Annotated in this window: 57 protein-coding genes and 1 riboswitch (2 of these 58 cut by a window edge); of the genes, 40 read left to right on the top strand and 17 right to left on the bottom strand. The window is 46.0% G+C overall.

Annotation, left to right across the window (positions count from 1 at the left end; all coding sequences use genetic code 11):
* Window positions 1-498, bottom strand: partial view of a glycerol-3-phosphate acyltransferase gene (locus tag QWY16_RS15875; protein WP_300990200.1) — the 5' portion only. It extends 69 nt beyond the left edge of the window; the window shows 498 of its 567 coding nt (coding positions 1-498); the start codon lies at window positions 496-498; its stop codon lies beyond the left edge, outside the window.
* A 165-nt stretch (window positions 499-663) separates the two neighbouring features.
* On the opposite strand from QWY16_RS15875, the gene QWY16_RS15870 reads away from it, so the two are divergent.
* A complete protein-coding gene (locus QWY16_RS15870) occupies window positions 664-1542 on the top strand; it encodes an SDR family oxidoreductase (protein WP_436837196.1) in 879 nt (292 codons plus the stop codon).
* Window positions 1543-2230: 688 nt separating this feature from the next.
* Here the strand turns inward: QWY16_RS15870 and QWY16_RS15865 are convergent.
* Entirely contained in the window at window positions 2231-3607 is a 1377-nt protein-coding gene (locus tag QWY16_RS15865) for a dipeptidase (protein ID WP_300990199.1), read from the bottom strand.
* Between the two features lie 147 nt (window positions 3608-3754).
* Here QWY16_RS15865 and QWY16_RS15860 point away from each other — a divergent pair, with 147 nt between their 5' ends.
* The 3 genes from QWY16_RS15860 (at window position 3755) to QWY16_RS15850 (ending at window position 7682) form a co-directional block, all read left to right on the top strand.
* On the top strand, window positions 3755-5008 hold the full coding sequence (locus tag QWY16_RS15860) for a hemolysin family protein (RefSeq protein WP_300990198.1): 1254 nt from the start codon (window positions 3755-3757) through the stop codon (window positions 5006-5008).
* A 574-nt stretch (window positions 5009-5582) separates the two neighbouring features.
* A complete protein-coding gene (locus tag QWY16_RS15855) occupies window positions 5583-6119 on the top strand; it encodes an RNA polymerase sigma factor (RefSeq protein WP_300990197.1) in 537 nt (178 codons plus the stop codon).
* 108 nt (window positions 6120-6227) lie between these two features.
* Window positions 6228-7682 carry a phospholipase D family protein gene (locus QWY16_RS15850; RefSeq protein WP_300990196.1) on the top strand — a complete coding sequence of 485 codons (1455 nt, stop codon included), beginning with the start codon at window positions 6228-6230 and terminating at the stop codon, window positions 7680-7682.
* 42 nt (window positions 7683-7724) lie between these two features.
* Here QWY16_RS15850 and abc-f read toward each other — a convergent pair whose 3' ends face one another.
* Together abc-f and QWY16_RS15840 are read right to left on the bottom strand one after the other, a co-directional pair.
* Entirely contained in the window at window positions 7725-9287 is a 1563-nt protein-coding gene (gene abc-f, locus QWY16_RS15845) for a ribosomal protection-like ABC-F family protein (protein ID WP_300990195.1), read from the bottom strand.
* A 429-nt stretch (window positions 9288-9716) separates the two neighbouring features.
* Window positions 9717-9926 (bottom strand): SE1832 family protein, encoded by a 210-nt coding sequence (locus QWY16_RS15840; RefSeq protein WP_436837148.1) that lies wholly within the window; start codon window positions 9924-9926, stop codon window positions 9717-9719.
* Window positions 9927-10094: 168 nt separating this feature from the next.
* On the opposite strand from QWY16_RS15840, the gene QWY16_RS15835 reads away from it, so the two are divergent.
* Window positions 10095-11912: a cation:proton antiporter gene (locus QWY16_RS15835; protein WP_300990193.1), complete on the top strand. Its 1818-nt coding sequence runs from the start codon at window positions 10095-10097 to the stop codon at window positions 11910-11912.
* A 164-nt stretch (window positions 11913-12076) separates the two neighbouring features.
* A complete protein-coding gene (locus QWY16_RS15830; RefSeq protein ID WP_300990192.1) occupies window positions 12077-12640 on the top strand; it encodes an NADPH-dependent FMN reductase in 564 nt (187 codons plus the stop codon).
* A 122-nt stretch (window positions 12641-12762) separates the two neighbouring features.
* On the opposite strand, the gene QWY16_RS15825 is transcribed toward QWY16_RS15830, so the two are convergent.
* A complete protein-coding gene (locus QWY16_RS15825) occupies window positions 12763-13737 on the bottom strand; it encodes a nuclease-related domain-containing protein (protein ID WP_300990191.1) in 975 nt (324 codons plus the stop codon).
* A 203-nt stretch (window positions 13738-13940) separates the two neighbouring features.
* Here QWY16_RS15825 and QWY16_RS15820 point away from each other — a divergent pair, with 203 nt between their 5' ends.
* The 9 genes from QWY16_RS15820 to QWY16_RS15780 all read left to right on the top strand — a co-directional run bounded on the left by QWY16_RS15820 (window position 13941) and on the right by QWY16_RS15780 (window position 24724).
* Entirely contained in the window at window positions 13941-16115 is a 2175-nt protein-coding gene (locus QWY16_RS15820; RefSeq protein ID WP_436837147.1) for a DNA topoisomerase 3, read from the top strand.
* Between the two features lie 56 nt (window positions 16116-16171).
* Window positions 16172-16660: a Cys-tRNA(Pro) deacylase gene (gene ybaK, locus QWY16_RS15815; protein WP_300990189.1), complete on the top strand. Its 489-nt coding sequence runs from the start codon at window positions 16172-16174 to the stop codon at window positions 16658-16660.
* A gap of 140 nt (window positions 16661-16800) precedes the next feature.
* A complete protein-coding gene (locus QWY16_RS15810; RefSeq protein ID WP_300990188.1) occupies window positions 16801-17442 on the top strand; it encodes a YczE/YyaS/YitT family protein in 642 nt (213 codons plus the stop codon).
* A gap of 101 nt (window positions 17443-17543) precedes the next feature.
* Complete coding sequence (locus QWY16_RS15805; RefSeq protein WP_300990187.1) at window positions 17544-18194, top strand: class I SAM-dependent DNA methyltransferase; 651 nt, start codon at window positions 17544-17546, stop codon at window positions 18192-18194.
* A 388-nt stretch (window positions 18195-18582) separates the two neighbouring features.
* Window positions 18583-19056: an S-ribosylhomocysteine lyase gene (locus QWY16_RS15800; RefSeq protein ID WP_300990186.1), complete on the top strand. Its 474-nt coding sequence runs from the start codon at window positions 18583-18585 to the stop codon at window positions 19054-19056.
* 11 nt (window positions 19057-19067) lie between these two features.
* The gene (locus QWY16_RS15795; protein WP_300990185.1) at window positions 19068-19988 is read left to right on the top strand and encodes a PLP-dependent cysteine synthase family protein; all 921 of its coding nucleotides are present in this window, start codon (window positions 19068-19070) and stop codon (window positions 19986-19988) included.
* Window positions 19989-19999: 11 nt separating this feature from the next.
* A complete protein-coding gene (locus QWY16_RS15790) occupies window positions 20000-21133 on the top strand; it encodes a bifunctional cystathionine gamma-lyase/homocysteine desulfhydrase (RefSeq protein WP_300990184.1) in 1134 nt (377 codons plus the stop codon).
* 213 nt (window positions 21134-21346) lie between these two features.
* The gene (locus QWY16_RS15785) at window positions 21347-23440 is read left to right on the top strand and encodes an immune inhibitor A domain-containing protein (protein WP_300990183.1); all 2094 of its coding nucleotides are present in this window, start codon (window positions 21347-21349) and stop codon (window positions 23438-23440) included.
* Window positions 23441-23533: 93 nt separating this feature from the next.
* Window positions 23534-24724: a glycine C-acetyltransferase gene (locus QWY16_RS15780; RefSeq protein ID WP_300990182.1), complete on the top strand. Its 1191-nt coding sequence runs from the start codon at window positions 23534-23536 to the stop codon at window positions 24722-24724.
* A 184-nt stretch (window positions 24725-24908) separates the two neighbouring features.
* On the opposite strand, the gene QWY16_RS15775 is transcribed toward QWY16_RS15780, so the two are convergent.
* From QWY16_RS15775 to QWY16_RS15760, 4 genes are all read right to left on the bottom strand, one after another.
* Window positions 24909-26084, bottom strand: a complete 1176-nt coding sequence (locus tag QWY16_RS15775; RefSeq protein WP_300990181.1) for a M20 metallopeptidase family protein — start codon at window positions 26082-26084, stop codon at window positions 24909-24911.
* Window positions 26085-26238: 154 nt separating this feature from the next.
* The gene (locus QWY16_RS15770; RefSeq protein WP_300990180.1) at window positions 26239-26988 is read right to left on the bottom strand and encodes an amino acid ABC transporter ATP-binding protein; all 750 of its coding nucleotides are present in this window, start codon (window positions 26986-26988) and stop codon (window positions 26239-26241) included.
* A gap of 35 nt (window positions 26989-27023) precedes the next feature.
* Window positions 27024-27725: an amino acid ABC transporter permease gene (locus QWY16_RS15765; RefSeq protein WP_300990179.1), complete on the bottom strand. Its 702-nt coding sequence runs from the start codon at window positions 27723-27725 to the stop codon at window positions 27024-27026.
* The gene (locus QWY16_RS15760; protein ID WP_300990178.1) at window positions 27712-28539 is read right to left on the bottom strand and encodes an amino acid ABC transporter substrate-binding protein; all 828 of its coding nucleotides are present in this window, start codon (window positions 28537-28539) and stop codon (window positions 27712-27714) included. The genes QWY16_RS15765 and QWY16_RS15760 overlap by 14 nt, the downstream gene beginning before the upstream one ends.
* A gap of 393 nt (window positions 28540-28932) precedes the next feature.
* On the opposite strand from QWY16_RS15760, the gene QWY16_RS15755 reads away from it, so the two are divergent.
* Complete coding sequence (locus QWY16_RS15755) at window positions 28933-29877, top strand: L-threonine 3-dehydrogenase (RefSeq protein ID WP_300990177.1); 945 nt, start codon at window positions 28933-28935, stop codon at window positions 29875-29877.
* Window positions 29878-29997: 120 nt separating this feature from the next.
* Here the strand turns inward: QWY16_RS15755 and QWY16_RS15750 are convergent, their stop codons facing one another.
* The 5 genes from QWY16_RS15750 to QWY16_RS15730 all read right to left on the bottom strand — a co-directional run bounded on the left by QWY16_RS15750 (window position 29998) and on the right by QWY16_RS15730 (window position 33994).
* Window positions 29998-31353: a YjiH family protein gene (locus QWY16_RS15750; RefSeq protein WP_300990176.1), complete on the bottom strand. Its 1356-nt coding sequence runs from the start codon at window positions 31351-31353 to the stop codon at window positions 29998-30000.
* Window positions 31354-31509: 156 nt separating this feature from the next.
* The gene (gene bshB2 / locus QWY16_RS15745; protein ID WP_300990175.1) at window positions 31510-32199 is read right to left on the bottom strand and encodes a bacillithiol biosynthesis deacetylase BshB2; all 690 of its coding nucleotides are present in this window, start codon (window positions 32197-32199) and stop codon (window positions 31510-31512) included.
* 12 nt (window positions 32200-32211) lie between these two features.
* Window positions 32212-32562 (bottom strand): YojF family protein, encoded by a 351-nt coding sequence (locus QWY16_RS15740; RefSeq protein ID WP_300990174.1) that lies wholly within the window; start codon window positions 32560-32562, stop codon window positions 32212-32214.
* A 278-nt stretch (window positions 32563-32840) separates the two neighbouring features.
* Window positions 32841-33674 carry a pyridoxine/pyridoxal/pyridoxamine kinase gene (gene pdxK, locus QWY16_RS15735; protein ID WP_300990173.1) on the bottom strand — a complete coding sequence of 278 codons (834 nt, stop codon included), beginning with the start codon at window positions 33672-33674 and terminating at the stop codon, window positions 32841-32843.
* A 59-nt stretch (window positions 33675-33733) separates the two neighbouring features.
* Entirely contained in the window at window positions 33734-33994 is a 261-nt protein-coding gene (locus tag QWY16_RS15730; protein WP_300990172.1) for a hypothetical protein, read from the bottom strand.
* A gap of 64 nt (window positions 33995-34058) precedes the next feature.
* Here QWY16_RS15730 and QWY16_RS15725 point away from each other — a divergent pair, with 64 nt between their 5' ends.
* The 4 genes from QWY16_RS15725 to QWY16_RS15710 are packed head-to-tail and all read left to right on the top strand — an operon-like array spanning window position 34059 to window position 36180.
* A complete protein-coding gene (locus QWY16_RS15725; protein ID WP_300990171.1) occupies window positions 34059-34778 on the top strand; it encodes a DUF4230 domain-containing protein in 720 nt (239 codons plus the stop codon).
* A gap of 12 nt (window positions 34779-34790) precedes the next feature.
* The gene (locus QWY16_RS15720; protein WP_300990170.1) at window positions 34791-35465 is read left to right on the top strand and encodes a uracil-DNA glycosylase; all 675 of its coding nucleotides are present in this window, start codon (window positions 34791-34793) and stop codon (window positions 35463-35465) included.
* Window positions 35466-35523: 58 nt separating this feature from the next.
* Window positions 35524-35784, top strand: coding sequence for a YwdI family protein (locus tag QWY16_RS15715; RefSeq protein ID WP_300990169.1), 261 nt, complete (start codon window positions 35524-35526; stop codon window positions 35782-35784).
* 18 nt (window positions 35785-35802) lie between these two features.
* On the top strand, window positions 35803-36180 hold the full coding sequence (locus tag QWY16_RS15710; protein WP_300990168.1) for a DUF423 domain-containing protein: 378 nt from the start codon (window positions 35803-35805) through the stop codon (window positions 36178-36180).
* Between the two features lie 72 nt (window positions 36181-36252).
* Here the strand turns inward: QWY16_RS15710 and QWY16_RS15705 are convergent, their stop codons facing one another.
* The gene (locus QWY16_RS15705; RefSeq protein WP_300990167.1) at window positions 36253-37269 is read right to left on the bottom strand and encodes a beta-carotene 15,15'-monooxygenase; all 1017 of its coding nucleotides are present in this window, start codon (window positions 37267-37269) and stop codon (window positions 36253-36255) included.
* Window positions 37270-37565: 296 nt separating this feature from the next.
* Window positions 37566-38315 (bottom strand): hydrogen peroxide-dependent heme synthase, encoded by a 750-nt coding sequence (hemQ, locus tag QWY16_RS15700; RefSeq protein WP_300990166.1) that lies wholly within the window; start codon window positions 38313-38315, stop codon window positions 37566-37568.
* A 172-nt stretch (window positions 38316-38487) separates the two neighbouring features.
* Here hemQ and lipL point away from each other — a divergent pair, with 172 nt between their 5' ends.
* From lipL to QWY16_RS15685, 3 genes are read left to right on the top strand one after another with little or no spacing between them, the layout of a single operon-like run.
* On the top strand, window positions 38488-39309 hold the full coding sequence (gene lipL, locus QWY16_RS15695; protein WP_300990165.1) for an octanoyl-[GcvH]:protein N-octanoyltransferase: 822 nt from the start codon (window positions 38488-38490) through the stop codon (window positions 39307-39309).
* Window positions 39310-39363: 54 nt separating this feature from the next.
* On the top strand, window positions 39364-40668 hold the full coding sequence (locus tag QWY16_RS15690) for an HD domain-containing protein (RefSeq protein WP_300990164.1): 1305 nt from the start codon (window positions 39364-39366) through the stop codon (window positions 40666-40668).
* Window positions 40669-41178: a YwgA family protein gene (locus QWY16_RS15685; protein WP_300990163.1), complete on the top strand. Its 510-nt coding sequence runs from the start codon at window positions 40669-40671 to the stop codon at window positions 41176-41178.
* Window positions 41179-41440: 262 nt separating this feature from the next.
* On the opposite strand, the gene thmT is transcribed toward QWY16_RS15685, so the two are convergent.
* Window positions 41441-41626 carry a 2-hydroxymuconate tautomerase gene (thmT, locus tag QWY16_RS15680; protein WP_052650641.1) on the bottom strand — a complete coding sequence of 62 codons (186 nt, stop codon included), beginning with the start codon at window positions 41624-41626 and terminating at the stop codon, window positions 41441-41443.
* Window positions 41627-41687: 61 nt separating this feature from the next.
* Between thmT and QWY16_RS15675 the strand changes: the two genes are divergently transcribed.
* The 17 genes from QWY16_RS15675 to QWY16_RS15595 all read left to right on the top strand — a co-directional run.
* Window positions 41688-42203, top strand: a complete 516-nt coding sequence (locus QWY16_RS15675; RefSeq protein ID WP_300990162.1) for a YwhD family protein — start codon at window positions 41688-41690, stop codon at window positions 42201-42203.
* 611 nt (window positions 42204-42814) lie between these two features.
* Window positions 42815-43648 (top strand): spermidine synthase, encoded by an 834-nt coding sequence (gene speE, locus QWY16_RS15670; protein ID WP_300990161.1) that lies wholly within the window; start codon window positions 42815-42817, stop codon window positions 43646-43648.
* Between the two features lie 3 nt (window positions 43649-43651).
* Entirely contained in the window at window positions 43652-44524 is an 873-nt protein-coding gene (gene speB / locus QWY16_RS15665; protein ID WP_300990160.1) for an agmatinase, read from the top strand.
* A 420-nt stretch (window positions 44525-44944) separates the two neighbouring features.
* Window positions 44945-45442, top strand: a complete 498-nt coding sequence (locus tag QWY16_RS15660) for an antibiotic biosynthesis monooxygenase family protein (protein ID WP_300990159.1) — start codon at window positions 44945-44947, stop codon at window positions 45440-45442.
* 157 nt (window positions 45443-45599) lie between these two features.
* Window positions 45600-46010, top strand: a complete 411-nt coding sequence (locus QWY16_RS15655; RefSeq protein ID WP_300990158.1) for a YwiB family protein — start codon at window positions 45600-45602, stop codon at window positions 46008-46010.
* Entirely contained in the window at window positions 46007-47668 is a 1662-nt protein-coding gene (gene argS / locus QWY16_RS15650; protein WP_300990157.1) for an arginine--tRNA ligase, read from the top strand. The genes QWY16_RS15655 and argS overlap by 4 nt, the downstream gene beginning before the upstream one ends.
* 38 nt (window positions 47669-47706) lie before the next feature.
* A riboswitch (cobalamin riboswitch) is annotated at window positions 47707-47894 on the top strand.
* A 105-nt stretch (window positions 47895-47999) separates the two neighbouring features.
* Window positions 48000-48974, top strand: a complete 975-nt coding sequence (locus tag QWY16_RS15645; RefSeq protein WP_300990156.1) for an ABC transporter substrate-binding protein — start codon at window positions 48000-48002, stop codon at window positions 48972-48974.
* A gap of 7 nt (window positions 48975-48981) precedes the next feature.
* Window positions 48982-49959: a FecCD family ABC transporter permease gene (locus tag QWY16_RS15640; protein WP_436837195.1), complete on the top strand. Its 978-nt coding sequence runs from the start codon at window positions 48982-48984 to the stop codon at window positions 49957-49959.
* A gap of 1 nt (window position 49960) precedes the next feature.
* Window positions 49961-51421 carry an adenosylcobinamide amidohydrolase gene (locus tag QWY16_RS15635; protein WP_300990154.1) on the top strand — a complete coding sequence of 487 codons (1461 nt, stop codon included), beginning with the start codon at window positions 49961-49963 and terminating at the stop codon, window positions 51419-51421.
* Window positions 51418-52371 (top strand): adenosylcobinamide-phosphate synthase CbiB, encoded by a 954-nt coding sequence (gene cbiB, locus QWY16_RS15630; protein ID WP_300990153.1) that lies wholly within the window; start codon window positions 51418-51420, stop codon window positions 52369-52371. Before QWY16_RS15635 ends, cbiB begins: the two co-directional genes overlap by 4 nt.
* Entirely contained in the window at window positions 52358-53437 is a 1080-nt protein-coding gene (gene cobD / locus QWY16_RS15625; protein ID WP_300990152.1) for a threonine-phosphate decarboxylase CobD, read from the top strand. Before cbiB ends, cobD begins: the two co-directional genes overlap by 14 nt.
* Window positions 53419-53967: a bifunctional adenosylcobinamide kinase/adenosylcobinamide-phosphate guanylyltransferase gene (locus QWY16_RS15620; protein ID WP_300990151.1), complete on the top strand. Its 549-nt coding sequence runs from the start codon at window positions 53419-53421 to the stop codon at window positions 53965-53967. Before cobD ends, QWY16_RS15620 begins: the two co-directional genes overlap by 19 nt.
* 4 nt (window positions 53968-53971) lie before the next feature.
* On the top strand, window positions 53972-55426 hold the full coding sequence (locus tag QWY16_RS15615; protein ID WP_300993476.1) for a cobyric acid synthase: 1455 nt from the start codon (window positions 53972-53974) through the stop codon (window positions 55424-55426).
* The gene (gene cobS / locus QWY16_RS15610) at window positions 55423-56193 is read left to right on the top strand and encodes an adenosylcobinamide-GDP ribazoletransferase (RefSeq protein ID WP_300990150.1); all 771 of its coding nucleotides are present in this window, start codon (window positions 55423-55425) and stop codon (window positions 56191-56193) included. The genes QWY16_RS15615 and cobS overlap by 4 nt, the downstream gene beginning before the upstream one ends.
* Window positions 56166-56750: a histidine phosphatase family protein gene (locus tag QWY16_RS15605; protein WP_300990149.1), complete on the top strand. Its 585-nt coding sequence runs from the start codon at window positions 56166-56168 to the stop codon at window positions 56748-56750. The genes cobS and QWY16_RS15605 overlap by 28 nt, the downstream gene beginning before the upstream one ends.
* Window positions 56702-57127 carry a bifunctional adenosylcobinamide kinase/adenosylcobinamide-phosphate guanylyltransferase gene (locus tag QWY16_RS15600; RefSeq protein WP_300990148.1) on the top strand — a complete coding sequence of 142 codons (426 nt, stop codon included), beginning with the start codon at window positions 56702-56704 and terminating at the stop codon, window positions 57125-57127. Before QWY16_RS15605 ends, QWY16_RS15600 begins: the two co-directional genes overlap by 49 nt.
* Window positions 57102-57671, top strand: partial view of a cob(I)yrinic acid a,c-diamide adenosyltransferase gene (locus tag QWY16_RS15595; RefSeq protein ID WP_300990147.1) — the 5' portion only. It continues 18 nt past the right edge of the window; the window shows 570 of its 588 coding nt (coding positions 1-570); its start codon is at window positions 57102-57104; its stop codon lies off the right edge, out of view. The genes QWY16_RS15600 and QWY16_RS15595 overlap by 26 nt, the downstream gene beginning before the upstream one ends.

Below are 57671 nucleotides of genomic sequence, written 5' to 3'. Positions count from 1 at the left end.
AATTGCAAGAATCAACGGCCATAAAACAGACAGTTGACCAGTAAGCGAAACCGCAATGATAAATGCTGAGAAACTAGTGAGCATGGTCAGGGTTGCGCTTTTAAGGATTGGGAAGAAAATCCCGAAAACAAGAAACATCACCAGAAAAAGTGAAGGCGTAATCAATAAGCTCACGCCTATAAATGTAGCAATGCCTTTGCCCCCGCGTCCTTTTAGCCACAGCGGGAAAAGATGGCCACAAATCACCACAAGGCCGCCGATGGCAATAACCCACTCGTTAAAGCCTCCATAATGTCCAAGTCCCACAACTAAGGCGCCTTTTGCGGCATCTCCTAAAAAAGTCAGGACAAAAGCAGTTTTGCCGATTACAGCTCCTGCATTCCGGGCACCCAGATTGCCACTGCGCTCTTTTCGCAAGTCGATGCCTTTCCATTTGCCGATCCACCAGGCTGTCAATAAATTTCCGATAAAGTATGAAGCAATCCAATAAATGACCATGCCGGCCTCCTGAAAGGGTGTCGTTAATCCTATTTAAACAGTTTACAGCAGAGAAGGAAAGCCCGCTCTGCAAGACACAAAGAGATCTCCAGTTTTTCTATGGAGGAATTGAGAGTTGATTCAATGCACAGCGGGTATAGCAAGAGGAAAAAAGGAGTGGGGATGATGGAAGATTTGACGCGCGAAAAATACTTGGCTCATGGCATTCCGCCGCAATCCCAATCACGTAAGCCGGGTTTGGAAAAGGATATGGATCCGCTGCCTGTTTTTGATTTGGAAAGCCGCCGGGGAAGCGGCAAACTGACGGATAAAGTGGCAGTGGTGACAGGAGGGGACAGTGGCATCGGAAAAGCTGCGGCAATCGGCTTTGCTAAAGAAGGGGCTCATCTTGCAATTGTCTATTTCGATGAACATATTGATGCAGAAACGACAAAGCATTTGATTGAAAAGCAAGGTGTACGCTGTTCGCTGCATGCAGGAGATATCGCGGACGAAGCCTTTTGCTGGAAAGTCATCGAAGATGTAATCGAAATTCATGGGAAGATTGATATCCTGGTTAATAATGCTGCTTGGGCAAACAGGCAAGAAAGCATCCTGGACATTTCAGCTGAACAATTGCAGAAAACGTTTGCGACGAATGTATTTTCGATGTTTTATTTAACTAAAGCGGCATTGCCCCATTTACAGGCCGGCAGCTCCATTATCAACACATCCTCGATTGATGCCTATGCCGGCCAGACTGGACAGGTGGATTACTCGGCGACAAAAGGGGCAATTGTAGCGTTTACTCGGGCAATGGCGCTGGAGCTTGCAAGTGACGGGGTCCGAGTAAATGGCATTGCTCCAGGTCCTATCTGGACACCGCTCGTTGCTTCCAGCCATTCAGAGGAAGAAGTCGCTGGATTTGGAATATCTACCCCGCTTGGGCGTCCGGGTCAGCCAGTGGACTTAGCGGGCAGCTTTGTATTGCTGGCTTCTGCCGACTCAGCTTATATGACTGGGCAGTTTTTGCATATTAACGGAGGAGCCTATTTGTCTTCGTGAAAACGGAGATGCTGAATAAATAGGGATACAAAAGGCCATCCTATTTCAGGATGGCCTTTACCAGCTTGTTGAGAAAGTTAAAATTTGTATTAGTGACCATCCCTTAACCGATATTCTGCCAACCAGCTGCGAAGCTATTGGCCGAATCATTTCGATCAATAGCTTTGCGACGAGCTTGCGCAGGAGCACATGTTTTGTGGCCGAGGTTTGTGAGGCCAAGTCTGTGCAACGAGCTTGCGCAGGAGCAGCGTACTTTCATGTCTCGAAGCTAGCGAAGGTACGGTTTTCTCCGCTAGTTGGCTCCATATCTGGGGAGCAGGAAGCAACAAAAGAGAAATTACTCAAACAAGTCACACTTTTAGAGAGTTTCAAAAGATAACAAAAGGAAGATTAATGCAGCGGAAGGTGGGCGAAGGGCAAAGATGTGCTCCTGCATCGCTGCGCTAGCTTCGTCGCAAACGAACCGTGCAAAAATACTTTTGCACAGTTCGCTTCCTGCGGAAATAACATGAGCTGAAGACCCTGGACTGAGCGTAGCGAATGTTTTTTCAATTTGCGACGAGTAATCGCAGGAGCAAAGGAAGCGGCTGAAGCCATGTCCGCGGAAAGCGTCCTGCCTGGAGCGCAATGACAGAAGAAGATTGAGGCCTGAAAAAGGCCATCCTATTTCAGGATGGCCTTTACTCCGCTATTTCAAGTCTGCTGCTTCGAACAGGTAATCGCTGATGACGCGAAGGCCTTTGTCAAAGTTTTCTAGGTGGAAATGTTCGTTTGGTGCATGGAAATTCTCGGAAGACAAACCGAAGCCCATTAAAACGACCGGCAAGCCAAGAACTTGGTCAAATACAGCGACAATCGGAACCGATCCGCCCATGCGGGTAAAAGCAGTTTTGACATTATAGACTTTTTCATAAGAGCGGCCTGCAGCCTGGATAGCTGGATGATCATACGGCGTCAGGAACGGCTGTCCTTTATCGAAATCGGTGATTTTTACGGTAACGCCTTTTGGTTTATTCGCTTCAATGTGGGCACGAAGCTTCGCAACAATATCGTCTGGATCTTGGTTTGGCACAAGGCGGCAGGTGATTTTAGCGCTGGCTTCAGCAGGTAGAACCGTTTTGATGCCTTCGCCGGAAAAGCCACCGGTGATGCCGTTGATTTCGAGTGTCGGGCGGATCCAAGTGCGTTCGACAAATGAATAGCCTTTCTCACCGAAATCTTCGGTAATGCCCAGATCTTGTTTTTCTTTTTCAAGATCGAATTCCAAAGCCGCAAATTCCGCACGTTCTTCATCGGACACATCCAGCACGTCTTCGTAGAAGCCCTCGACTTGAATGACGCCTTCTTTGTCGCGAAACGATTGCAGGATTTCCACGATGGCATGGAGCGGGTTTTGGACAGCGCCGCCGTAAAGCCCTGAATGCAAGTCGCCTTTAGGGCCTTTGACATCAATCTGGATGCCGGCAAGGCCGCGCAGGCCGTAGCAGACTGCCGGGCGGCCAGGGCCCTGCATGCCGGTATCAGAAATGACGATCAAATCAGCTTTTAATTGTTCTTTATTCTGTTCTACGTATTTAGGAAGTGTAGGGCTGCCGATTTCTTCTTCGCCTTCAACGATGAATTTGATGTTTACAGGAAGTTCACCGTTCAATTTAAGCAATGCTTCGACCGCTTTTACGTGCATGAACGTTTGTCCTTTATCATCACTTGCACCGCGCGCGTAAAGTTTATTGTCACGGACATGCGGATCGAAAGGAGGTGTTTCCCAAAGGTTCAGTGGGTCAACGGGCTGGACGTCATAATGGCCATAAACCAGCACAGTCGGCTTGCCTTCAGCATGAAGCCAGTCAGCATAGACCACTGGATGGCCTTCAGTCTCAAGGACTTTGGCATTTTCCAGCCCTGCATTTTGCATGGCATCTCTCAGCCATTCGGCGCCTTTTCGGATGTCTCCTTTATGCTCTGATAATGAACTAATGGAAGGGATTCGCAAAAATGCTTTCAGTTCTTCCAGGTGTTCTTCCCGGTGATCTTTGAAATACTGGTCTATCACTTGTGCATTCATTTTATCCCTCAATTCCTTATTTTTTAATTATGGAAAAATTATAACATAAGAGCTGGGGTTTTCGACATTTGGATTTTTGCTGTGGTATAATCTTTGATACGGAAAGAGCTCGTAAAATCTGTGTTTTATACACTGGAGGAACCAAATTTGTTTATCGCATTAGGAATCTGTTTAGTCATGTCGTTCTTCTTCTCGGGAAGCGAAACGGCGTTAACTGCTGTTAATAGGATGAAGGTCCATCTTCGCGCGGAACAAGGCGATGCGAAATCGCTGCGGGTACGGAAGTTAATCGCGAAGCCGGACCGAATGATTACAACAATCCTAATTGGAAATAACATTGTGAATATCCTGATGCCGACGTTAGTGACAACAATTGCTCTTACAAGAGGCTGGGAAGTGGGATTAGCAACGGCCATTTTGACAGTGATCATCATCATTTTCGGTGAAGTGCTGCCGAAAACGATTGCCGCTACATTTGCTGACCGACTCGTTTACGTGGTGGCGCCTGCCATCAGTTTTTTTGTCATTATTTTTAAACCGCTTACATGGCTGTTGTCGAAGTTTACGAATATCTTTATTCGCATCATTTCTAAAGGAACCGTGAAAGAAGCTACCTTGACGAAAGAAGAGCTGCGGTCGATGGTGGACATTGCCTCCACTGAAGGGACATTTGCCGAGGAAGAATCAGAACGGATTAAAGGCATTCTCGATTTTCCGAATAAAGATGTGTCCGACGTCATGTCAACTCACCGTACCGATACGGTAGGCATTGCAATCGATTCTACTTACGAGGAAGTCCGGGATTTGATCTTGTCATCTGCTTATACGCGTTATCCGGTTTACGAAGAAAGCTTGGATAATATTGTCGGCTTATTTTATTCGAAAAAATTGATTGAGTGGTCGATGAATCCGAATTTGACGATTGCGGAACTGATGGATGATAATCCGCTCTTTGTTGTGCAATCGGTAAGCGTCGAGAAAGTCTTTAAAATGATGATGTCCAAGAAAAAACACATGGCAGTCATCCTGGATGAATACGGTGGAACGCTTGGAATAGTCACTCATGAGGATATTATCGAGGAAATGATCGGACAGGAGATTGAAGATGAAACGGACGTAGAAGACGATGAGCTGGTCTTCGAAATTACCGAAACCCAATTATCCTGCCATGGACGTCTGGAAATTGAAGACGTCAATGATATGTTTGATGTCGAAGTCCCGAATGACCATGACACGATTGCAGGATTTGTTATGCAGCAGCTGGGACATGTTCCGGATGAAGGCGAAGAATTCACATATGAGAACCTTCATGTCAAAGTCGATGAAATGGACCGCAACCGGATCATCCGGTTGACCATTACTAAACTCACCGATGAAGAAATAATGGCAAACCCTGTTTAAGGCAGGGTTTTTCTTTTTGTCTTTTTTCGCATCTATTCTTGTCAAAGGGAAGGGTGCTTCCGCTTTTCTTATTGTCCAGCTCCGACGCCTAGACCCTCGAGTCGCTTCAGTCTGGCCTGCGATGGCAAAGAGCGCCATCACTGCCCAGCCTTCCAGCGCTTGTCGGAGCTACACAGGCACCTGCGCTTTTCTTGTGTCCAGCTGCAGCGGCGAGGTTCTCGGGTCATAAGCCACTCTGGTGTCTAGTTCAGTGCCTAGCTCTTCGGGTCATAAGCCATCCCAGCTGTGTGGCAACGAGCGCCACTTCGCTGTTCTGTCTAAACCCTTATTGCTCCTGTCTCTGCATCGCTGCGCTAGCTTCGAGACATGAAAGTGCGTTGCAGCACTATGTGCTTCGTCGCAAAGATATGGACCAAACTGCTTTTGGTCCATATCTTGCCTGTCGAATCTTTACGGCCGCTTCCGCTTATCTAAATTACAACTTTGTAAGGTTTATGAAAGTGAATCCGATAGAGCGTAAGCTTCGGTTAAGGCACAATAAGGTTAATAAGAAAAACGGACGGGGGCACTATTCATGGAAAGTTTATATACAGAATACAACCGATACATTTATCATTTGTGCTTAAAATTGACTCGCAATAAATCTGAAGCGGAAGATTTGATGCAAGAAGTATGGTTAAAAGTTGTGCGCTATGAGTCATCGATTCAGGAAGTGGATCATTTGAAAGCGTGGTTGACGACCATCTGCATGAATACTTTCCGTGACCGGTACCGCAAAAATGTACGACGCAGCAAGCATGTGATGCATCAGCCGGAAGGATTGGATGTTTCGCTTCTTGATTTGATTCCTTCTGACGAAGCGGGAGCCGAAGAAATTCTGGAACAGCAAGACGTTTCAGTTATGATTCGCCACAAGATTTCAGAACTTGATTCCATTTACCGCACAACGATCATGTATTTCTACGTTCATCAATTGTCATTGATTGAAATTGCGGAAGCCATGAAAGTATCAATTGGAACCGTGAAATCACGCTTGTTCCGAGGCAAACAACGGTTAAAAGACATGTTGCTGGAAGATGCACGCACGCGTGAGTATGTACAAACAGCTTAATATTAAACTGTCAGCCAGCTGAATCTTTCAGCTGGTTTTTTATTCCATAGAAATAATAAATTTCTTTTTATTTCTTCTTGCTATAATGAGAGCGAGGGGGAAGGCTATATGAAGAGAAAGAGGTTCCAAGGGTGGAGCAAGCGAAAAAGAATTGTCAGAGGAATAGCGGGAATTCTGGCTTTATTATACATAGCAGTCATTGTCTGGCATACATATAAACCATTGCCGCCCGGTGTTTCCTATGCAGGAAATACGCACAGTGTAGAAAATATTGATATGCTTTACGACCTTTCCTATGCCCAGGACATGAAAGGGTCAGAAAAGGAATATGAACTGCAGATTTTCGAAAAAATATACGACATGATTGATCAGGCGGAAGAATTTATTGTATTGGATTTGTTTTTATTTGATAATTACAACGACCAGAAAACCGCTTTTCCTGCTGTAGCGGAATTGCTGACCGATCATTTATTGAAGAAAAAACAGGGAAATCCGGAAATTCCCATCTATTTTATCACTGACCCATTAAATACGGGCTATGGCTCTTATGGAAGCCAGTTGCTTGGAACATTGGAGGATGCAGGAGTCGAAGTCATTTTCACCGATCTGGATCAATTGCGGGATTCCACGCCACTGTATTCCGGCTTTTACCGCGTGTTGTTCCAATGGTTCGATACCGACAGCCAAGGGTGGATTGCGAATGGCATGTCGAGCGATGCTCCTAAACTGTCAATCGCCTCGTATCTGGAAATGATGAATATCAAAGCCAACCACCGGAAAACGGTCGTCACCGAAAAAGAAGCGATCATCAGTTCCGCAAATCCGCACAATGCCAGCGGTCTCCATGGGAACATGGCTTTTACAGTAAGTGGGCCGATTATAAATGACATCCTTGAATCGGAAGAAGCGGTGTCCAAATTCTCAGGCGGTCCCGAGTTTCCAAGGATACAGGCTGCCGAGCAAGAAGGAAACTATAAAGCTCAATATTTGACTGAGAGTCAAATATTTGATGCGTTGATACAGGATATTGGGAAAGCGAAGAAAGGAGACAGCATCTGGCTAGCGATGTTTTATATTGCTGAAAGTGATGTAGTCGGGGCTTTGAAAGAAGCGGCAAACCGGGGAGTGGAAGTGCGGATGATTCTTGATCCGAACGAGAACGCTTTCGGTACGGAAAAAACCGGACTGCCGAACCGACCTGTTGTCAACGAAATGTACGAAGAGGCAAATGAAAACATGAAAGTCCGCTGGTATAATACCGTGGTCGGGCAATTCCATACCAAATCCATCATGATCAAGACTACTGAAGAAACAATTGTGATGGGAGGTTCAGCGAATTATACGGAGCGGACACTGGACAATTATAATCTGGAAGCCGATATTCGAATTGTGGCACCGAATGACAGCGAGTTAGTCGGGGAAATGGATAGCTATTTCAATCGCTTATGGACAAATGAAGACGCTCTTTATACCCTGGACGTTGAAAAATTCCAGGATGAATTCTCATTTTGGCAGCGCGGGGTATACGGATTCCAAAAGATATTTAAATTAACAACCTATTAAAAAACGGCCTCTCCTTAAAAAGGAGAGGTCGTTTGTATATTATTAAAGAGATTGCTTGCCAGCATTGACCCATTCTTCAACGTTCCAGACTTTTGTTGCCAAGCCTTCGTAAAATTCAGGTTCGTGGCTGACGAGTACGATTGTGCCTTTGTAGGCTTGCATCGCGCGTTTCAATTCCGCTTTTGCATCAATGTCCAAGTGGTTCGTCGGCTCATCGAAAATCAGCCAATTGCTTTCTTCCATCATTAATTTGCATAAGCGGACTTTGGCTTGTTCGCCGCCGCTCAATTGCGTCATCGAACGGGAGATGTGTTCGTTTTTCAATCCGGTCCGGGCAAGAGCGCCACGTACTTGGCCTTGATCCAAGCTCGGGTAAGCGGACCAGATTTCATCAAGCGGCGTATGGGTAGGTGCTTTGGTTTCCTGTTCAAAATAACTCGGTGTCAAATATTCTCCGAGCAGAACGTCGCCATCCAAAGGTTTAACTTTGCCGAGCATCGTTTTCAGCAAAGTCGATTTACCGACGCCGTTCATGCCGACAAGCGCGATTTTCTCGCCTCGTTCAATCATGAATGTAAGAGGCGGAAGAAGCGGCTTGTCGTAGCCGATGGTCAAAGCTTCTGCTTCTACTACATAGCGGCTCGGGCTGCGGGTTTCTTTGAACGAAAATTGCGGTTTGGCTGCAATTTCCGGTTTTTCAATGCGGTCCATGCGATCCAATTGCTTCTGGCGTGATTTTGCGCGTCCAGTTGTGGACGCCCGCGCTTTGTTTTTCGCGATGAAGGTCTCGGTTTTCTTGATCATATCGGCTTGTCGTTCGTAAGCGTCCAAATGCTGCTGTTTTGCAAGCTCAGCAAGCTCGATGAATTTTTCATAAGTCGCTGTATAACGGGACAAGCGGGAAAATTCCAAGTGGAAAATGACGCCGGTTACGCTGCTCATAAATTCCGTATCATGCGAAATCAACAAGAACGCATGCGGGTAATTCTTTAAGTAGTTAACAAGCCACTGGATATGTTCTTCATCCAGATAGTTGGTCGGCTCATCCAGCAAAAGGACTTTCGGTTTTTCCAAAAGCAATTTGGCAAGAAGCAGCTTGGTCCGCTGTCCCCCTGACAGAGCTTCAACAGGACGTTCCAGGCCGATTGCATCAAGTCCGAGTCCGCGTGCAATCTCTTCAATTTTTACATCAAGCGTGTAGAAGTCGCCGGCATCCAATGCATCTTGCACTTCGGCCATTTCTTCAAGAAGTTCTTCAAGGCGGTCAGGATCGGCATCGCCCATTTGCATAGCGATGTCATTCAATTCTTCCTCTTTTTTATAAAGTGGCAGGAAGGCATCTTGAAGCGTTTCGCGCATTGAGCGCCCAGGCGTCAATTGAGTATGCTGGTCCAAGTAACCGTAATGCGTTTTCGGCTGCCATTCGACGCGGCCGGAGTCGTACATAATTTTTCCTGTTAAAATATTCATCAATGTGGATTTGCCGACGCCGTTAGCTCCGACAAGGCCCACATGTTCGCCTTCAACTAGACGGAACGACACATCATTGAAAAGTGTGCGGTCTCCGAAAGTATGGCTTAAATTCTCTACTGTTAATAAACTCATTTATTTAATTCCTCCATATTTTAAGAAAAGTGTAGGTGCTAAGAAAAGCGCAGGTGCCTGTGTAGCTCCGACAAGCGCTGGAAGGCTGGGCAGTGATGGCGCTCTTTGCCATCGCAGGCCAGACTGAAGCGACTCGAGGGGCTAGGCGCCGGAGCTGGACAATAAGAAAAGCGGAAGCGGCGGTTCAGGTTCGACGGGCATAAGACGAACCGGCGAAGCGGCATTTTTCCAGCCGCACAGCCATGAAAAGTAGAAGTGCCTGTTCAGCTCTGACAGGCATAAGACGGACCAGCGAAGTGGCGTTCTTTGCTGCGCAGCTGGGTTGGCTTATAACCCGAAACCCTCGCCGCTGCAGTTAAACCATAAAAAAGTATAAAGTCCTTGAGGGATAAGGGACGAAGGGGAGAAATGCAAAAAAAAATTCGCGGGCTACAGTTCCGCGAGTTTTTTATTCAATTCCGCGAGGCGTTGTTCCATTTTTTCCAAGCGTTCTTCTGCCTGGTCCACCATTCTTGCATGTCCAGTGGTTTCCAACTTTTCAATATCACCTTGTTGGCGTGTGTAATCACTTTTTAGTTCAGCAATTTCATACTCAAGTTCCTGTCGGTTCACTAGATTCACCCTTAGATTTTTTTCCATTGTATCACATTATACACAATTTTAAATCCCTAACGGCTTAGTTGTTGCTTTTCACATCAATAGTAAAACCTCTATAATGGTCAAGGAAGTTTTAGCAGAAGAAAAAAAGTATGATTTAACTATCAAAAAGGGAGGCAATATCTCATTAATTCTATCTTATTCGGTTTGATGCTGATTTTTTTCCTTGGAGTTTTATCACAATGGATTGCTTGGCGGCTGCAGCTGCCTGCCATTGTCCTTATGTCGATTTCCGGGCTTCTTGTAGGTCCCATATTCGGCATTATTTCTCCAGCGGAAAGGTTCGGTGAATTATTCAGCCCGATCATTTCATTGGCTGTGGCCATTATTTTATTTGAAGGAAGCCTGAATTTAAATTTTAAAGAAGTAAAAAACTTCAGCAAGCCGCTATGGCGCATTGCTACATGGGGGGCGTTTATCGCCTGGATTGCGGGATCGCTCGCCGCTCACTATATGGCCGGTCTGTCACTCGCCGTTTCGTTTGTTATCGGCGGCTTGTTCATTGTTACCGGGCCGACAGTGATTCTGCCGATGCTGCGGCAGGCAAAATTAAAACCTCGTCCGGCAGCGATTTTGAAATGGGAAGGCATTGTCGTCGATCCTTTCGGTGCATTGCTGGCATTATTCGCTTTTCAATTTGTTTTATTCGCAATGGGAGAAGAATCCGCATCGGCGTTCGGCTTGTTCTTTTTAGCCTCATTGTTTTCAGTGCTCCTTGGCATTGTTGCCGGCTGGGGGATGGGCAGGATGTTCGAAAAAGGGCAAGTGCCTGAATTCCTCAAGTCGCCGATGGTGTTTGCGGTTGTGCTGCTGGTATTTGCCGTTTCAGATACCGTTATGCCCCAAACAGGATTGCTTGCCGTTACGTCAATGGGCATCATGATGGCGAATATGAATATCACATCCATCAATGAAATGCGCCATTTCAAAGAAAATATTTCGGTGCTGTTGATCTCGAGCATTTTCGTTATGCTGACGGCATCGTTGAGCTTGGACATATTGATTGGAATCTTTAATCCTCGGATTATCGCCTTTGTCCTGGCGATGCTCTTTATCGTCCGCCCGCTGTCTATCTGGCTTTCAACAATCGGAACTAATTTATCGTTCCAGGAAAAGTTGTTGGTCGGCTGGATTGCGCCGCGCGGAATTGTCGCGCTGACGGTCTCCGGCTACTTTGCCGCGACATTGATGGACGCAGGATTCGAAGACGCGGAATTATTGACGGCGCTGACGTTTGCCTTGGTCTTCTCAACCGTCGTGGCACATGGATTTTCCATCGGCTGGCTCGGGAGGAAGCTGGGGCTTGTTTCATCCGTTGAACCCGGAATACTGATTGTTGGGAGCAGCCGGTTCACTGTAAAACTGGGCAAAATGCTGCACGATATGAATAAGAACGTTTTGATTGTGGACTCGGCGTGGGGCCGCCTGCGATTGGCCCGCGAGGAAGGCGTGCCAAATTTCAACGGAGAAATCCTATCGGAACATACCGAGTATGAGAAAGATTTAACGCCTTATGAAACGATGATTGTAGCGAGTGAGAACGATTCGTATAATTCATTGGTCACCAGTAATTTCGTGCCGAAACTGGGGCGTACGCATTTATTTCAAACTGCTATCCATATAGGAAATCCGAAAGATTTCCATGCTTCTCTCAGCGGCAAAACCTTATTCGGCCCAGAATGGAACATCCAGGCACTTGAAGAAAAGGCTGAGGAAGGATACGCCATGCGGAAAACGCAGTTGACTGAGCAATTTACTTATGAAAAATTCCGTGAGAAGTCAGTGGAAGGCACCATTCCTTTATTCATTGAGCGGGCGCAAGGAAAGATTGAATTCTTTACCGCTGAAAACGGGGCGGAACCGAAAACAGGAGATACCATTGTCAGCTTTTCACCGCCGGCCCATCAGGAAATCCGCACGCAAGAGAAATTGGAAACCAGCCGGATTAAAAGCGGAATTCAGTCTTAAGAATGAAATCTGACTTGGATAAGCTCAATCAATACGTATTATGAATCGGACTTTGCTATGATAAAGTAAATCAGCTTTGGGAAACTCTGTTAAGTTTTTCAAAGTGAGACATTCAGGGACAGCGGAACTGTCCGGCAGATACGTATTCAAGGAGGATTTATCTTATGAAGATTTTATTAGTGGATGGAACCATTATTGGTTCGAAGACCGGTGTGATTTTGGAGCAAGTGCAAACATATATCAAAGATTTCAATCCGGAGATGGAGCTTCTCATTTTAAACTTGGCTGATTATGAGCATCAATTTGTTGATGGCCGGCCACTTGGCGAATACAACGAGGATATGCGGGAAATCGTTCGCCGCTTTGAAAATGCAGATGGCTACATTATCGCATCTCCGATTTTCCAAGGCTCTATTCCTGGAGTGCTGAAAAACACATTTGATATGCTGCACCCTCGCACGATGCGCTATAAGCCGGTTTCCATCGTAGCAAACGGAGGCACGTATCAGCATCATCTGGTCATTGAAAATCAGCTGAAGCCGATACTCGATTATTTCCGCTGCCTCGTAACACCGAACTATGTGTATACGCACACTAGCCATTTTGATGACAACAATACTATCATTAATGAAGACGTTCACGATCGCTTGCGCGAATTGGCCCGTGTTTTCGTCCAATATGCTGAGATGAGCAAGCATTTATCCAAGGAAACGATTGACAATCCTTGATTGGCAGAAGAAAAACCTCCCGCGGGAGGTTTTTTTGTTTTATTTGAACCGATTGGCGGCGAAAAAATGGCAATACTGTCCGGGAATGAACTAATACTGTCCGCGATTAATAAAATACTGTCCTAACTTGGTAGAATACTGTCCGCACTCAAAAAATCCTCTGGAATATGGTATACCCGATCTTTGAAACTTCCCTCAAAGGCCATCTTGGAAGCAGCCAAAAGTTTAGAAGCAGCGGATACAGAAGAAATGCCGGTAAATGCGCGAAATTCCCGATTTGAAATCGTAGAGCCAAATAAAGAACGATATTGTTTTAAAGCATCCAGGTGTGCGTGTGGATCTGAAAATAGACAAATGTTGCAAAACCAGTTTTTTCGCTTATAAAACATTTTCTCTCTTTCGCATCTTGAGCATAGAACTCCAGTCAATAAGCCGCTTGGCAATATTAATGGAGAAAGCGGTTTTATTAAGTGGAGTTTCGTGAGTTGACCTGAGAGCTTCTTGATTAATGCTTTTGAAAGAATCTCCCTTGGATATTCTTTCAGCAATTGATCCATCAAAAAAGGCAACCCTGAAGATTGGATCATGATGCGTTTTCCAGCTCTCGATTGAATAACTGCAGAAGGATAAGTAAAAACGATGGCACCGATAACGGGCAGTTTTATTTTACGTTCGGTTAGGAATTGCTCAATCCATTTCTCATGGCGCCGTACTTGGTCATCGGGATTCCGCAAGCCGTCAATGCTGCCGTCTTTATTTGTCCTAGAAAATTGACGAGTTTGCACATCAAAATGAAGCAGGCCGGAAATGCTTTTGACTTCAAGAATTAAAATGAAATGGCTGGTTATAAGAAGAGTGTCGATTTGATGTGAGGATTGCTGTTTTTGAATAAATAAATCATGGATAAAATAGTGGGGGATTGGGATGTCGATTTCGTGCCAAAGGGAATCAATGCGTTGTTCGCCGTGATAGCCGGCGCTGATTCGCCGAAGTTTTTCTGACCAATGGGGGAATTGGGTATGGGTAGGAGGAAGTCTCTTGAGTAAACTTTCGAGCTGGAAGAGTTCGGGCGGAGCCTGGCGTTGTTTAAGTATCAATCTAACAACTCCTTTCTTCTTTATGAATATAGCTTACAAAAGTGAAGACAGCAAGTTGAAATTGGAAAAAAGCTGGCTACTGTCCGGGAACCGAGATTTACTGTCCGCACAGCATAAAATACTGTCCGCAAACCGACAAATACTTTCCAACCCCCGCGAAAAGCCATCAAAACCGGAAGATGCTATAATATACGCTATACGAAATGAGGGTGAATAAATTGAAATCAGTAGTACTTGCAGAAAAGCCATCCGTAGCACGCGATATTGCACGCGTACTGGGATGTTCACAAAAAGGCAATGGATTTTTGGAAGGCAAACAATATATCGTCACATGGGCGCTTGGCCATTTGGTGACACAGGCACAGCCGGAGCAATACGACAACGACTTCAAAGAATGGAAAATGGAGAACTTGCCGATTATTCCGGATCCGTTTAAACTCGTGCCGATCAAACAGTCAATGAAACAATACAATGCAGTAAAAGCGCAATTAAACCGCAGCGATGTCAATGAAGTCATCATTGCAACCGATGCCGGGCGCGAAGGGGAACTCGTCGCACGCTGGATCCTGGAAAAAACGAAAACGCGCAAGCCGATCAAGCGGTTGTGGATTTCTTCTGTCACCGATAAAGCAATCAATGACGGCTTCAACAATCTGAAAGACGGCAAAGCCTACGAGAACTTATTCCAGGCAGCAGTTGCCCGTGCGGAAGCGGACTGGGTGGTCGGCATCAATGCGACACGCGCCCTGACGGTGAAATACAATGCGCAATTATCAACCGGCCGCGTCCAGACACCGACGCTCGCCATGATTGCCGAACGCGAGCAGCAAATCCGCAATTTCCAGCCGAAGCCATATTACGGCATGCAGGCAATTACGGAGCAAGCCGCTTTTACTTGGACTGACGGCAACTCGACGCAGTCGTTCGATAAAGAAAAAATCGATAAGCTGTTCAGCAAACTGGGCGGGACACATGAAGGAACGGTCACGGAAGTGAAAGTCACGCCGAAGAAGCAGCCGGCGCCGCCTTTATTCGACTTGACGGAACTTCAAAAAGAAGCGTATAAACGCTATAGCTGGTCGGCGAAAGAGACGCTGAACACGTTGCAGGGATTGTACGAGCGCTATAAAATCGTGACGTATCCGCGGACCGATTCAAAGCATTTGACATCCGACATGAAAGATACATTAAAAGACCGCATCAAAGCGGTGCAAGTCGGACCTTACCGGGCGTTGGCCGCTACCATCCTGAAAACGCCGGTGGCTCCGCAAAAAGGAGTGATCGATGACAATAAAGTCAGTGATCACCATGCCATCATCCCGACGGAAGAAACACCGCAGCTTCATAATTTATCCGATAAAGAGCATAAATTATACGACATGATCGTCAAGCGTTTCCTGGCCGTCTTTTACCCGATGTACGAATACGACCAGACAACGGTAATCATCACTGCAGGCGGCGAAACCTTCCAGACAAAAGGCAATACGATCCGCAATGAAGGCTGGAAACGCGTTTACAATGACGACGAAGAAGACGGCGACACAACGCTGCCGCCTTTTGAAAAAGGCCAGAAGCTCCATATTAAAGGAATTGCACTGACAGACGGCAAGACCAAACCGCCAGCTTTCTTCAATGAAGGAACGCTCCTTGGGGCGATGGAAAATCCGTCACAGTTCATGGCCGGCGAATCGAAAGAGTTGATCCAGACGCTTGGTGAAACAGGCGGGCTTGGAACGGTGGCAACGCGAGGCGATATCATCGATAAATTGTTCAATACGTTCCTGATTGAGAAGAAAGGCAAAGATTTGACGATTACGTCGAAAGGCCGCCAATTGCTCGAACTGGTTCCGGAAGATTTGAAATCGCCGAAACTGACCGCAAGCTGGGAGCAGCAATTGACGAAAATCGCCAAAGGCCAGCTGAAAAAAGAGCAGTTCATGAAAGAGATGATCGCTTTCGCCCAGAAGTCGGTATCGGACATCAAGAAAAGCGACAAGAAATTCAAGCATGACAACGTCACCGGAAAAACCTGTCCGGATTGCGGCAAGCCGCTTCTTGAAGTGAACGGCAAACGCGGCAAGATGTATGTCTGCCAGGACCGTGAATGCGGCTATAAAAAACAAGTAGCAGTACAAACCAATGCCCGCTGCCCGGTATGCCATAAACGAATGGAAATGCGCGGCGAAGGGGAAGGGAAAATGTTCGCTTGCCAATGCGGCCACCGTGAAAAACTGTCGGCATTCGAAAAACGCCGCAACGCCAATCAGTCAAAAGCGACGAAGAAAGATGTCAATAAATACTTGAAACAGCAGGACGACACACCTGTGAATACAGCAATGGCAGATGCGCTGAAAAAATTATTGGGACAGAACGATTAAAATCCAAGCGCTGGCATGATATGCTTGTTGAAAATAGAGCGTGTGAGGTGCAGCCTGTGGCAAAGAAAATCGTGAAAACCAATGCAGCGCGCATATTGGATAAAGAGAAAATTGCGCACGAAGTTCTGCAATATGATCCTGAAGACGGCAAGATCGATGGCGTTTCGGTTGCGGCCAAAATCGGTTTTTCACCGGAGATGGTCTACAAAACTTTAGTAGCTGCCGGGAACTCAAAACAGAATTATGTCTTTGTGGTTCCGGTGGCGGAAGAGCTGGATTTGAAAGCCGCAGCCAAAGCAGCAGGCGAGAAGAAAATAGAAATGGTTCCTGTGAAGGAGATTTTAGGCCTGACCGGCTATGTTCGCGGCGGCTGCTCACCGCTTGGCATGAAAAAAGCATTTCCAACCTTTATCGCTGAACAAGCGGAATCGTTGGATGAAATCATCGTTTCTGCTGGAAAAATCGGCATGCAATTAAAACTGGCCCCTGACGATTTGATCCAAGCGACTGGCGGCCGCTATGCTGCTATTGTGATTGCTGGTTAAACCAATCGGACTTTTATGGTCAGCGGGTTTCCCGCTCGGAGAAGCGGAACCCTTACTGACTGCTAAAGAAAAATAAAAACCATCCGTTCTTTTTCGAATGGATGGCTTTTTATTAATACATAACAGAAAGAAGGATGGCAATGGGACGCGCTTTTTTTTATCGGTGGCTGTTTTTCATTAGTGGACTTATTGTTTTAGCATTAGGCTTTACCATGATCATCAAAGCGGACAAACTTGGCATCAGTCCTTGGGATGTATTGAATGTCGGCCTCTTCAAGAATTTCGGCCTTAGTATCGGCACATGGGCAATTATAGTGGGTCTTGCGGTTATCGTTTCCACGATGCTGTTCACACGGAAATTCCCGCAAATCGGCACATTCTTGAATATGCTGCTGATTGGAGTTTTCATTGATGTATTCAATTGGCTGATACCGGATATTGAAACGCTGATTGGACAAATACTCATTTTTCTTGTGGGGATCACCATTTCCGGGTATGGCGTCGGCCTTTATGTGTCACCAAGAATCGGAGCTGGCCCGCGTGACAGCCTGATGCTGATTGTGGTTGAAAAGACCGGACTCAGCATTACAGTGGTCCGTGCAGGCATTGAAATCACAGTCGCGTTTATCGGTTGGATGCTCGGTGGGCCGGTCGGAATCGGAACGGTCGCCGTCGCCTTATTGACCGGCCGAATCGTGCAAATTTCATTGCCTCAATTCGAAAGGCTGTTAAAGAAAATTATTGATAAAAAAGATAGCGTACCCCCAGTCCTTAAAATTTAATAGGCGTTTCAGAAAGTTGAAACGCCTTCTTTAATATGTTATAAATAAAACCAAGTAAGGCTATTGGTTTTATAAAAATAGGCAATCAAAGGGGGATATACATGGGACGCGAATTTGTAGAAATATTTGATGAGTGGGTTCATACTTACGACGATTCAGTTTATGGAAAAGATAAAGAATATGAAGATGTTTTCGTAAAATACGATGAAATATTGCAGGCTGTCGCCGATTTGGCCATCAGTCCGGTAGTGGAATTTGGAGTAGGCACTGGAAACCTGACGGAGAAACTTTTGGTACGCGGGCTTGAAGTAACAGGAATTGAACCAAACGAGGCCATGCGCGAAGTAACTGCTGGAAAATTAGCTGATTTAAAATTAATAGACGGAGATTTTTTGCAGTTTGATGATAACATTAAAGCGAAAACCTTTGTCAGCACTTACGCTTTCCATCATTTGACCGATGAAGAAAAAGCTCAGGCGTTCCAACTGTATGCGGAAAAGCTTCCAGCAGGCGGCAAAGTGGTGTTTGCGGACACGGTGTTTGAATCCCTGGAAGCAAAACAGCAGAAAATTGAATTTGAAGCATCTCGCGGGTATGTTAATCTTGTAGAAGATTTAAACCGCGAATACTACACGACGCTTCCGGCAATGAAAGAGTTGATCGAAGCGGCAGGCTTTTCAGTTGAGTTCACTCGATTGAACGGGTATGTTTGGTTAATAGACGCGACTAAGAAAAGCGAAAGCGGCCGTTAAGCTCCGGCAGACATAAGACGAACTATCGAAGCGGCGTTTTGTGCCGCATAGATAGGGTGGCTTATGGCCGAGGAGCTGGCCGGTGGAGACTGGACACTAAGAAAGGTTGAAGCGCCTATCTCAGCTCCGACAGGCGTAAGTCGATTTGGCGAAGCGGCGTTTTTTCAGCCGCACAGCCGAATTGGCTTACGATCCGAGGAGCTAGGTGCTGAAACTGGATACTAAGAAAGGTTAAGGCGCCTGTTTAGCTCCGACAAGCGCTGGAAGGCTGGACAGTGATGGCGTTATTGCCATCGCAGGACTGCCTGAAGCGTCTCGAGGAGCTAGGCACCGAAACCGGACACTCAGAAAACCAATAAAAACACTAACTTATAAGGAGACGATACTCATGAAAAAAATGAATGTTGAAAGCTTCAACTTGGACCATACAAAAGTGGTTGCCCCATATGTGCGTTTAGCAGGAGAAAAAACAGGTGCAAACGGCGACACAATCCGCAAATATGATATCCGTTTCAAACAGCCGAACAAAGAGCATATGGATATGCCAGCCCTACATTCCCTTGAACATATGATGGCGGAGCACAGCCGCAACCATTCCGATCAAATTATTGATATCGGGCCGATGGGCTGCCAGACAGGCTATTATTTGTCCGTGATCAACCATGATGATTTTGAAGACATTTTGCGCATTTTGGAAAACACTTTAAAAGACGTTATTGCTGCGGACGAAGTGCCGGCCTGCAACGAAGTGCAATGCGGATGGGCAGCAAGCCACAGCCTGGAAGGCGCAAAAGAGTTGGCGCGTGAAATGCTGGCGAAAAAAGACGAGTGGCGCCAAGTATTTGCGGAAGAAACTGTTTAAGGAGAATGGGTATGAAATTTGCAACCGAAATCCAGCAGTTGATCGGCAATACACCACTTTTGGAATTGACGCATATCGATATTCCCAATAATTGCCGGATCTTCGCTAAATTAGAATTCTTTAATCCAGGCGGCAGCGTGAAAGACCGCCTGGGTGTTTCTTTGATAGAAGATGCGGAAAACCGGGGAGTATTAAAACCGGGCGGAACGATGATTGAGCCGACTGCCGGCAATACCGGAATCGGATTGGCGCTTGCCGCAATCGGCAAAGGGTATAAAGTGAAATTTGTGGTACCGGAAAAGTTCAGCCAGGAAAAACAGACGCTGATGCGCGCGCTTGGAGCGGAAGTGATCAATACACCGACCGAACTCGGCATGAAAGGCGCAATTGCAAAAGCCAATGAACTGGCTGAGCAGCTTGATGCTTTTTCACCTTCTCAATTTTCAAATCCGGCCAACCCTGAAACTTATGTCCGGACGCTTGGACCGGAATTATGGGAAGCTTTGGACGGCAAGATTGATGTCTTTGTCGCAGGGGCAGGATCCGGCGGTACGTTTGCCGGGACTTCACGCTTTTTAAAATCAAAAAATGCAGACATCAAAACTGTCATTGTGGAACCGGAAGGCTCGATCATCAATGGCGGTGAACCCGGCCCGCATTTGACGGAAGGCATTGGCATGGAGTTTTTGCCAGAATATATGGACCGAACGCATTTCAACTCAATCCATACGATTTTAGATAAAGAAGCGTTCGAAGCATTGAGAGAGCTGGCGAAACGGGAAGGCCTGCTTGTCGGAAGTTCTTCAGGAGCTGCATTTGTCGCAGCGATGAGAGAAGCGGAAACCGCAAAACCAGGCAGCCATATCGTGACGATTTTTGCTGATTCAAGTGAACGCTATATGAGCCAGAACATTTACGGAAGAACATTTTAGGAGGATCATTCATGAAACCAAAAACTAGATTAATCCATGGTGGAATTTTTGGAGACGAAGCGACTGGAGCGGTCTCCACACCAATTTATCAAGTAAGCACGTATAAGCAGGAAGCTGTTGGGAAATTCAAAGGATATGAATATTCACGCACAGGAAACCCGACGCGCCATGCACTGGAAGAATTGATTGCTGACGTTGAATACGGACATGCGGGCTTTGCATTCGGCTCGGGAATGGCAGCTATTTCATCGGTTATGATGCTGTTTTCGGCTGGGGATCATATTATCTTAACTGATGATGTATACGGTGGTACATACCGCGTTGTCAATAAAGTCCTGAACCGCTTTGGCTTGGAGTTTACCTTTGTCGATACAGGCGACTTAGCAGCAGTTGAAGCAGCTGTAAAAGAAAACACGAAAGCGATTTTCATTGAAACACCAACAAATCCTTTGCTAAAAGTGACGGATATTGAACAAATCTCTGCTTTCGCAAAATCAAAAAACCTGATGACGATTGTCGACAATACGTTCATGACACCTTATTTACAAAACCCGATCAAACTTGGTGCCGATATTGTCTTGCATAGTGCTACCAAATATATCGGCGGGCATAGTGACGTAGTGGCTGGTTTAGTGGTAGTAAATTCTGCGGAATTGGCAGAAGACCTCCATTTCGTTCAAAACTCAATCGGGGCAATTTTAGGGCCGCAGGATTCATGGCTATTGATCCGCGGATTGAAAACGCTTGGCATCCGTATGGAAGAAGCAACTGCCAATGCGCAGAAAATCGCTGAATTCCTTGATCAGCATGAAGCAGTAAATGCTGTGATCTATCCGGGCCTTTCAACGCATACTGGCCATGAAATGATGAAGAAACAGGCAGATGGATTTGGTGCAATGATTTCATTTGACGTGGGAAGCAAAGAAAAAGCAGGCGAATTGCTTGCGAAACTGAAATACTTTACACTTGCTGAAAGCTTAGGCGCTGTGGAAAGTTTGATTTCTGTACCGGCTCAAATGACGCATGCCTCAATTCCCGTGGAACGCCGCGCGGAGCTTGGCATTGTGGAAGGGTTAGTGCGCATTTCCGTAGGCATTGAAGATGCTGAGGATTTAATCGAAGACTTAACAAACGCATTAAAATAATAAAAAAAACCGCCCTCGAGGCGGTTTTTTTGTGCCATAAAATAATAAACTATCAAAAATAACAAATAACTTATTTTGACAGAAAAATTACTGGTGAATATTACACTATATTTCGGAATTCGAAATATATCTTTTAGCATATTCTTCTGAATAGTCAAACATGATAATATCTTATCTAGTAGTAATATTCTGACAATTAAAGGAGGACACGACATGAAGATGAGCAAATGGGCGTCGATCATTTCAGCTAGTGCATTGGCACTTTCTTTATTGACTCCAGCCGCAGCACCGGCAGAAGCAGCAACAGCAGCATCAAACGAATGGAACAGTGAAAGATACGGGGACCGGGTGGACATCGACCAGAAACTGAACGAACTGGCTCAAGACGAAAACTTTAAAAAAGAAGCAGATAAAAAGATCAAAGCGCAAGCTGATGAAGTGGAAAATCCTGAAAATGAAACAAAAGCCGACAGCACATTTACTTATGACGGCGGGACAAAGTTTTTCCTGAATCGTAACCTTGAATTTAAAGAGTTCACACTTCGCAGCATCGGTGACAATGTCGAAATCTGGGTTGCAAAGGACTTAGCTTATGGACCGAAAAACCCGAAACCGGCAGACGTGGTAACTCAAGCACAAGTGGATAAATTGCGTACTGAATTTGACAGCAATATCTATCCGAAAGCGACAAGCTTCTTTGGAACACCGGACCAGTTGGATGGCTCGAATTCTCCGCTTCCAAAAATGGTCGGCCTTCCTGAAGACTATTACGAAGGTTCGGATAAAGTCATCATGCTTGTAGATAACGTACAGGATGAAGGCTGGGACAACCCGTCTTATCCATTCTTCGTAGCTGGATTCTTCTGGCAGACGCTTGAAAATTACATCGACCGCAACATCATCACGATCGATACAAATTCTTGGGAAACACGCTTGGAATCCACTTTCTTCGGCACCACCATTCATGAATTGCAGCATTTGATCCATGCGGATAACGATCCTGCAGAAGAAACTTGGTTGAATGAGGGCATGTCTACGTTCTCTGAATATCTAGGAGGCTATGGCCATGATGCCGGATCCATCAACTTCTATCTGGATCATCCGGAAAACTCTTTAGTGAATTGGGATGAGCACGGAACGGCCAAAACAGGCCCTGAAACAATTGCCGATTATGGACAAGTGTATTTATTCACTTTGTATATGTACGATAAGTTTGGCCAGGAATTTATCCGTGAATTGGCAGTAAATGGTTCTAGCCAAGGGATGCCAAGTGTTGACGAAGTGCTCCAAAAGTACGGTTCAGACAAAACTTTTGCTGAAGTGTACCAAGACTTCATGGCTGCTTTGACTTTGGACAATCCGAAAGCTGGCAAGCAATTCGATATCGACAGCATCGACCTTCGTAATCTTCCGGTTGGCACAACAGGAGCAGTTCGCGGGAAAACTGTCGATTTCGAAAAAGCGAAAACCTTCGAAAAAGCAGGGGTCCCGGCATGGGGCGGCGACTTTAAAGAATTTAACTTCGGCAAAGATGTGCGCGGCATGAAGTTTGATGGGGCAGAATTCATTCCACTTCAATGGGGAACAGTGGCTGACCCAGCAGGATCTGGCGCTCAAGTATTGCATGCCAACAACGGCGTCGAAGCGGACCAGGCATTGATCTTTGGAGCAACAGTTCCGGCGGCAGATGCAAAACTGACCTTTGACCATTATTACGACATTGAAGAAAAATGGGATTTCGCAGCTGTGCAAGTTTCTACAGATAAGGGCGAAACGTGGACTTCCTTGGAAAATGAAAATACACGCAGCGATGTAGTGGCTGAAGGACATCCAACCATCAAAGCAAACGTTCCTGGCTTTACAGGCCATAAACTGAACTGGTCAACTGAAACATTCGACTTGTCTGCATATGCCGGCCAAGAAGTACTGGTATCATTCCGCAATATGACGGACTGGGGCTATAACGACAAGGGATGGTTCATTAAAAACGTTCAACTGGGCGACTTCTCAGCTGACGGTACTTCAACTGAACCCTTTAAATCGCTTGGTCAATTGAAAGGTGAATACGTTGATTTCACGACTACATTCATCCAGACAAAGAAAAATGGGCAAGAACGCGTCTTCCACGTTGATCCGTTTAATGTGACGAATAAAGAAGCGCTGGATCTTCAGCAAGTGCTTCGTGAAGGCAATGTCAAGATGATCACTTCTTTTGCAGCAGTACCAAACCAAAAAGAAGCACAGGACTTCACGTATGAAGTGTTGTACAAAAAAGATAACCCGAACAAAGCAAAAGTCAAAAAGTAAGAGGAAAGCGGACCCCGGTCCGCTTTTTCTTTTGGGAAAATTTTGCGTTGTGATAAGATGGAAAGTGAAATTGGTTTCGAAAGGAAGAGGACATTGTCAAAAAAATTGGATGCGTTTTTAGAAGAGAATTTGAGCGAATTGAAAGAGCAAGGCTTATATAACGAAATCGATCCGGTAGAAGGACCAAATGGTGCAATCATCAAAGTGCGCGGCAAAGAATTGATCAATTTGTCTTCAAACAATTATTTGGGGCTTGCAACAAACGAAGACTTGAAACAAATTGCGAAAGACGCGATCGATAAATACGGCGTTGGAGCAGGGGCAGTCCGCTCAATTAATGGAACTCTTGACATTCACGTGAAACTGGAAGAAAAACTGGCTGAATTTAAAGGCACAGAAGCAGCGATTTCGTACCAGTCCGGCTTTAATTGCAATATGGCAGCAATTTCTGCAGTCATGGATAAAAACGATGCCATTTTATCCGATCAGTTGAACCATGCTTCCATCATTGATGGCTGTCGTTTGTCAAAAGCGAAAATCATCGCATTCAAGCACTCGGATATGGAAGACTTGCGTGCGAAAGCAAAAGAAGCGACAGAATCCGGCCTTTACAATAAAGTAATGGTCATTACAGACGGCGTGTTCTCGATGGACGGCGACATTGCGAAACTTCCCGAGATTGTGGAAATCGCGAAAGAATTCGATTTGATTACTTACGTGGATGACGCTCACGGATCTGGCGTAACCGGCAAAGGGAAAGGCACCGTGAAGCATTTCGGGCTTGAAAAAGAAATCGATATGCAAATGGGTACATTGTCGAAAGCGGTTGGCGTTGTCGGCGGTTATGTAGCTGGCAAAAAGAATTTGATCGACTGGCTGAAAGTTCGCTCACGCCCTTTCTTGTTCTCAACAGCGGTGACTCCAGGCGACGTTGCAGCAATCATTTCAGCGCTGCAAATGATCATCGACTCAACGGAGCTGCATGACAAGCTTTGGGACAACGGCGACTATTTGAAAAAAGGCTTGAAAGAGCTTGGATTCAATATTGGTGATTCTGAAACACCAATCACACCTTGCATCATCGGCGACGAGAAATTGACGCAAGAGTTTTCTAAGCGTTTATTCGATGAAGGTGTTTATGCAAAATCAATCGTCTTCCCGACGGTTCCTAAAGGCACTGGACGCGTCCGCAACATGCCTACAGCGGCGCACACAAAAGAAATGCTCGACAATGCGATTGAAGTTTACGCAAGAGTCGGCAAAGAATTAGGCGTTATCAAGTAAAAAAGCGAAAACCCGCCAAGATGGCGGGTTTTTTATTTGATTTGCCGGAATACGACCAGTAGTAAGTGAAATACGACCAGTAACCGCAAAAATACGACCAGCAGCGACAAAAATACGATCAATAACCAGGAAAATACGATTCTGCAGCAAAAAGCGGACACAATATGTGCCCGCTTCAACTAATTTATAATCCTTGCGCTTTAAAATAAGTTGCCGCAAATACTTTTGCAGCAAGCACCATCGCTTGTTCATTAAAATCGAAATTTTCATGATGATGCGGATAACTTAAACTGTCAGCAGCCATTTTTGCTCCGACAAAAAAATAAGCGCCTGGTTTTACTTGGGTATAATAAGCAAAGTCTTCAACCGGCATAATCGGATCAATATCGATGACATGCTCTTCACCGACAATCTCATTTGCTCCCCGGCGCACGGTATCCATCGCTTCCGGATGGTTCCACAGAGCGTCATAGCCTGTTTCAATCACAACTTCAGCTGTTGCTCCCATTGCACGTGCTACGTTTTCTGCAATGGCTGCAACGCGTTCATTGGCCAGCTTGCGCAGCGCCGGATCAAATACCCGGATCGTGCCTTCCATAACGGCTTCACTCGGAATCACATTGTCTGCATCACCGGCATGGAATTTGCCGATGGAGACGACAAGTTCTTTCAGCGGGTCTGCATTGCGGCTGACAATCGATTGAAGGGCAATCATAATATGGCTCGCTGCCAAGATCGGGTCGGTGCCTGTATGCGGTTCTGCGCCATGCGTGCCGTATCCTTTGACGATGATCTTGAAGGCATCCTCAGCGGCCTGCAAATAGCCATCCCGCACAAAGACACGCCCATTCTCCATCATGCTTTGAATATGAGCACCGAAAACCAAGTCGACGCCGCCTAAACAACCATCTTCAATCATGCCGCGTGCTCCTCCAGGAGGCAGTTCTTCACCAAATTGATAGATCAGCACAATCGTTCCGGGAAGTTCGTCTTTTATTGACGCCATTGCTTTTGCAAAACCTAAAAGCCCTGCAGTGTGGCCGTCATGCCCGCATGCGTGCATAACACCGGGAACTCTAGATTTATAAGAAACATCTTTTTTATCATCGATTGGCAGCCCATCAAAATCGGCCCGGAAAGCGATTGTCTTGCCAGGTTTTCCGCCACGGATATAACCGACTACACCACGTCCGCCAACGCCGCGCCGAACTTCCACGCCCATTTCTTCCAAGCGCTCTGCAATAAAAGCAGGCGTTTCGACTTCCTGATGGGATAATTCAGGATACATATGCAGGTGACGGCGTGTTTCCACCATTTCCTCATATAACGATTCAATCTTGGTCATTACAGCTGATTGCATAGGATTGATTCTCCTCATGGTTTGAAATATGAACTTATAATCAGTATACATTCAGCGAAAAGAGGGAAGCAATAAAGAACGTATAAACAACACATTTTAAGAATACTTATTCAAAGAGCATAAAAAATGCGCTGCCCAATTCGGCAGCGCAGAGTTAAATTACATCTGTTTTTTCAATCAAATTCAAAAATTGCTGTGTGCGTTCTTCTTGAGGGTTGTTGAAGATATCTTCCGGTCTGCCGCGTTCCACAATCTTTCCGGCGTCCATAAAGAGGACTTCATCCGCAACACCTTTTGCAAAGCGCATTTCATGCGTTACGACCACCATGGTCATTCCTTCAGAAGCCAAGTCCTTCATAACTTGCAGCACTTCACCGACAAGTTCCGGATCCAATGCTGAAGTTGGTTCATCGAAAAGCATGACTTTCGGTTCCAGAGCAAGCGCACGGGCAATGCCAACGCGCTGCTGCTGCCCGCCCGACAATTGGAAAGGGTAATAATCCATTTTATCTGCAAGTCCGACTTTTGTTAAAATTTCTTCGGCTTTTTTCCGGGCAGCCGCTTTATCAAGTTTTTGTACAATGACTGGACCTTCCATGACGTTTTCAATCGCTGTCATATGAGGAAACAAATTATAATGCTGAAAAACCATCGCCGATTGTTTCCGGAAAGCTGTGATTTGCTTTTTAGAAAAAGGCTTGGAAAAATCAGCGGTTTGTCCATCGATAGTGACCGTTCCGGCATTAGGCACCTCTAGAATATTCAAGCATCTCAGGAAAGTTGTTTTACCAGATCCAGAAGGGCCAATGACGACAATTGCCTGTCCTTTTTGGACGTCTAAATCGATGCCTTTCAGCACTTCAAGATTGCCGAACTTTTTGTGTAGATTTTTAATGGAAATCATATTTCTCTCCTTACTGCAGTCTTTGAATGCCTGTATTATCGGGATACATAACGGTCAAAACGATGTTCCAGTCTGCCCTGTCCGATTGACAATAAGAAACAGACGACCCAGTAAATAAGTGCTGCTTGGGCGTACAACAATAAAAACTCATAGTTTGTAGCGGCGATTTGCTGAGCAATGCGGAACATCTCTGTCACGAGAATGAGCGACGCCAACGAAGTATCTTTAACCAAACTTATAAATGTATTCGAAAGCGGCGGAACAGATACCCGTGCTGCCTGCGGCAAGACGATGCGGCGAAGCGACTGCACGTAAGTCATTCCGATTGTATTGGCTGCCTCCCACTGCCCTTTTGGTATGGAAAGGATGGAAGCGCGGATTACTTCAGAGGCATAAGCCCCGACATTCAATGAAAAACCGAGGACGGCTGCTGGGAATGGATCAATGACAATCCCGACTGTCGGCAAGCCGTAGAACAAAATGAAAAGCTGAACCAATAATGGTGTGCCGCGGATAATCGATACATAAACCCGGGCGATATACTGCAGGATTTTAACGGTAGAGATGCGGGCTAATGCAGTCAACACCGCTAAAATCAGTCCCAATACAAACGAAATCAGTGTCAAAGGTATGGTGTATTGAATCAAGCCTTCTAATAAAGGAAGCCAGGCTGACTGTGAAATTTCCGTGAGCCGTTCCAGTCGAACAGGGTTGGAGAAAATACTATTCAAGTACATTTTCGCCGAACCATTTTTCAGAAATTTTATCGTAAGTGCCGTCTTCGATCATTTCAGCTAAAGCAGTATTGGCTTCTTCAACGATAGCGCCGCTGCCTTTACGGAACAATAATCCACTTTGAGCTGCATCCGATGCTTCATCAACGATTTTGATGTTGGCATCCGGGCGCTGTTTCAAAAAGTCCAGAACTGTCAAATTATCATTCACTGTCGCATTGACGCGACCCGAATTCAATAATTCGATGGCTTGGTTAAAACCTTCCACGCCTTCGATTTCAGCCCCGAAAGAACGTGCAGTTTCTGCATAATTGCTTGTTAAAGACTGGGCGGATAATTTTCCTTCCAAATCTTCGAAGCTTTTGATATCTTCATTGTCTTTTGAAACTACTAATACAGCTGTAGAAGTGATATATGGATCTGAAAAATCATAGCTTTCCTGGCGCTCTGGATTGATGCCGACCTGGTTTGCCACCATGTCAAAGCGCCCAGCATCTAAACCTGCAAACATGGCATCCCATTGAGTTTCCAAAAATTCAACTTCCACACCTAAACGCTTTCCGATTTCTTGCGCAACTTCTACGTCAAAGCCAGTCAATTTACCGGAATCGTCATGGAACGTGAAAGGAGGGTAAGTTCCTTCCGTACCCACACGCAATGTACCTTCTTCTTGGACTTTCGCCAAGACATCTTCTTCAGAACTTCCAGAACCAGTTGCGTCATCCGTGGTTGGATCTTCTTCCGGAGAGCCGCCTCCGCATGCTGCCAACAAAAACATGGCCGCTAACAATAAGAGCATAAAACTAAACTTCTTCATAAATAATCCCCTCAATTTCTTTAGTTTTTTATAGATTAAGTGCATTTGCATTTCAAAAAAATACAGTACCGTACCGCTTTTTATACCCTTTTTCAGTGAAAAAGAAACTATGGTAACAAAACATAGTGGGATACTTGGTTTACAAAGCGAAAGGTGCCCATCAAATTTAAAAATGCAGTACTTATGCAGACCTGTACCATTATAGCACCAAGGTAACAGACGTTCAAATTAATAGTTTCAGCTTTTTCATTGATGGATATTTTGAAAGTTATTGTATTTTTAAAGAGAACAATTTATAATGGCAACAGGATAAAGCTTAAAGAGACAATGAATTCATAGATAAGAATGTATTTATGCACAGGACATTTGTTTTACGGGAAGGGAGATTATAAAATGAAGCGAATTATGATTACTGGGGCACTGGGGCAGATTGGTTCTGAACTGGTGGAGAAATTGCGCGGAATATACGGGATAGACAATGTACTGGCAACTGATATCCGGCCAGCAGCTGGCAACGAAGGGCCATTCGAGTTGCTTGATGTGACAGATGGGCAAAAGATGTATGAGTTAGCAAAAGATTTCGGAGCTGATACCATGATGCATATGGCAGCTTTGCTGTCAGCGACGGCTGAAGAAAAGCCATTGCTTGCATGGAACTTGAATATGGGTGGACTGGTCAATGCGCTTGAAGCTTCACGTGAATTGGACCTGCAATTTTTTACGCCAAGTTCAATCGGCGCATTTGGTCCATCTACTCCTAAAAAAAATACGCCGCAGGATACGCTGCAGCGTCCGACGACAATGTATGGCGTCAATAAGGTTTCCGGTGAATTGTTATGCGATTATTATTTCCAGAAATTCGGCTTGGATACTCGCGGAGTCCGTTTTCCGGGCTTAGTTTCGTATGTGGCACAGCCGGGTGGAGGTACGACCGATTACGCAGTGGACATCTATTACAAAGCGGTTGAACAGCAAAGCTATACGTCATATATCGATAAAGGCACATATATGGATATGATGTATATGCCGGATGCTCTTCAATCGATTGTTGATTTGATGGAAGCAGATCCATCAAAATTGGAACATCGCAATGCCTTTAATGTTACAGCCATGAGTTTTGAACCGGAAGAAATTGCGGCATCAATCCGCAAGCGTATTCCTGACTTCAAAATGTCTTACGAAGTTGATCCGGTCAGACAAGCAATTGCTGACAGCTGGCCTGACAATATCGATGCTTCAGCTGCAGAAAAGGAATGGGGCTTTAAAGCTACCTATGATTTGGATGCAATGACTGCTGATATGCTGGAGAAATTGAAAAAAAAACTGATTCACGCCTGATAAATGAAGAAACGATCTGAGATTATTTCTTCATTTATTTTCGGCCAAATATCTTTAAACTCATCGATTGAAGGCACCAGAAAAGGCCATCCGTATTTTGCGGATGGCCTTTAAATTTAATTAAAATATTAGGTGAGCGATTCCCGCAACAATCGGCAGGGCAATGACTGTGCGAAGCAAGAAAATGACCACCAAATCCAGGATGTTAACCGGAATCCTAGAGCCAAGCAGCAAACCGCCGACTTCCGACATATAAATCAATTGGGTGACGGACATCGTAGCGACTACGAAAAGCGTCAATTCCGATTCGATCGTGCTTGCCGCCAGTATAGCCGGCAAGAACATATCGGCAAATCCGACTACCATCAGCTGTGCCGCAGCTTCTGCTTCGGGTATACCTAATAAATTTAAGTATGGTTCGAAAGGTTTTCCGAGAATCGTGAAAATAGGTGTATAGGTAGCAAGCATCAAAGCGACCGTACCGAACGCCATAACGACCGGAGCTACACCGATCCACATATCCAAGACGTTTTTAAAGCCGTCTTTAAAGAATTCGCTTATTGACTTATTTTCTTCAGCTTTTGATAAGGCGTTTTCAACACCGTGAGAAACAACGTTGTATCCTTCCGGAACTTCTTCAGACATTGCATCCTGAGGCTGTCCGTTCATGAACGTCGTCGGCTTTTGGGCCAAAGGGTAAATGCGCGGCATAATGATTGCAAGTACAATGCCCGTCAAAACAACAGTTCCATAGTAGGGGAGGAAGTATTGGCTTAGTCCAACTTGCTGAATCACGACAATGGCAAAAGTAATTGAAACAACTGAGAAAGTAGTGCCGATTATCGCTGCTTCACGCTGTGTATACTTATTTTGAATATACTGCGTATTGGTTAAAAGAACGCCGATCGTTCCGTCGCCTACCCAGGATGCCAAGGCATCAATTGATGAACGGCCAGGCAAACGGAACACTGGACGCATGACTTTCACCATCATGGTACCGAACATTTCCAGTAGTCCGAAGTTCATCAAAAGCGGCAAAAACAGTCCAGCGAATAAGAAAATCGTAAAGAGGAATGACAATAGCCCATCAGGCGACAATAATAGACCACCCGTATCAGCACTCCAAACAGCTTCGGGACCAACTTGGAACAACACCATGACGGCAAAGACGGCTCCGATGATCCGGACGATCGTCCAGAACAAATTGACGTTGAATAATCTATCAAAAAATGAGACTGTATGGTGTTCATTAACTTTTCTAGTAATACTGAATATGGATCCTGCAGCGGCAATCAGCATGATAACAAGCATGATCCATGGTGCAATTGGCTCGATAAAACCTGCCACTAAATTGGCCAGCAAAGCGATTGGTACAACCCAGCCTTCATCTGTTGGCACCGGCACGATAAATAGGAACACGCCCAGGACAGATGGAATCAAAAACAATAGCCAGGTCAAAACTGTAAACTTTTTCACGAATAAACCCCTTTTCCTTGTGCATGAAAACACGTGATGAATAGTAATTATACAGCATTTTCTCCCCGTAAAATGCAATATAGCCAAAGTTTATATTATCTGAAAAAGGCTAGAAAAAACACCCCTATTTCTAAAAAGAAAATAGGGGTGTTTTGCTTAGAAAGATTCTTCGAAATCCTGGTTCCAACGGTAATTATAGAACCGTTCTTTTGTCAGCCAGTTTTCAGTTTCCGCATCGCCTTGAGCAAGTTTATGCTCCATTTCTTCGAGCATCCAGGCAGTCTGGGAAATATGGGCTTTCATGGCATCCATCTTCTGATCGCGCACCGCGGTAATATCGTAAACAATATCGGGATCTCCAAGCACTTCCAATGTGTTGTTGGCAAATGCCACACAATGCAATTTCGGACGATCTTTCATACGGCGAACTGCGCGGACAACTGCCCGTGCGGTTGCTTCGTGGTCAGGATGCACTGAAAGATCAGGATAAAATGTGATAACCAGTGAAGGGTTCAGCTCAGTAATTAAATCAGTCATCATGCCGACCATTTTTTCGTCATCTTCAAATTCGACTGTCTTATCACGCAGTCCCATCATCCGCAAATCAGTCAATCCCATAGCTTCTGCAGAAGCCAGCAGCTCTTTTTTCCGGATCTGTGGAAGTGATTCCCTTGTGGCAAATGGCGGATTTCCCAAATTACGGCCCATTTCACCTAGCGTTAGACAAGCGTATGTAACTGGAGTTCCTTGTTTAATATGAGTGGCAATCGTTCCCGAAACGCCGAACGCTTCATCGTCCGGGTGAGGGAAGACGACCAGCACATGCCGTTCTTTTGGAATTGTCATCTGTAGTCCCCCTTAGTAACTGAACGGTGTTTCGCTGATTTGCAGCGCTACCGCCAATTTTCCTGTACCATCATGTCCTGCAAGCAAGAGCCTTCCTTGCTCATCCAGCTCATAATGGGTGATGCCTTGTGCGTAAACCCAGCCATGCGGCAATTTCAATCCGACGCGATGCGGACTTTCACCGACCACTTTTCCCAGTTCATAGTTAATCACGACGTTGCGGATAAACGCTCCGGCATTGAAAAAACCTTCGTTAAAATGTGTGGCATAAGAGCCGTTTGTTGTTTCTAAGTGCAGGTAAACATCTCTGTTCGCAAATGCATCAAGTTCTACTTGCAGTTTTTTTACTTCTACTAATTCCATCTTATTCACTCCTCAGCCAATCCGTATTCCTTTAGTATAGGGAATATTAGTCAAGAATGCGATTAGGATGCTTTAAGGAAAGCGTAATAATGCTGCTGTTTAAAAAGGGAATATTCAAACAGCTTCAAATAGATTGAAGGCTCTTGGGTTTATTTCTATGGCAGATATAATGGCAGTATGAAGGTTTAAGATGCCTGGCTTTGAAACCACGGCAATTCAAGTCCATAGCAATGGAACAACAAAAAAAGAGGGCGCCTCAGCGTCCTCTTTTACATAGATCAAACTTCCGTTACTTGAACTTCAGGTTTTTCGAATTTATTGGCGGCGCCGTGCATCACTGGTCCAACGTACTGGTTTAGTTTCCAGCCGTGCTGGATAGCTGCAGACACAAATGTTTTGGCATTCAGCACTGCATCGTTTACGGATTGCCCGTTCGCCAAATTGGCTGTAATGGCTGCGGCGAATGTGCAGCCGGCACCGTGGTTATAAGTGGTATCCGTTTTATCAGCTGTCAAAAGATAATGCGTTTTGCCGTCGTACAGCAAATCAGCCGCTTTTTCATGCTGAAGCTGTTTGCCGCCTTTGATCACAACATATTGAGCGCCATGCGCATGGATTTTTTCAGCAGCCGCTTTCAAATCCTCTACTGTCCGAAGTGTGCCAAGACCTGAAAGCTGTCCTGCTTCGACTAAGTTCGGAGTCACGACTTTAGCGACTGGCAATAGATGTTTAATCATGGCATCAACGTTTTCCGGGAACAATACTTCATCTTCCCCTTTACATGCCATTACCGGATCGATGACAACTTCTTCCAATCCGGACTTTTTAATGGCTTTGCCAGCCATTTCTATGATATCGACTGTTGGCAGCATGCCTGTTTTCAAAGCATCCACTCCTGTTGAAAAAGCAGTCTGCAATTGTGCGTGAACCGTTTCAACAGGAATTGGATGGATGCCATGGCTCCAGCCGTTTTCAGGATCCATCGTCACGATGACTGTTAAAGCATTCATGCCGTAAGTTCCGTGTTCTTGGAAAGTCTTTAAATCTGCTTGTATACCAGCTCCGCCGGATGTATCTGATCCTGCGATTGTTAAGGTCTTTTTCAATGTCATCGTTAAAACTCCTTTAATATATTATTTTCATCACTTTATTTTAACAAAAATCGGAACATTTACAATGAATCAAACTTTGACGGGTATAACAGAAGGACAGCCATTGCTGTGCTTATGAGAAAGAATAGCAAGATAACTAAAGCTATCATCCAGCTGCCGCTTATGAAAAGACCGATGGCCAGAAAAAATGTTAATATGGAAACAGCCAGTAGTGCAACCATTAAGCAACCCATACCAAGCCGCTTGGCATTTTCCGGCGCACTCGATCCGTTGGTTGAAGAGATGGTTTTTATTTTTTCACGAAAATCGGCCATCATCATCGCTCCTTTATTCCATCCTAACATGGGGCCCTGGTGAAATGAAAAAAAGAAAGTAGGTTTATAAATGGCGAAAGATCCAAAATTGACAGAGATTGAACGCTTACTGAATGAAGTAAAAGGGAAAGAAGATACAAAAGAATCCGGCTTCTGGAAAACATTTAAAGTGATGATGAGCGTTTGGCGCAATTCGTTCCTTGTGTTAATCGCCATACTGTTATTGCTTTTAGTCGCATTGCCGCTCGGGACGTTCTGGATGATCAAAGGCAGCACATTCACTGAAGACAAAGGTGCATTCTTGGAACAGATCCAGGATCTCAACGAGCTGGCGACGGCTGAGGCTTTTTCGAAAGTCATTATTGAACGGCAGGACAATGCCGTATTCGGACAGGAAATCGGCCTGGACTTGCCCGGCACAAAACGCCAATTGCTGGTTGTCATCCCGGGATCGGTCAAAGCCGGCATTGACTTTTCCGAAGTGACAGAAGAAGATATCGAACTTGACGAAGCAGCGAAAACGGCCACGCTGACGCTCCCGAAAGCCGATTTTTTAGGCGGTCCGGAAATATTTATGGATCAAGTGGAAGTGTATTCTTATGAAGGATTATTCAGAAGCGGCGCTGATATATCAGAAGCATATGAATTGGCAGAAGAAGCGCAAAAGCTGATGCTTGAAGAGACAAAAGGGCAAGGTGTCCTTGAGACGGCTGAAGATAATGCGGTCCGTTCGGTGCAGGAAATGTTCAAGCTGGTGGATTATGATGTAAAAGTCGAATTTAAAGAATAAGGAGCGATGTGTATGCCGAAGGAAATATTTCAAAATGACTGGCAGGAAATAGTCGGGGAAGAATTCAGTAAGCCGTATTATTTGAAGCTGCGCGAATTTTTGAAAGAGGAATACGCCAACGAAACCGTGTATCCTGCAAAAGAAAACATTTGGAATGCGTTCAAACATACGCCTTATAAAGATGTCAAAGTCGTCATTCTTGGGCAGGATCCTTATCACGGGCCCAATCAGGCGCATGGCTTAAGTTTTTCCGTTCAGCCCGGTGTACCGCATCCGCCAAGCCTGCGCAATATGCTGAAGGAACTGAACGATGACCTTGGGTGTGAAAAACCGAAAGATGGAACGCTGACAAAATGGGCCGACCAAGGCGTCATGATGCTTAATACGGTATTGACGGTGCGTGCTGGACAAGCCAATTCCCATCGCAATCAAGGATGGGAAATCTTTACCGATGAAGTGATCCGGAAATTGTCAGCCCGTGAAAAATCGGTGATTTTTGTATTATGGGGCCGGCCGGCGCAGCAGAAAAAGCCGCTCATCGATTTGGAGCGCCATTCCATTATTGAAGCCCCGCATCCAAGTCCATTAAGTGCCAGTCGAGGATTTTTCGGCAGCCGGCCATATTCAAAAGTGAACGAACTGTTACAAAAGCAAGGCGACGAGCCGATTGATTTCTGTTTAGCCTGACGCCTGCCAGCAGGCATGATAAAATAAATGAGAATGTAAACGGAAAGGGGGATTTTGCATGGCAATCGATGCAGCACGCATTTTGAATGAAATCGAAAAGCACACTGCGCAAGCGCGGAAAGGCGATCCGGCAAAAATGCGCGAGTCCATCGCTGCGGTACGGGCTCTTTGTGATCTTTTATTGGAAGATGACCAATTGCAAAAAGACAGCACACCGCGTGCAATTCCACTCGCCTCCCCTCAGATACAGCCGGTTTCTTCAGCCAGCAAACTGCAGGAAGAAGACGGCGCAAACGGTGATTCACTGTTTGAATTTTAATCGGAAAGAGGAATAGAAATGAAGTTTTTCTTGATAGCCGGAGCGGTTAATGCTTTATTATCCGTAGCTCTTGGTGCTTTCGGTGCACATATGTTAGAAGGACGCGTTGCGGATAAATATTTAGATACCTGGCAGACGGCTGTCCAGTATCAGATGTTCCATGCAGTCGGTTTGATGGTTGTAGGAATTCTGATGAGCTCGTCATTGATCGGCACGCTCAGTTCTTTGTCTTGGGCAGGATACTTAATGCTTGCCGGAATCATCATTTTCTCTGGAAGCCTTTATGTTTTAAGTCTGACCGGCATCAGTATTTTAGGGGCTGTAACACCAATCGGTGGAGTAGCGTTTATTGTTGGCTGGATCATGCTGATTGTTGCAGCATCAAAAGCTTTGTAAAATATTAAGAAGGCCAGCGCTTAAGCGCCGGCCTTCTTTTATTATATTTCCCGGGAAATATATGTGTTTTTATCATTGTCCAAGCAATTCTTTCAATTTTGCAGGATGGTCCACGGTTAACGCGATGTGCGAAACCTTTTTGGTGCGCCCGAAGAATAAGATGGCTTCTTGCGGTTCTTTAAACTCAATGATTACTTGCGGTTCGGGTTCCACAAAGTCCTTTGCAATAAAGGAAAGGGTCTCTTTATCGGCTTTGGCACCCCAATGCAATTGGGCAATGGCTTCAAGCGGAACCGTCATGCGTTTGCTTAAGCCTAACGATACGTACAGTTTTTTGCCTGTAATTTTCAGCGGATTCAAGCGCAGCGCCTGGATTTCACCGACAAAATACACGACAGAATAAATGTTCAAGATGAGTAGCACAATTGACAGCACAAGTGATTTATCGTGCAGCCACCAATGGAGCCCGATCGTCTCAATGACAATTGCATGAATCAGCATGATGTAAAAGGCGATGGCGCTTGAGTTCTTATGGAGTGAGATCAGATTGGGACCTTTTGCCGGCTTCTTTTTCCAGGAACAGAACGCGTAATAGAAGATGAGCGATTCCGATAAGATTACATTAACGAGCAGATTGGGTTTGATTCGTTCATAGGCGGTCGGCAGCAAAGTGAATAAAGGGCTTTCTGCCTTTTCTTTAATGGCACGGACTATTGCCGGAATGTGGTAAAGGAGCAGTCCGAGAAAAGCGAGTTCTGCGAATAAAACCACTGCTTCCAGGCCAATCCCTATGTAAAACAGAAAAGTGAACGGTTCAAAATAAAGGGAAGGGATAATGAAGCGGGCGAGCACGAATCCTCCGGCTACAAAGCCGGCAAAGTGCTTGAGAGACAAACGGAAAGCGGCGAGCATTAGAAGCGGCGCAACAAAAGCAAAGTCGATCAGCGAACCGGTAACGACCCAGAAGGTTTCTTCAGGAATGACGAGTGAGGAAAGAGGCGAGCGGTATAACAGGAAATTGCTGGTCAGTACGAGCAGCAGCAAAGCGAGAGCCCATTTGGCAAAACTGTTCTGGCGCATCACAAGCATACAAACACCCCGTTTTTCTTTTAGTATACCGTGGGATATATTGGAATTGAAATGTAATTCGTGGCGAAATTCTGAAAATTTCGGAGCGAGCCGTTTTTTCCGCATAATATATGTGAATACGGCGGGAATTTGTGTTCCGGACAGTAAATCCTGGCTGCGGACAGTATTTCACCATTTCCGGACAGTATCTGCTTTAAAGCGGACAGTAAATGCGCCCAGCTACTCATTTAGGCAAGAAAAACGGCTAAAAGCACTCCGCGTAAAACAAAAAAACCGCCCGGGGGCGGTTTTAAATCTTATACTTGCAGGAATTTCGCTGTACGTTCTGCGTCCAGGCGAGTGCCGACGTAGAATGAACCGAATTCTGCGTAACGTGCGCTGACTTCGTCAAAACGCATTTCGTAGATCAATTTTTTGAACTGAAGGACGTCGTCCGCAAAAAGCGTAACGCCCCATTCGTAGTCGTCAAAACCGACAGATCCTGAAATGATCTGTTTTACTTTGCCGGCATAGCTGCGGCCGATTTTGCCGTGGGACAGCATCAATTCTTTGCGAGTGTCCATTGGCAGCATGTACCAGTTGTCGTCGCCTTCACGGCGTTTATCCATCGGATAGAAACAGATGTACTGTGAACGCTGAAGTTCAGGATACAAGCGTGCACGTACGTGAGCGTTTTGGTATGGATCTTCGTCTGATTTTCCAGAGAGGTAATTGGAAAGTTCAACAACCGATACATACGAATACGTAGGAACTGTATAAGCGATCAAGGTCAGCTTATTGTATTCCGTTTCAAGTTCACGCAATTCATCCATTGTTTCGCGCAATAGCATCAGCATCAAGTCGGCTTTTTGGCCAACGATTGAATACAATGCGTGTGCACCTGTTTTATTTTCATCGGCTTGGTTTATTTTGTCCATAAATGCCTGGAATTCGTCAATCGCGAATTGGCGTTCTTCATCCGTCAGCATTTTCCATGAAACCCAGTCCATCGAACGGAAATCATGAAGGACGTACCAGCCATCTAATGTAATCGCTGCTTCATTCATTATCTAAACACTCCTTTTATCTAAATCTCACAAAATCAGTTTATCACATTGGCCATGTAAGTTCCTGAAAAACAAATGCCTGTCACCAATTCGTCATCCCTGAAGTGCCTTTTCAGCGGGGCATGAGTCGGGTAAACTAAAGACAAGCTATAGCCTGATGAGGAGAATTAGTATGCCATTATTTTCACAACAAACCAAATGGCGTTTCTGGGATCAATCCTTGAGCGCCAAAAACCGTTCCGCACTGGAATCCTTTGCTGCGGATGATACATTATGCGAACTGGTCGGATCCGGAAAAAGTCCATCGACCATCCGGACATGGGTACACGACGATACAGTGGTACTCGGAATACAGGACCATCGTTTGCCGAACATCGAAGCGGGTATGGATTATTTAAAAGCGCACGGCTATGCGCCGATTGTCCGGAATTCGGGAGGACTTGCTGTCGTGCTCGATGCGGGAGTTTTGAATATTTCGCTGGTGGTTTCAGAAAAAGAACAAGCCATCGATATTTCAGCAGGGTACGACATGATGCTGGAGCTGGTGCAAGCTCTATTTCCGGAAGCGCCGATTGAAGCTTATGAAATTGTTGGATCCTATTGTCCGGGATCATACGACTTGAGCATCGGCGGCAGGAAGTTTGCCGGCATTTCCCAGCGCCGCATCCGCCGCGGCATTGCGGTTCAGGTTTACCTGTGCGTAGAAGGGTCTGGGGCACAGCGTGCTGAACTGATCCGCGGGTTTTACGAAGCCGGGCTCAGCGGAGAACAGACGAAATTCGCCTACCCGGAAATAAAACCCGAAGTGATGGCGTCGCTCAGCGAACTGCTCGGTAAAGAAATCACAGTCCAGGAAGTTGTGCTGAATTTGTACGAATTGATCGGCATGCCATCACCGCAGCCGCTGATGCCTGAAGAGACAGAGCTTTACGGATTTTATTTGAACCGCGTTGTCGAACGCAACCGGAAAATGCTGCCGGCACCTCTTGAATGAGAGGTTCCGGCTGGTGTAGAATACTTGTTACGCAGAAAAATTGGAGGTGCGCCCGTGAGCTATGCGACACAGAAATTAGCTGAAGAAAAAGTTTTCAAAGATCCGGTTCACCGATACATACATGTGCGCGACCAAGTGATTTGGGACCTGGTGAATTCACGTGAATTCCAGCGTCTTCGGCGCATCAAACAGCTTGGCACCTCTTATTTAGTATTTCACGGAGCTGAACACAGCCGCTTTAGCCATTCGCTTGGCGTCTACGAAATCGTCCGAAGAATTTCAGATGATATTTTCCATGGACGGCCCGAATGGGATGAAGACGAACGGCTAGTGGTGTTATGCGCTGCGCTTCTTCACGATCTGGGCCACGGGCCATTTTCCCATTCATTTGAAAAAGTGTTCCATGTGGACCACGAAGAATTTACACGGGAAATTTTGCTTGGCGATACAGAAGTCAACCAGATCCTGTTAAAAGTCGGCGAAGACTTTCCGAAGAAAGTGGCAGAAGTAATAGCCAAGACATATGCCAATAAACAAGTCGTTTCTTTGATATCCAGCCAAATTGATGCAGACCGCATGGATTATTTGCAGCGCGATGCCTATTATACCGGTGTTTCCTACGGCCATTTTGATATGGAACGAATTCTTCGTGTCATGCGTCCGTTGGATGATCAAGTAGTGATCAAGTCAAGTGGCATGCACGCAGTTGAAGATTACATCATGAGCCGCTACCAAATGTACTGGCAGGTTTATTTCCATCCGGTAGCCCGCAGTGCAGAAGTGATCCTGCGGAAAATTTTGCAGCGTGCCAAACAGCTGAGTGAGAACGGTTATAAATTCAAGCAGCCGCCGACGCATTTCATGGCATTTTTCAATCGTACTTTTGAGTTGAAAGATTATTTAGCGCTTGACGAAGGAGTCCTGATGACTTATTTCCAGCTATGGATGACAGAGCGTGATCCGATTCTTTCGGATTTGAGTGACCGGTTTGTCAATCGCCGGCTGTTTCAATATGTGGATTTTGATCCCGGCAAAGATTACCGGAAACTTGGGGAGCTTGCTCAGTTGTTCGAGGATGCGGGCATCGACCCGGAATATTATTTGGTTGATGATTCCACATCCGATTTGCCATATGATTTTTACCGTCCCGGCGAAGAAGAAGAACGTTTGCCGATCCATTTGCTGATGCCTACAGGTGAAATCAAGGAATTATCCCGGCAGTCACAGATTGTCGATGCAATTTCAGGCAAACGAAGAACAGATTACAAATTGTATTTCCCGGCGGAATTATTAATAGATGGCAAAAAGAAAGCTGCCAAACAGAAGATACTGGAAATGCTTAGAAAAGGAGGGGTATAGTTGCTCCAGGAACACGCAAAAATTGTGGATTTCATCGCCACAGCGGAAGGGATCACCGGACGCAAGAAATTACAGAAAATGATTTATATTTTAAAAAAGATAGGTTTACCGTTTCAAGAGAAATATGAATTCCATATTTATGGTCCATATTCAGAGGAGTTGACGGCCCGCATTGAAGAATTATGCGATATGGGCTTTTTGGCAGAAGAACTGGAAGACAAAGGATCTTATGTGCGTTACAAATACAATGTTACCCAGGAAGGAACAGATTTCCGAAGTACATTGAAAGAATCGGTGCTGGAGAATCCCGAAGTTGCTGCTCGACTAAAGGAAAAAAGCGGCCGTTTTTTGGAATTGACCGCTACTCTTCTATATTTTGATCACCTGGAACGAGCTGAACAAATTGAAAAGCTTCATATTGTGAAAGCGAAGTTGAACTTTACTGCAGTCGAAATAGAAGAGGCGTTCGGGTTTATTGACGAATTGGGCCAATTGAAAAAACTCCCTTAAGGGAGTTTTTATATATTCGTGGACCTATCAAGTGCCCAGCTCCTCGAGTCGCTTCAGACTGGCCTGCAATGGTAAAGACCGCCATTACTGGCCAGACGTCCAGCGCTTGTCAGAGCTGGACGGGCACTTCCGCTTTTCTTATTGTCCAGCTCCGGCGATCAAACCTTTGGGTCATAAGCCGTTCCGACTGTGTGGTAAAGTGCACCACTTCGCCGGCCCGTCTTATGCCCGTCACTTTTTGCTAGATCACCTGCGCTTTTCTTTAGATATCACTAAATAGCTTACCTTTAACGCCGTAGTCGGTTTTCTTCATATCTTCAATAAAGACGACTACGTTTTCAACTGGAGCACCAGTGGTTTCGGATACCGCTTCAGTTACTTTCTCGACCAATGCACGCTTTTGATCTTCTGTGCGGCCTTCGAGCATTTTGACAGTTACGTATGGCATAATAGTTACAGCTCCTTTTTTAAAGATACATCAATCATATCAGAACGGGAGGAATGTACACATGGCAAATGAAGAAAAACCAAAACAAAAAGTGGGATTCACAATCATCAAGAACGCTCCGACAGACGGCCATAAAGGCTATGGCATAGGTTCACTGTCTTTGGAAAACGTATCTCCGCTTTTTATTGACATAGAAGAAGGCGAAGCATTTGTTGACATTGGCGCGATGCATGCACGCAGCGAAGTGGAACGCGGCATTAAATTCACTGTGAACCGGGAAGATTCAGCCGGAGGCAAACCGTATTGGCTGGTGTGGATTACCATCGATTTCAATCCGCAAGGCCCTTATTACGCTGGAGTAACGGCTTGCGAAATGGTCGTTAATCGCGAAAAACGCCGGGGTTATAAAATTTTAGCTGACCACGTCAATTTAATGGACAAGTCGATGAAACGGAAAATTATCATTGACCATATGGATGAAGCTTCTAAACGGGTTTTGGCAGAATACTTGAAAAAACACAATCTCGAATTGTGGGAACGCAGTACTGAACAACTTCGTCAAGGGCTGGATGTATAATAAAAATAGGATTTGTACGAATTGTGACATTTGGAAATGCTTTCGACAGGCGGTTGAAGTTGGCCAAAAAAGGAAGTAAACTATAACTACAGCTTTTAAATAGAAAGCTAGGACACCTGAAATGCGGGCAAGTGCCGTGAGCCATTGTGAGAAAACCCAAGCCCAATGCCTCATGTCTCTTTCTCCGCGCTATCAGGATAAAAGGGTTTTCTGTGAAGGGAAAGATTCCCAGTACAGAAAACCTTTTTATTTCGGGCATATTAAGAATTGCATCGGGTAAAGAGGACTATGCATAGAGAAACTCAACTAGGGAAGTTGTATCTCCCTGATTGCTAGTTGATCCAACCGGGTTTTTAAGGCCCGTGGTTTTCCGCTCGAAAAACGGAGACCCTACGGACCTTTAAGCGCGATAAAGAGAAACTCAATCAGGGAAGTTGTACCTCCCTGATTGCTAGTTGATCCAATCGGGCTTTTAAGGCCCGTGGTATTCCGCTCGAAAAGCGGAAACCCTACGGACCTTTAAAGCGCGAAAAATTTATTGCACTTTCATTAAAAAGAATTATACTTTTTTAAGTAGTTTTAAAATGACGGGAAAAGGAGTTTGATTATAGATGGCAGGATTTTGGTATACAGAAAAACAAACCGAGAATTTCGGGATTACGATGAAAATCAATAAAACGCTTCACACCGAGCAAACGGATTTCCAATACTTGGAGATGGCAGAAACGGCTGAATGGGGCAATATGCTCTTCCTTGACGGCATGGTTATGACGTCTGAAAAAGATGAATTCGTTTATCATGAAATGGTGGCGCACGTTCCATTGTTTACTCATCCTAATCCAGAGAACGTTCTGGTTGTTGGCGGCGGAGACGGCGGAGTGATCCGTGAAGTGCTCAAGCATCCTTCTGTTAAAAAAGCGACACTTGTCGATATTGACGGCAAAGTGATCGAGTACTCGAAAAAATTCTTGCCTTCAATCGCATCAGGCCTTGAAGATGCACGTGTTGAAGTGATTGTCGGAGACGGCTTTATGCACATTGCGGAGTCCGAAAACAAATACGATGTCATCATGGTTGATTCAACTGAACCAGTGGGCCCAGCAGTAAACTTGTTCACTAAAGGCTTTTACGCAGGGATTTCCCGCGCATTGAAAGAAGACGGCATTTTCGTCGCACAGTCTGACAACCCTTGGTTCAAAGCAGAATTGATCGAACAAGTACAAAAAGATGTAAAGGAAATTTTCCCGATCACGAAATTGTATTTGGCGAATATCCCGACTTACCCGAGCGGTCTGTGGGCATTCACAATCGGTTCGAAAAAATACAATCCATTGGAAGTGCCAGCTGAGCGTTTCCATGACATCGAAACAAAGTATTATACAAAAGAATTGCACAATGCGGCATTCGTATTGCCAAAATTCGTGAAAGATATGGCAGGCGAATAAACGATGAGATTTGACGAGACATATTCAGGAAAAGTTTTCATCAAAAGCCATCCGAATTACGAAGAATCCAAAGCAGTGCTTTACGGCATGCCAATGGATTGGACGGTAAGTTACCGCCCGGGTTCACGCTTCGGCCCAAACAAAATACGTGAAGTATCTATCGGTTTGGAAGAGTACAGCCCGTATCTGGACCGGGAGCTCGACGATGTGAAATTCTTTGACGCCGGAGATATTCCCTTGCCGTTCGGCAATCCGGAAAAATCCTTGCTTGAAATAGAAACCTATGTCCACACACTTCTTGCTGATGGCAAAATTCCAATGGGTATGGGCGGCGAGCACTTAGTATCATTGCCGGTCATGAGAGCAGTGGCAAGCAAATACAAAGATTTGGCGATTATCCATTTTGACGCGCACACGGACCTTCGTGAAAACTACGAAGGTGAAGAATATTCACATTCCACGCCGATCCGCAAAATTGCAGACCATATCGGGCCGACAAACGTCTATTCATTTGGCATCCGTTCCGGTATGAAAGAAGAATTTGAATGGGCAAAAGAGCAAGGCATGCACATTTCGAAATTCGAAGTGCTGGAGCCGCTGAAAGAAGTTTTGCCGACTCTTGCCGGACGTCCGGTATATGTCACGATCGACATCGATGTACTCGACCCGGCGCATGCGCCAGGAACTGGCACGGTTGATGCAGGCGGCATTACTTCACGTGAGCTGCTCGCATCCATCCACGCAATCGCAGCGTCGGATATCAACGTTGTCGGCTTTGACCTTGTTGAAGTATGTCCAGTTTATGATCATTCGGATCAAACTGCCAATACGGCAAGCAAGTTGATTCGCGAAATGATTTTGGGCTGGGTGAAATAAGAAAAGCGGAGGCGATCGTGCAAAACCTGACGGGCATAAGACGGGCCGGCGAAGTGGTGCACTTTATCACACAGTCGGAACGGCTTATGACCCAAAGGTTTGATCGCCGAAGCTGGACAATAAGAAAAGCGGAAACGCTTTTTCCGCCAATCTCTAATAAAAAAAGCCGGTCTGGAATTTTCCAGGCCGGCTTTAACTTTTTTAAACTAAAAAACTGTGTGAAACAGGCGAATGATCATAGAAATACGTTGAGTGATCATAGAGAGGCCATGAGTGATCATAGAACCGCGAAAACTGATCATAGAACTCCACCGAGTGATCATAGAACCACAATAACTGACCATAGCGCCCCGAAAATAGAATCTCTCCATTAAAAACGGTAAGATAAGAAAGAAACATTAACTGGAAGAGGTGCTGACAATGGAACTATACAAATGGACTGGTCATCGGGACCAGGGCGTGGCAATCCTGGCAGCTATGGCGAATGCGCGGCTTGTGTATTTAGTCGACGGCGAGGAATCGGTATTGCTTTATGAATCAGATGGCGGAGCTCCTTTGCAGGGATTTGAAGCGTATCAGGTGCTGAATGCTGTCGGTGACATCAACGACGGCTATTATGCCGTATTCAATAATATTCCGGTAACGGATGAAGGCCGTGAGCTATTTGAATCGCGTTTCCAAAATAGAGCGGGCATGGTCGAGAAAGAGCCCGGCTTTGCGGCCATCCGCGTGTTGCGCCCTGTCAATTCGGATACGTACATCATCCTGACGTTATGGAAAGACGAGAAGTCGTTTACAGACTGGCAGCAATCACAGGCTTACGGCCACGCTCATGCGAAGCGGGGAACGTCTGAAGGAATCGATAAGAAGCCGAATATCTTTCCTCGTCCTTCTTTTGTGAAAACGTATATCAAATGAAAATGACTTCTTGAAACCACTCCTAATGGGTGGTTTTTTGTCTAGCCAAATTTCAATGCCATTCCTTCAGAGCATAAAATGAAACTTAAATTGAAATAGAACCTTGAATCGGGCTATAATAAAAAGGCTATTGCTATTACATAAAGGAGGCGGCGGAATGCAAAAAGCTGTGAAAATAAAACTCACGACGATTATCCGTCAGCCAGACGCAGAAGAACAGCTGATGGAGTTGTGGTCACACGGCACGCTGACAATAAAAAACGATCTGCGCTACTTGCAGTACGAGGAGCAGCTGGAAGAGCTGTTGATCCGGACCACAGTAAAACTCGGCGAAAACGAAGCTGTGATTATGAGAAGCGGCGGCCTGCAGATGCGGCTACCGTTTTTATTACATAAAGAACAAACAGGGAATTTAACAAATGAGCAAGGCACTTTTATGCTGACGACAAAAGCCCATGAGCTGACGATCAGCGATACACGTTTTAAAGTCCGCTACGATCTGGCAATGGGCTCTGCTCATGCCGGAGAATATGAAATGGAAATCCAATTTATGGAGGGTCAAAAATGAATGCAGTAGAAAAAGTACAGCACGCCATTAAACTGGCAATCAGTGAAGCGGTTCAGAAAGCGGAATTGACGCCTGAACCAGTCGAGGTTTACCTGGAATCACCGAAAGACAAAGCGAACGGCGATTACGCCACAAACATTGCGATGCAATTAGCGCGTGTAGCGAAAAAAGCGCCGCGTGCCATTGCGGAAGCGATTGTCGGAAATCTAGACAAAGAAACAGCGAATATCGAAAAAGTGGATATTGCAGGACCCGGGTTTATTAACATCACGATCAAAAAAGATTATCTGTTGGACGTAGTTAAGACTGTCCTGGAGCAAAAAGAGAATTATGGCCGCACCAATTCAGGGGAAGGTCAGCGGATTCAAGTCGAATTCGTATCTGCCAATCCGACAGGCGACCTGCACCTTGGGCATGCCCGCGGTTCATCGGTTGGCGATTCACTTTGCAACGTACTGGATGTTGCCGGTTACGATGTATCGCGTGAATACTATATCAACGATGCCGGGAACCAAATTAACAATTTGGCGCTGTCTATCGAAGCACGTTATTTTGAAGCGCTTGGCGAACCATTGAATATGCCGGAAGACGGCTACCGCGGCCAGGATATCAAAGACATCGCTGCAGATCTTGTGAAAGAGCATGGCGATAAATTTGTCCATCTTACAAAAGAGGAACGTTTTGAAGCGTTCCGCAAACATGGCTTGAAAGTGGAACTGGCGAAATTGCAACAAGACCTGGCTGATTTCCGTGTTGAATTTGACAGCTGGTTCTCTGAAACTTCTCTATACGAAAAAGGCGAGATTGAAATTGCGCTGAACAAGCTTCGCGAGAACGGCCATATTTACGAAGAAGACGGTGCGACTTGGTTCCGCTCGACGACATTCGGCGATGACAAAGACCGAGTATTGATCAAGAACGACGGTACGTTTACGTATTTGCTGCCGGATATCGCTTATCATGAAGACAAATTGTCCCGTGGTTTTGATAAGCTGATCAATATCTGGGGAGCTGATCACCACGGCTATATCCCGCGCATGAAAGCGGCGATTGAAGCGCTTGGCTATGATCGCGATACGCTTGAAGTGAGCATCATCCAGATGGTTCAGCTGTACAAAGACGGCGAAAAAATGAAGATGAGCAAACGCACCGGGAAAGCAGTAACGATGCGTGAACTGGTTGAATTGGTCGGCTTGGATGCAGTGCGTTATTTCTTCGCTATGCGTTCAGGCGACTCCCATATGGACTTCGACTTGGATCTGGCTGTATCACAATCCAACGAAAACCCGGTTTATTATTCACAATATGCCCATGCGCGAATCTGCTCGATTTTGCGCCAAGCGGAAGAGCAAGGATTCTTAGCTTCCACAGATAACTTAGATCTGCTGGCTTCGGAAAAAGAAATCGATGTCCTGAAGAAAATCGGTGACTTCCCTCAAGTTGTGGCAGATGCTGCAAAACTGCGTGCGCCGCATCGCGTGACTACTTATATCCAGGAATTGGCGGCTCAATTCCACAGTTTCTATAATGCCAATAAAGTATTGGATGCTTCAAATGCGGAACTGACAACTGCGCGCCTTGCGCTGATCACAGCTGTTAAAACTACTTTAGCTAATGCGCTGAAATTAGTTGGAGTTTCCGCTCCTGACAAAATGTAAGAGACACGAAAAGAATTTCGTGTATAATAAAGATAATTTGATAATTCAATCATAAAGGTGCTTATGTCTAAGAACATGAGTTAAAAGGGAAGCCGGTTCGATTCCGGCGCGGTCCCGCCACTGTAAGTGAGAGCTATCTGCAAATAAGCCACTGAAGCAACGCTTTGGGAAGGTGCAGCAAGCAATAATCACAAGCCAGGAGACCTGCCTTTATGAGAACGCCCACTAAGCCTGCGAGGACCGGCTGGATGCACACGTTTTTTTATGTCGTCCTTTCAATCTCCCGCAGTGCCTGTGGGAGATTTTTTATATTATAAAAGGGGATGTCGAGATGAAGAAGTTTTGGAAGTTTGGAGCAAGTGCAGGAGTGGCAGCAATGCTGTTAGCAGGATGCGGCGGACAAGAGGCACCTGCAGGAGAAAATGCGGAAACACCGGCAGACCCGCCGAAAGAAGTGGCAGAAACTGAATTTCCAGTAACTATGAAGGACGCAATGGGAGAAGAAGTCGTAATCGAAGAAGAACCGAAAGCGATCGTTTCCATGGTGCCGTCAAATACAGAAATCGCTTATGAACTCGGATTGGGAGAAAAAATGGTCGGGGTATCCGATTTTGATAATTATCCGGAAGAAGCTGCAACTGTTGAGAAAATCGGCGGGCAGGAATTTAATGTTGAAAAAATCATCAGCTTGCAGCCGGACTTGGTATTGGCCCATGAATCAGGTGTGGGCGTCGGCGAGGCTGGACTTCAGCAATTGCGTGATGCCGGCATTAAAGTATATGTCGTCCAGGAAGCCCAAAGTTTTGACGAAGTATATGACACAATGACGATTATTGGACAAGCAACCGGTACAATGCAAGAAGCGGATGCACTCGTTTCTGAAATGGAAGCACAAGTAGATGAAATCGAAGAACAAGCGGGCAAAATCGAAGAACCCAAAAAAGTATTTGTTGAAGTAGGCAGCGATCCGGAAATTTATACAACCGGCAGCGGAACGTTCATGGATGAAATGCTGGACATCATCAACGCGGAAAACGCGGCTGGTGACCTGGAAGGATGGGTCAGCATGGACCCGGAAGCGATTGTCGAAGCCAATCCGGATGTGATTGTGTCAACAGAAGGTGCTTACGTGCCGGATGCGGTTGAAAAAATCAAAGCGCGCAGCGGCTTTGCTGAAGTGACGGCAGTCAAAGAAGATGCGGTTTATAATGTTGATTCGGATAAAGTTACCCGTTCTGGCCCGCGCCTGACAGAAGGCTTGATGGAAATGGCACAAGCTGTTTATCCTGAGGTTTTCAGTGAGTAAAAACAGCCTGGCCTATATCGTCTCTTTCATTCTATTGGGAGGGGCTGTACTGCTGGGAGTAACGGTCGGCACGGTTTCCATTTCGCCGGAAGTGCTGTGGAACCCTGAGTCGGATGAAACAGCTGCCAATATTTTGTGGAATATCCGGATGCCGCGCGTGGTTCTGGCAGGTTTAGTAGGTGCAGCGCTGGCAATTGCCGGTGCTGCATTCCAAGGCTTGCTTAAAAACCCGCTGGCCGATCCTTACACTTTAGGAGTGTCATCCGGTGCCTCAGTCGGCGCTGTGATGACGCTCTTTTTCGGCATTTCAGTCCCGTTTTTAGGGAATTATACTTTGCCGGTAATGAGCATGCTGGGTGCATTATTGACGATGTTCGCAGTAATGGGTTTTGCTAAATTGGTCGATCGTTCCATGAAAATGGAAACTGTCATTTTGACAGGAATCATTTTCAGTTCGTTTCTCGGTTCTGTCATATCCTTGATGATAGCGCTGACGGGAGAAGAGCTTCGGCAAATCATCGGCTGGCTTCTTGGCAGTGTATCGATGCGAGGCTGGCCCTATGTGCAAATGGCCTTGCCGTTTATCCTCATCGGATCCTTCTTGCTTTGGCTAAACCGGCGTGAGTTGAATGCCATGCTGTTCGGGGAAGAACGGGCACAGCATTTGGGAGTCGACGTGAAAAAAAGGAAAATGATGATTCTCATCAGCGGATCCATTCTGACTGGAGCGGCTGTAGCGGTTTCGGGAACAATCGGCTTTGTTGGCTTGGTTGTGCCGCATATGACCCGGCTCGTATGGGGTTCGGATCATCGGCATGTATTGCCGCTGTCTTTTATCAACGGTGCCGCGTTATTGATCATCTGTGATTTGGTGTCACGGACGATCATTTCACCGACAGAATTGCCAATTGGGGTAATTACCGCATTTATCGGAGCACCGGTTTTTGCGTTTATCTTTTTCCGGCAGCGGAAAGGAGTGGCTTGATATGTTGAAAATAACAAAGTTGATGGGTGGATACGGAGATAAGAACATCGTCGATGATGTTTCTTTCCAAGTTTCAAAAGGCTCGATGCTTGGGATTTTGGGGCCGAACGGCAGCGGAAAATCCACGATGATGAAATTAATCAGTGGGGTGCTGCCTTTAAAGAGCGGGAAAATTGAAATTGAAGAAAAGCCGATCACTGATTTTGGAGCGAAAGAACTTGCCAGGCAAATGGCCGTTTTGCCACAGCTTCATGCGCATGCATTTGCCCATACGGTCCGTGAAACGGTATCGCTTGGAAGATATCCGCATCAAAGCGGCTGGTTTTCTTCCTGGTCTGAAGAAGATGAAATGGCTGTAACAGAAGCCATGCGCTTGATGAACATCACGCATTATGAGAATACACAAATCGACCGCTTATCAGGAGGAGAGCAGCAGCGCGTTTTCGTGGCACAAGCATTGGCCCAAAATGCGAAAATCCTGCTGCTCGATGAACCGACCAACCATTTGGACATCAACCATCAAAAAGAACTGCTTGATACCATTAAAAAGCAAGCGATTGAAAAAGAATTGACGGTTGTGTCGATTTTCCATGACATCAATATTGCGTCCATGTATTGCGATCAACTATTGCTGCTGGACCATGGCAAGATTATCCGTATGGGGGAGCCGCATGAAGTCGTGCGGGAACAGGATATTGAAGCCGTATACCGGACGCGGGTCAGCAACCATCCACATCCAGAGCTTCCAAAACCGCAAGTCACGCTGCTTCCAGGAATAAAGCGGCAGACAGAAGAATGGGCAATCCGTGCAGAAGACTTTGCAGTTTCGCCGAATATGGTACTTTACCAAAGTGAAGTTCCTTTGAAAACCGTATCTTCAGCGGTAATCAATGCCGGAGCCGGTTGGTTCCGGACATTCATTAATCGGCATGTGGACATGAATTATAATATCGATGACAGTTTGATGGAAATGACAGGATTCATTGAAGAGTTGGGTTTTAAACCTACAGATACTGTCGGAATGATGACTGCTGTACAAACCCAGGATGCTATCGTGAAGGAGTACAAGGCTTCTTTTGGTTCCATCGTCATTGCGGTGACTGCAGGAATTGGAAACGCAGTGGATGTCTCGAAGGCACTTGAACGTGCCGTGCAAGTTGGCACAATCAATACATGGATTATGGTCAATGGCAAATTATCGGATGAAGCTTTTATCCAAGCGATGATTACCGCTACGGAAGCCAAAACAAAAGCGCTTCATCTTGAAGGTGTAATGGATCCGCTGACAAATACATTAGCGACAGGAACTTCGACTGACAGCTGTTTGGTCGCTGCTACGCAGCAGGGTGAACATTTGCCATATGCCGGCCCGATCACCGAGCTTGGAAAGTTGATCGGAGCAGGGGTGTTTGAATGTACGGTGGAAGCAATCGGCTTATACCGTGAGGCGAAAAAGGCATGATCAGCCACATTTTTGCCATTGGGCTTGCTCTCATAATCGACCGGATTGTCGGAGATCCGCATGGGTGGCCACATCCGGTCCGGTGGCTGGGAGCATTGATATTAAAGCTGACAGCCAAGTGGAACCATCCTCCGAATGCTTTTCGCAACGGTTTTTCCCTCATCTTCGCCACCGTTGTAGCAGCTTTTGGAACGGCTTATCTATTGGTTTCGGGAGCATATGCCCTTCACTGGAGTTTGGGCTTTCTCATCGAAACACTTTTAATCGCTTCCGGCCTTGCACAAAAAAGCTTGCGTGATGCGGCAGAAGAGGTTTACCAGCCGCTGATTCAAAAGGATTGGAGCCGGGCGAGGGAAAAGTTGTCCTGGATTGTCGGGCGTGACACCGCCAATTTAGATGAAAGTGAAATTACCCGCGGTGTTGTCGAAACCGTATCAGAAAATACGAGCGACGGCATTACGGCACCACTGTTTTGGGCATTTTTGCTAGGTGCACCCGGGTTATGGCTGTATAAAGCAGTCAATACTTGCGACTCGATGGTGGGCTATAAAAATGAGGAGTTTGCGCAGTTTGGCTATGCCTCCGCACGCCTGGATGATGCCTTGAATTTCATTCCAAGCCGCATGACAGGGGCGCTGATTCTACTGGCTACCAAAAACAAACGAAATTTAACGGTGCGTCAGCGTTTTGCGGAATGGGCACGGGACGCCGTCAAGCATCCAAGCCCGAACAGCGGCTGGCTGGAAGCAGCAACTGCCGTTCAACTGGGCATAGAACTCGGCGGTGTCAATACATACAAAGGAGTCCGTTCAGAACGCGCCCGCATGGGAACACCTTTTTATGAACTGGAAGCCAAGCATATCAAAGAGGCAGTTCAGCATATGCATATCGCAACGATTTGGTTTTATATTCTCTTTGCCATAGGAGTGATGATCATTGAATTTGCCTGACCATGGCGCGAACCCGAAACTTTTATATAAACGGCTGAGAATGGAAGCGCCTGAATGGATTCTCGATTTTAGCGAGAACGTTCATCCTTTCGGTCCGCCGGAATTTATTGATGCTACTTGGAAATATCTGCAGGAATTAATTAAATATTATCCGGACCCTGACGGAGAACCGTTCCGAAGCGCAGCGGCAAAATTCCACGGAGTTGAACCGGATCGTGTCATTGCGGGAAACGGGGCAGCGGAAATTTTCACTTGGCTGGCCCACCGTTACCGTGGCAAGCGGGTGTTGTTGATTGAACCGGCTTTTTCTGAATACCGTAAAACGCTTGAGGCAGAAGGAGCGGAAGTGGTTGCGGTCCAATTAACAGAAGAAAGCGGCTGGCGCCTTCAGCTGGAAGAATTGGTGCAGGCGTTAAAAGGATGTGCTGCTGTTTATATCTGCAATCCACATAACCCGACAGGACTTTTACTGCAACAGCATGTGCTGGTGTCAATCGCTGAAGAATGCCGGAATGCAGGCTGTGAACTGGTCCTGGATGAAGCATTCATTGATTTCGCGGGAGAGAAATTTTCGCTGATTCCGCTGCAGAAAACTTTACCTCATATCATTATTGTCCGGTCAATGACCAAGATGTATGCCATACCAGGCCTCCGGCTGGGTTATGCAATCGGCGAACCGAAAGTTTTGAAGCAGTTGAAACGAGGTGCAGCCCATTGGAATGTGAATGCGATTTCAGCTCAAATTGGAGCCCGGTGCTTGGAGCAGCAAGCTTATCGGGTGCATGTAGTGGAGGCTGCAGGAATCGAGCGAGAGTCCATGACACGTTTTTTGGAAGAGAAAGGCTGTGCGGTGACAGATTCCGCTGTGAATTTTCTGTCGTTCCGGCTGCCGGCAGATAAAGCCCCGGACGTGTTTTTTAATGAAATGTTGAGAAAAGGAATCGTTCTTCGGCACACTAGGTCATTCAAAGGGATGGATGGGAACTGGTTCCGCATCGGCATGAAATCAGCTGTCCAAATGCAAGAACTGCGGGAGGCGATCACACAATGGCTGCGGGACAATTGATATTTGTCAGTGGCGGTGTACGCAGCGGCAAAAGCGCTTGGGCAGAAAAGTTCATCTATAAAACCGATGCCGAAAATAAAATCTACCTGGCGAGCGGACAGGCGTATGACGCGGAAATGGAAGAGCGGATTCAGCGCCACCGGCAGGACCGGAAAGATCAAGGCTGGAAAACGATTGAGCAGCCGCTCCATTTGGAGAAAGTTATTCCGGAAATTAGTGCTGGAGATGCGGTGCTGTGGGATTGCGTCACCACTTGGCTTGCCAACGAGTTATATGAAGGCTGGGAACAAGGAGCACCTTGCGCTGACCGCAAAGACTGTATGGAACAAAAATGGATGTATTTACAGGAAACCATCCGGAAAATTCGACATCAGACAGAACTTTTGGTCATCGTGTCAAATGAAGTATTGGATGATTTTGTGCGGGATGCTGCCTATCAGCAATGGCTTGGCCAGATTCATCTATGGCTCGTGGCTCAGTCGGACAAGGCATATGAAGTGGAAAATGGAGTCGCTTATAGAAGGAAGTGATGAAATGCACGGAATCATGATTCAAGGAACTTCATCCGATGTGGGAAAAAGCATGATTTGCACAGCGTTTTGCAGACTGCTGGCCGATCAAGGCTATAGCGTGGCACCGTTCAAATCACAGAACATGTCGAATAACTCTTACGTAACGGTACTGGGGGAAGAAATAGGACGGTCACAAGGCGTGCAGGCTGAAGCTGCTGGCATTGTCGCGACCGTAGACATGAATCCGATTCTGTTGAAACCGGAAAGTGGCATGAAATCCCAAGTGGTGCTGTTCGGAAAGAAATTAGAGGCAATGGACGGCATGGATTACCGCAGCCAATTTTATGAACAAGGGCTGGCCGCCATTGATCAGGCACTGTTGAATTTATCAAAAGAGTTCACTCACATCGTGATAGAAGGGGCGGGAAGCCCGGCAGAAGTCAATTTGAATGACCGCGATTTGGTCAATATGGCTGTTGCTGAGCGGGCCGATGTGCCGGTGATTTTAGTGGCTGATATAGAACGAGGCGGAGTCTTTGCTTCAATCGTTGGAACACTGGCACTTATGCCGAATCCTGAGCGAGTGAAAGGACTGCTGATCAATAAATTCCGTGGAGATATCGAGTTATTTGAAGACGGTGTAGGATTTTTGGAATCTTATACAGGCATTCCGGTTCTTGGTGTGATTCCGTATTTACCGAATCACGCAATTGAACAGGAAGACTCGCTCGGTGTCCTTGAATTAGCGAAAACCGCTTCTCGCCAGCCGATTGATATAGCAGTATTGAAGCATCCTTACCTTTCAAATTTTACAGACATCGAAGCGCTGTTAAACGAACCGGATGTATCTGTCCGCTGGGTGGAATTTGTCGCAGACTTGGGTGTTCCAGACATTGTCATCATTCCGGGGACCAAAAGCACAATTGCAGATTTACGTTATTGGAAGCAGCAAGAGTTGCAAGAACATCTAAAGTCATTGCCAAATGAATCGAAGATCGTAGGACTCTGCGGCGGCTTTCAGATGTTGGGGGAATGGCTGGCAGACCCTTGTGGCTATGACGGCATGAAAGCGGGACTTGAACAAGGCTTAGGCTTTATTCCAGGCATGGAAACGCAGTTCACTGAAGAAAAGTTCGTGCAAAGGCGCACCGGCGTGGCGCATTTTGAGAAGTTGGGCATAGCTGTAACAGGCTATGAAATTCATACTGGAAGATCGACTCCGGTAAATCCGCCACTGATCTATTACGAAACGAGCAGTGAAGGCTATCAAGGCGGCCGGATTCTTGGCACCCATTTGCATGGCTTTTTTGACAGCCCGGACTGCCGCCGTGCTTTTCTGGCGCCGTTCCGGAAAATGAAAAAACTGCCGGAGCCGCCAATCCAGCAAGAAATCGACCGCTTTGGACGCTGGGCGCAGCATGTGAAACAGCATATTGACTGGCAAGCGGTCGAGCGGATGGTGGAGGCAAGCCAATGAGGAAGAATCTTGCAAACGGTTTGGCTTTGGCTTTTCAGTTTTTCTCGGTGGTGCCAGTGAAAAAAGAACTGCCTCTTGAAAAGAACGACGTAACGGCAATGTATCTGTCGCTTCCATGGGTGGGAGCCTTGATGGGGAGCATCTCTGTGTTAATTGTTTTTGCCTTAAGGGATTATACGGAAATGAGCTCCTTGCTTGCAGCGTTCGTGATTGTGCTGTTTTTAGTAACAGCGACAGGCGGCTTGCATCTGGACGGGCTCGCTGATGTTGGCGACGCTTATTTTTCGTATCAGGACAAGGAAAAGCGGCTTGAAATCTTAGAAGATCCGCGAATCGGCGCTTTTGGTGCGATGGTTTTATTGTTCGCGGTCCTTGGCAAAATCATTGTTATGTCAGAACTAGTCTACAAAATTCCGCTGGTTTTGCTTATTGTGGTTCCTTTTTTTTCAAGAATCGGTTTGCTGATGCTATTCGGCACTACCAAGACCGCAAAGAAAACGGGACTGGGCGCTTTTTTTCGCCAGCGTGCCAATGTCAAATGGCTGATTTTAGCGGCTTGCCTTTATCTGCTGATTGCAGCAGGGTTTCTTGTTTATTATGCAGGTGCAGTAAATGCGGCACTTTTTGCCGCCGCTTTCCTGTTGAGTCTCTGGCTATACCGGAAGTGGTGCCTGCGCCAGTTTGGCGGCGTGACGGGAGATTTGTTCGGAGCTTATATAGAAGGGGCTGAATTGCTGCTATGGACAGTGCTTTTATTGTTCATCTGATTCGCCATGCACCGACAAAAGGAAATGGCTTGAAGCAATACGTCGGCTGGACCGATGAAGCGATTGTGCCTTTTGACGGCAAAAAGAATACGGCGGTGCAGCAGGTCTGGGGAAGCGATTTGGCACGTTGCCGCCAGACGGCAGCAATCCTTTTTCCAAACGCTATTTATCACGCTGATCCAAACTTTCGGGAATGCCATTTTGGGGACTGGGAAATGAAAACGTATGAAGAATTGAAAGACGCCCAGAACTATAGGGACTGGATTGATAATCCGGCCGAACTGGCACCTCCTGGCGGAGAAAGTTTGATGACAGTCATGCAGAGGGTGGACGACGCAGTGCAGTCTCTTCCAGAAGGCAATGAATTTTATATTGTTGCCCACGGCGGACCGATCCGGTATTTATTGGCCAAAGGAAGTGGGCAGCCTTTTCAGCGGCAGATGGCACTCCACGGACATTGCTATACGCTGGTCTGGCAAAGCCGAGAAGCATTCGAGGAGGGAGCGCCATGCATATCGTGTTCGGTGGAGCCTTTAACGGCAAACGCCAATATGTAAAAGAGTTATTGGAGAATCGGAAATATGTCTGGTATGAAGGAAAGTTGCCGGACCAAGCTGCATCTTTTCTGGTAATTGCCGGAATTGAGGAGTGGGTTAAAGCTCAGCTCGACAAAGGAATAGATGAAAAAGATATTACTAGAGGGATTGAGCAGGCCATTTCATTGCAGCCGATCAATCAGCAAATTTGGATTTTGACCGACATGAACCGGGGCATCGTCCCAGTGGATCCGTTGGAGCGGGAGCTGCGGGATGTGATCGGCCGGCTGTATCAGCATTTATTCAAGAAAGCAGACCATATTACACGAATATGGTACGGTATACCACAAACAATCAAAGGGGCGGATGAACATGAGAATTTATACGAGAACCGGTGATAAAGGGCAGACTAGTTTGATAGGCGCTCGCGCTGACAAAGATGCACCGCGGATTGAAGCTTACGGCACGATTGATGAAGTCAATTCATTTATTGGCAAGGCGATGACGGAGCTTGATCCGGAGAAATTTGCAGATTTGCTGGCTGATCTGGAAGCGATTCAGAACGAATTGTTCGATTGTGGCGGCGATTTGGCGGATGTCCGCAAAGAGCCTCAATATAAAATGACTGAACAGCCGGTGGAAGTGCTGGAATCGCGCATTGATGATTTGATGGAAGAGCCGCCGCTATTGGAGCGATTCATTTTGCCTGGCGGTACGCCTGCAGCAGCGACTCTCCACATTGCCCGTACGATTACGCGCCGGGCAGAACGCCAGACAGTTACATTGATGAAAGTGGGGGAAGATTTTCCGCTGGTCGTCCAGCGCTATTTGAACCGCTTGTCGGATTATTTATTCGCTGCAGCGCGCGTTGCCAATTCACGGACAGGGGTTCCGGATAATGAATACGTCCGCAGTGCGAAAGTATTCAGGAACGGTGGACGT

Origin of the sequence: Planococcus shenhongbingii, assembly GCF_030413635.1 — a bacterium.
Taxonomy (GTDB): domain Bacteria; phylum Bacillota; class Bacilli; order Bacillales_A; family Planococcaceae; genus Planococcus; species Planococcus shenhongbingii.
Note: the sequence above shows the minus strand (reverse complement) of the source record. Positions and strands in the feature narration are given on the sequence as shown.

Coding starts and splice junctions, on each gene's coding strand:
- QWY16_RS15870 (WP_436837196.1), top strand. CDS start 664: ATGGAAGATTTGACGCGCGAAAAATACTTGGCTCATGGCATTCCGCCG.
- QWY16_RS15865 (WP_300990199.1), bottom strand. CDS start 3,607: ATGAATGCACAAGTGATAGACCAGTATTTCAAAGATCACCGGGAAGAA.
- QWY16_RS15855 (WP_300990197.1), top strand. CDS start 5,583: ATGGAAAGTTTATATACAGAATACAACCGATACATTTATCATTTGTGC.
- QWY16_RS15850 (WP_300990196.1), top strand. CDS start 6,228: ATGAAGAGAAAGAGGTTCCAAGGGTGGAGCAAGCGAAAAAGAATTGTC.
- abc-f (WP_300990195.1), bottom strand. CDS start 9,287: ATGAGTTTATTAACAGTAGAGAATTTAAGCCATACTTTCGGAGACCGC.
- QWY16_RS15840 (WP_436837148.1), bottom strand. CDS start 9,926: ATGGAAAAAAATCTAAGGGTGAATCTAGTGAACCGACAGGAACTTGAG.
- QWY16_RS15835 (WP_300990193.1), top strand. CDS start 10,095: ATGCTGATTTTTTTCCTTGGAGTTTTATCACAATGGATTGCTTGGCGG.
- QWY16_RS15830 (WP_300990192.1), top strand. CDS start 12,077: ATGAAGATTTTATTAGTGGATGGAACCATTATTGGTTCGAAGACCGGT.
- QWY16_RS15820 (WP_436837147.1), top strand. CDS start 13,941: ATGAGGGTGAATAAATTGAAATCAGTAGTACTTGCAGAAAAGCCATCC.
- QWY16_RS15810 (WP_300990188.1), top strand. CDS start 16,801: ATGGGACGCGCTTTTTTTTATCGGTGGCTGTTTTTCATTAGTGGACTT.
- QWY16_RS15805 (WP_300990187.1), top strand. CDS start 17,544: ATGGGACGCGAATTTGTAGAAATATTTGATGAGTGGGTTCATACTTAC.
- QWY16_RS15800 (WP_300990186.1), top strand. CDS start 18,583: ATGAAAAAAATGAATGTTGAAAGCTTCAACTTGGACCATACAAAAGTG.
- QWY16_RS15795 (WP_300990185.1), top strand. CDS start 19,068: ATGAAATTTGCAACCGAAATCCAGCAGTTGATCGGCAATACACCACTT.
- QWY16_RS15790 (WP_300990184.1), top strand. CDS start 20,000: ATGAAACCAAAAACTAGATTAATCCATGGTGGAATTTTTGGAGACGAA.
- QWY16_RS15785 (WP_300990183.1), top strand. CDS start 21,347: ATGAAGATGAGCAAATGGGCGTCGATCATTTCAGCTAGTGCATTGGCA.
- QWY16_RS15775 (WP_300990181.1), bottom strand. CDS start 26,084: ATGCAATCAGCTGTAATGACCAAGATTGAATCGTTATATGAGGAAATG.
- QWY16_RS15770 (WP_300990180.1), bottom strand. CDS start 26,988: ATGATTTCCATTAAAAATCTACACAAAAAGTTCGGCAATCTTGAAGTG.
- QWY16_RS15765 (WP_300990179.1), bottom strand. CDS start 27,725: ATGTACTTGAATAGTATTTTCTCCAACCCTGTTCGACTGGAACGGCTC.
- QWY16_RS15760 (WP_300990178.1), bottom strand. CDS start 28,539: ATGAAGAAGTTTAGTTTTATGCTCTTATTGTTAGCGGCCATGTTTTTG.
- QWY16_RS15755 (WP_300990177.1), top strand. CDS start 28,933: ATGAAGCGAATTATGATTACTGGGGCACTGGGGCAGATTGGTTCTGAA.
- bshB2 (WP_300990175.1), bottom strand. CDS start 32,199: ATGACAATTCCAAAAGAACGGCATGTGCTGGTCGTCTTCCCTCACCCG.
- QWY16_RS15740 (WP_300990174.1), bottom strand. CDS start 32,562: ATGGAATTAGTAGAAGTAAAAAAACTGCAAGTAGAACTTGATGCATTT.
- pdxK (WP_300990173.1), bottom strand. CDS start 33,674: ATGACATTGAAAAAGACCTTAACAATCGCAGGATCAGATACATCCGGC.
- QWY16_RS15730 (WP_300990172.1), bottom strand. CDS start 33,994: ATGATGATGGCCGATTTTCGTGAAAAAATAAAAACCATCTCTTCAACC.
- QWY16_RS15725 (WP_300990171.1), top strand. CDS start 34,059: ATGGCGAAAGATCCAAAATTGACAGAGATTGAACGCTTACTGAATGAA.
- QWY16_RS15720 (WP_300990170.1), top strand. CDS start 34,791: ATGCCGAAGGAAATATTTCAAAATGACTGGCAGGAAATAGTCGGGGAA.
- QWY16_RS15715 (WP_300990169.1), top strand. CDS start 35,524: ATGGCAATCGATGCAGCACGCATTTTGAATGAAATCGAAAAGCACACT.
- QWY16_RS15710 (WP_300990168.1), top strand. CDS start 35,803: ATGAAGTTTTTCTTGATAGCCGGAGCGGTTAATGCTTTATTATCCGTA.
- QWY16_RS15705 (WP_300990167.1), bottom strand. CDS start 37,269: ATGCTTGTGATGCGCCAGAACAGTTTTGCCAAATGGGCTCTCGCTTTG.
- hemQ (WP_300990166.1), bottom strand. CDS start 38,315: ATGAATGAAGCAGCGATTACATTAGATGGCTGGTACGTCCTTCATGAT.
- lipL (WP_300990165.1), top strand. CDS start 38,488: ATGCCATTATTTTCACAACAAACCAAATGGCGTTTCTGGGATCAATCC.
- thmT (WP_052650641.1), bottom strand. CDS start 41,626: ATGCCATACGTAACTGTCAAAATGCTCGAAGGCCGCACAGAAGATCAA.
- QWY16_RS15675 (WP_300990162.1), top strand. CDS start 41,688: ATGGCAAATGAAGAAAAACCAAAACAAAAAGTGGGATTCACAATCATC.
- speE (WP_300990161.1), top strand. CDS start 42,815: ATGGCAGGATTTTGGTATACAGAAAAACAAACCGAGAATTTCGGGATT.
- speB (WP_300990160.1), top strand. CDS start 43,652: ATGAGATTTGACGAGACATATTCAGGAAAAGTTTTCATCAAAAGCCAT.
- QWY16_RS15660 (WP_300990159.1), top strand. CDS start 44,945: ATGGAACTATACAAATGGACTGGTCATCGGGACCAGGGCGTGGCAATC.
- QWY16_RS15655 (WP_300990158.1), top strand. CDS start 45,600: ATGCAAAAAGCTGTGAAAATAAAACTCACGACGATTATCCGTCAGCCA.
- argS (WP_300990157.1), top strand. CDS start 46,007: ATGAATGCAGTAGAAAAAGTACAGCACGCCATTAAACTGGCAATCAGT.
- QWY16_RS15645 (WP_300990156.1), top strand. CDS start 48,000: ATGAAGAAGTTTTGGAAGTTTGGAGCAAGTGCAGGAGTGGCAGCAATG.
- QWY16_RS15635 (WP_300990154.1), top strand. CDS start 49,961: ATGTTGAAAATAACAAAGTTGATGGGTGGATACGGAGATAAGAACATC.
- cbiB (WP_300990153.1), top strand. CDS start 51,418: ATGATCAGCCACATTTTTGCCATTGGGCTTGCTCTCATAATCGACCGG.
- QWY16_RS15620 (WP_300990151.1), top strand. CDS start 53,419: ATGGCTGCGGGACAATTGATATTTGTCAGTGGCGGTGTACGCAGCGGC.
- QWY16_RS15615 (WP_300993476.1), top strand. CDS start 53,972: ATGCACGGAATCATGATTCAAGGAACTTCATCCGATGTGGGAAAAAGC.
- cobS (WP_300990150.1), top strand. CDS start 55,423: ATGAGGAAGAATCTTGCAAACGGTTTGGCTTTGGCTTTTCAGTTTTTC.
- QWY16_RS15605 (WP_300990149.1), top strand. CDS start 56,166: ATGGACAGTGCTTTTATTGTTCATCTGATTCGCCATGCACCGACAAAA.
- QWY16_RS15600 (WP_300990148.1), top strand. CDS start 56,702: ATGCATATCGTGTTCGGTGGAGCCTTTAACGGCAAACGCCAATATGTA.